The organism is Achromobacter sp. ACRQX, from assembly GCF_022346505.1.
GTDB classification, from domain to species: domain Bacteria; phylum Pseudomonadota; class Gammaproteobacteria; order Burkholderiales; family Burkholderiaceae_B; genus Achromobacter; species Achromobacter animicus.
Map to the genome: position 1 here is coordinate 57672 of NZ_JAKRML010000019.1, position 54331 is coordinate 112002.

Consider the following 54331-nt stretch of genomic DNA (forward strand, 5'->3'; position numbering starts at 1 on the left):
GTACGACGATCTGCCCTACGATCCGCAGCAGCAACTGACGCCGGTGTCCACGCTGGTGGCGCTGCCCATCGTGCTGGTCGCGGCGCCGGATTCGGGCCTGCACACGCTGGACGACGTGAAGACCTACCTGAAACGCGAGCCGCCGGGCAGCTATGCGTCGCTGGGCGTGGGCAGTCCGCATTATCTGGCGATGGAACTGTTCATGGAAACCGTCGGCGGCCGCGCGACCGCGGTGCCGTACAAAGGGTCGCCGCCCGCGCTGCAGGACGTCGCCGCGGGCGTGGTGCCGCTGATGATGGCGGACCTGGCCGCCGCCCGGCCGCTGATCCAGGCGGGCAGGCTGCGCGCGATTGCCGTGCCGTCCGCCAAACGGTCTGCGCAACTGCCGGGCGTACCGACATTTGCGGAGGCCGGCGGGCCGATCTTCGAGGCGGCGGCCTGGCAGGGCGTGGTCGCGCCGGCCGGCACGCCCGCGCCCATCGTGGAAAAGCTCAGTCAGGCGATCCGGCAGGCGCTGACATCGCCGGATGTCGTCAGGCAGTTGACGCTGCAGGGGTTGGAGCCGACCGGCAGCTCGCCCGATGCGTTTCGCGCGTACACGCGGCAGGAGCACGAACGCTGGGGCGCGGTCATTCAGGGCAAGGGGCTTTCCGCGGAATAAGGGGCCGGGGTGACGCGTTGCCGGGCAAGGCGTAAACGGGACTCGGCGCTGGGTGAGAAGGGTTTGGGTAACAGAGGGCCGGGTAACAGCCGCCGCAAGGTGTAACGCCGGCGTGCACGGCGGCGGGGCGGGCGTACGATGAAACGATGCGCATCCGGCCCGGACCGCGGGCGAGGAGACTGCCATGTCTTTGATCGTAGCTGCCCGCTTCGAGGGCTTTGAAGCCGCCAAGGCCGCCGCCAGCCGCCTTGCCACCAGCGGCTTTCCCGACTGGGATATCCATACCTTCTACGTCAATCCCGCCGGCGAGCACGGCCGCTTTCCCTATGGTGGCGACCGGCGTTCCGACCCGGACGCAGGGCGCGCCGACATGGGCGCCTATCTGGGCGCGGGCGGCGTGGGGGCCGTGTTTGCCGTGTTCGGCGGATTCGTCGCGGCGGAACTCAGCGACTCCACTGCCGCAATCCTGGCCGCGGCGGGTGTGGGCGCGTACCTCGGGTCGCTGTTCGGCGCGCTTTGGGTGACTGGGCACGGCACCACGCAGCACGGCCACTTCAATCCCGACTCTCATGCCGAGATCCGTCAGGCCGGGGTCATGGTCGCCGTGCGTGTCAGGCCGCAGCGCGAGATCCTGGCATGCCGCATTCTGCGCGATGCCGGAGGCGCCGACGTGGAGCACGCCAACGGCCGCTGGCGCAACAACCACTGGGAAGACTTCGACCCGTTGTCGCTGCCGCAGCGCGAGCCGGGCTTTGGTTGATGGCGGATCAATCCGGCGCGGGAATCGGCGCCTTGCGGCTGCGCTGCGCCGTCGCGGCGCAGCCGGCGGAGGCGATGATGATGCCGCCGATCGCCAGCCATTGCGTCTGCGACAGGTGTTCGTTCAGCACGACGACCCCGGCCAGTGCGCCCATCGCCGGCTCCATGCTCAGCAGCACGCCGAACGTCTTTTGCGGCAGCCGACGCAGCGCCACCATTTCCAGCGAATAGGGAAGTGCGCTGGACAGGATGCCGACGGCCACGCCCGCCAGAATCAGTTTGGGATCCAGCAGCGCCATGCCCGCGTGCGCCGCGCCGACGGGCAGGGCGACCATCGCGGCCGCCAGCAGACCCAGCGATGTCGCCTGGCCGCCATGCACGTTGCCGGCCATCTTGCCGAAGATGATGTACAGCGCCCAGCACACCGCTGCCCCCAGCGCGTACGCGATGCCTTGCGGATCGAGGTCGTGGACGGACTGGCCGGTGGGAATGAGCAGGATCAGGCCGGCCAGCGCGCAGGCGATCCACACAAAGTCGATGGCGCGCCGTGACAGCACCACAGCCAGCGTCAGCGGTCCCGTGAATTCGATGGCGATGGCAATGCCCAGCGGCAGCGTTTTCAGCGCCATGTAGAACAGCAGGTTCATGCACGCCAGCGTCACGCCGTACAGGGCGATCTTCGCGGCGTTGACGCGCGTCAGCGGAAAGCGCCACGGCCGCCAGAAGGCCAAGAGGATGATGGCGCCGATGACGATGCGATACGCGGTGGTGCCTTGTGCGCCCACTTCCGGAAACAGCGATTTCGCGAACGACGTGCCCACACATAGCGAGGCCATGGCGCCGATCAGCGACAGGGTGGGAAGCAGGGTGGACGTGGCGCTGTTGTGTCCGTTGTTCAAGGTGGCGGCGGTCATGGAAGGCGGGGTTTGTGCAAAAACGCTTGTGTCAGGGATGTGGCGTGGACGGTCAGGGCTGCGGATTCATCGCGGTGGAAACCAGCACGTAGATCGCCAGCCCCAGCATGATCGCGCCCAGAATGCCCTGCTGCGCGCGCAGGAACCAGGGATTGCGCGCGACCCAGCCGCGGATGCGCGACGCGCCGTACGCAAAGCAGCTGCCATAGGGCAGGCTGAGCGCTTTCATCGTGATGCCCAGCACCAGCATCTGGATCCAGACCGGCCCATTGTCCGGCGAGGTGAACTGCGGCAGGAAGGCGATCATGAAGAGCAGCACCTTCGGATTGAGCAGGTTGGTGATGAAGCCCTGCCAGAAGGCGTCGCGCGCGTCGCCCGGCCGGGCCGCCAGCGATACCTCGGCGGCGTTCGCGCACCGGATCATCGCCTTGATGCCCAGGTACCCCAGATACAGGCCGCCCGCCGCCTTGATGCCGACGAAAAGCGTGGGAAAGGTTCGCAGCACGGAAGCCAGGCCCAGCACCACGGCCGGAACCTGGATGAAACCGGCGGCCACGTTGCCCAGCACGCTATGGAAGGCGGGCCGAAACCCTTGCGTCATGCCGCGCGACAGCGTGAGGGCCATGTCGGGGCCGGGCGTGAGCTTCAAGGCCGCGTCGGCGGCCAGGAACAGCAGGAAAAGCTGGAGTGACGGCATTGCAGGGTGCTGCGTGGAAATTCCCGGCGGCGCGGGCGGAGGGCTCCCAGTGTAAGCAAGCGGCTTGAATAATTCCTGCGTCCGGCACGCTCGAAATGAAGTTTCCCGTCGAATTCTCGACGGTTTGCGTCGCGGCCACGATTAGAATCGGCCGATACCCGCATCCCGCCCGATGTTTCACCTAAAAAGCGTTCCGAGCGCCCCATGGAACTAGACGATTTCGACCTGCAGATCCTGCAAAGCCTGCAGGAAGACAACCAACGAACCAGCCAGGACGTCGCGCAACGCGTGAACCTGTCGCCCGTGTCCTGCCTGCGCCGCATGAAGCGGCTGCGCGACTCCAAGGTGGTGACGGCCGACGTGTCCGTCGTGGACCCCGCGGCCGTGGGACGCGGGATCACGATGGTGGTGCTGGTGTCGCTGGAAAGCGAGCGCGCCGACAAGCTCGACCAGTTCAAGCGCGCCATGCAGACCGCGCCCGAGATCATGCAATGCCTGTCGGTCACGGGTGAGGTCGACTTCGTGCTGACCCTCACCATGCGCGACATGGCGGAATATGAGGTGTTCGCGCAGCGCCATTTCTGGGGCAATCCCAACGTGAAGCGGTTTTCGACGCTGGTGGTGATGAGCCGGGTGAAGAATGGGCTGACGGTGCCGGTGATGGCTGGGGAGTGAACCGGCGGGCCGGGCGGCATGGGCGCTCATGCGTGCGCGCAACCGGCCGCTCAAGCCCCTGACGGCTGGCCGCCGTCCCGGCTGCCGGTTCGCGCGGGGCCAGGCCCGTGCGGGTCGGCCGGCCAGGCCGCGTGGAGCGCACGGCCAGCTTCTTCCGAAACACTGCGCAAATGCAGGTCCCGCTGCGGAAAGGGGATCTGGATGCCCGCGTCCCGCAGCGCGTCGTACATCCGCGCCAGCATGTCGCTGCGGATCTCGATCCACCGGTCGAAGTCGTAGGTCCACGCGCGCAAGCTGAAATCCAGCGTGCTGGCGCCAAAGCCCATGAAGAGCACCATGGGCGCAGGCTCCGTGACCACGCCCGGCGTCTGCCGCGCGACGTCGTCCAGCAGCGCGAGCACCTGCCGCGGGTCGGTGCCGTAGGCCAGGCCGATGCTGATCTCGATCCTGCGGCTGCGGTCCAGCATCGTCCAGTTGGTCAGCTTGTCGGACAGCAGCGTGCCGTTCGGGACGATCACGTCGGCGCCGTCGAACGTCTTGATGCGGGTGGCGCGCATGCCGATATCCCTTACCTGGCCCGACGTGCCGCCGATCTCCACGACATCGCCCGGCTGGATCGGCCGTTCGAACATCAGGATCAGACCCGACACGAAGTTGTTCACCACGCCTTGCAGGCCAAAGCCGATGCCCACGCCCAAGGCGCCGAACACGATGGTGAGCTGGCTGGTCTGGAAACCCGCGGCAGACAGGGCGATGCCCAAACCCAGCAGCAGCACCAGGTAGTACGACAGCGAGGCGATGCTGTTGCCGACGCCACGCGGCAGCGACATGCGGGTCAGGACCTCGTCGTGCAGGATGAGGCGCACCGCGCGCGCGGCCCAGAAGGCAATCACGACCGAGATCGCGAAGACCAGGATGTTGCCCAGGCTGATCGAGACTTCGCCGACTTCCAGCGTGTAGGACAGCACCTGCGTCACGAAGGCGTAAGTGGCGCGCAGGACGCGGAAGCGGTCCATGGTGTAGACCGCCCAGCCCACGATCGCGGCGGCGCTGACAAGGCGGATCAGCAGCAGCACCAGCGGCGGCGCGTGTTCGCGCGCCAGCCGGAAGCGCGAAATGCCCTGACGGGCCAGCAGAAGCTGCAGCAGCGTGATGATGACGGTCACGCCCGCGTACAGCACCAGCCCGAAGTAGCCGCTGCCGATGATGCCGCTGGTCAGCATCTCGGACAACGACACATTGCCGATGAGGTTCGCGCCCAGCGACACGCACAACAGGGCTGCCGCGCACCAGGCGACGGCGCGCAAGGCGCGCACCAGCCGCTCGGAACCGGGCGGATAGGTCTGGCGCCGTCCGCGCGCCAGCAGCCACAAAATGGCCGTCAGGGCCGCCACCGCCGCCGCCACGGTCGACAGCCGATAGAAGAGGGTGTTGGCCAGGAACAGGAAGCCCAGCCGCTCGGCAAGGAAGAGCGCGGTGATGACGCGCGGCCAATGATCCAGATGCCGTCGGCTGGCGGGTGGAAGCAGGCGCAGCACCGGCACCGCCGCCAGCACCAGGGCGATCTGCTGCACCATCAACGGCGCGTCCGGCTCCAGGGCCAGCACGCCCATCATCGACAACAGGACCCATGTGGAGATGGGCCGCCCGAGCACACCGGCAGCGGTTTCGCTCATGACGCCGGTGCGGATGGCGTTGCGGCTTTTTCTGGCCAGCCAGATCAGCAGCGGCAGCAGCAGCAGTTGCAACGTGTGCAGCGCGCGCTGATTGCTGGCGCCGGCGGCGCCGTAGTCGCGCGCGAAGCGGACCTCGATGTCCAGACCTTGGCGCAAAAGGGTCATGGTGTCCTGGTCGGATCTTCCGGACCAGTCCAATGCCCAGAGCGGCGGCGAATCCACGCGCAGGAGCCGCGCATCGACATAGCTGATCGCCTCCATCACCTGACGCTGGCCTGCCTTGATCTGTTCCTCGATCGCGTTGGCCCGCTGTTCCAGTTCGACCTGGCGCGACAGCGGCACGGACAGCGCCTGGCTGGCCGCCAGCAACTGCGCGATCACCACGTCGACGCGGTCGGCCAATGCCGCCGGCAGCCCCGCCGCGCCCGGCGCGTCCTTGATCGCCTGCCAGGCCGTGCGCCGGCGCAGCAGCTCGGCCGCGTCGCTGGCGTACCAGGCCGTCGCCTGCCGCATGTCGGCCCGCCAGCGCGCCAGCCGCCGCACGTCAAAGAGCCAGTGCCGCTCCAGGCTTTCCAGCCGCATGATGGGAAAGTTGCGCAGCTGGGCCGGCTGGAATTCGTAGAGCTTTTCGTCCGCGGACTTGGCGATGGCATCGAGCGGCGGCATCAGCGCGCTCAACGGATCCGCCGTCGCCGCGCGCTGCAATACGCCCTCGGCGTATCGCAAATCCGTGTCCGCCCGCAGCGGAATCTCGGCCATCTGGATCGCGGCGGGCGGCGCGGCAGGCGCCGGCGTTTCCGCTGCAAGCGCCACACGCGCCCACCCCAGCACCAGGCCAAACAGCCAGAAGAGGATTCGTGCGCGTGCGCGCATGTTGCGACTCCGTGGTGGGGGACGGATTTGCGGTTGCTTGGGATCGACTGCGAAACGGCGGCATGTCACGATATCGCGAAATGCGGCGGGCCAGAAGGGCAATATGGATGTCGCCATTCGCCATTCGCAATTCGCGAATGGCGAATGGCGCATGTACTGCGAGCGCTGCCGGCGCGGGGAGTTGCCGCAAGCGTGTCTGGCGATTGGCGCGCCAGAAAGCAAAAACCCCGCCGCAGTAAATACCGGGCGGGGCTGAATGCTTGAATCTTTTGGTGGCCTGGGGCGGAATCGAACCACCGACACAAGGATTTTCAATCCTCTGCTCTACCGACTGAGCTACCAGGCCAACGAAGCCCGCCACTATACACAAAATGTCGGGACACGTGGCGGCCTGTAGCGCCGCCACTAACAAAATACGGGCGGCGTGTAGCGCCACCACTAACAAAATACGGGCGGCGCAGCGGCGCCACCACCAACAAAAAACCCAGCGCATGGCTGGGCTTTTTGTGGGAACCAAAGCTCCCGGAAATTCTTTTGGTGGCCTGGGGCGGAATCGAACCACCGACACAAGGATTTTCAATCCTCTGCTCTACCGACTGAGCTACCAGGCCAACGAAGTCCGCAACTATACACAATTTTTTGGCGTTGCGCCAGCCGGGCGGGGGAAGCGTCGCTTTTTTTCGTGACCCGGCGCGCGATGTCGCCGTACAGGGGCAGCAAAGCAGCCAACTGTTGCCTACAAGGCACGATTGGGCGCCAACTGTCCGCGATTGGGGACGGGAATGGCCTGGGGATAACCCGCAGGAGTATAATCGTCAGCGGTTTTGCTGTTACAGCCGGATGCTTTCCCGCCTTTGACGCGCGACAAGCGGGCTGCGACGCATTGTTCTTATAGTGGCAGTACTTAACGCTTAGCCGCGGGTGGCTTTCCGCCATCCCTCACACATGTCGGTAGCTGTCCTTGCCTTCGGTCTGAATCACACGTCCGCGCCGGTGTCGGTCCGCGAACGCGTGTCCATGCCCGTTGATCTGGTCAAGCCCGCCCTCGAAGGCTTGCGTTCGGCATTCGGCGGCTCCGTCCGCGAAGCCGCTATCCTGTCCACCTGTAATCGCACCGAGATCTACTGCGCGGCCGACGGCCACGTGGCGGATCAGTTGCCCGCCTGGCTGGCTGAACACAACCGCCTGGACGCCGGCACGCTGCGCCCGCACCTCTATCGCCATCATCAAGACGACGCCGTGCGTCACGCTTTCCGCGTGGCAAGCGGCCTCGATTCCATGGTGCTGGGCGAAACCCAGATCGTGGGCCAGATGAAGGACGCGGTGCGCGCCGCCGGCGAAGCCGGATCGCTCGGCACGCTGCTGCACCAGATGTTCCAGCGCACCTTTTCGGTCGCCAAGGAAGTCCGGTCGCAAACCGCCATCGGCGCCGAATCCGTGTCCATGGCCGCCGCCGCGGTGCGTCTTGCCGAGCGCGTGTTCGGCAACCTGGACCAAGCCCGCACGCTGTTCATCGGCGCGGGCGAAATGATCGAATTGTGCGCCACGCACTTTGCCGCGCAACGTCCGCGCAGCATGGTGGTGGCCAACCGCACGGCCGAACGCGCCGAACTGCTGGCCAACCGCTTCTCGGCCAGCACGATGAAGCTGTCCGACCTGACCGAGCGGCTGTCCGAGTTCGACGTCATCGTTTCCTGTACGGCAAGCTCCCTGCCCATCCTCGGCCTGGGGATGGTTGAACGGGCTACGCGCCTGCGCCGTCACCGCCCGATGGTCATGATCGATCTGGCCGTGCCGCGCGACATCGAACCCGAAGTCGGCCGTCTGGACGACGTCTATCTGTACTCGGTTGATGACCTGGGCCGGCTGGTGCAGACCGGCACCGACGCGCGCCGCGCCGCGGTGGTGCAGGCCGAAGCCATCATCGAAACCCGCGTCCAGGGCTTCATGCACTGGATGCAATCCCGCGAAGTGGTGCCCGTCATCCGCGACCTGCACCAGGCTGCCGAAGACGTCCGCGCCGCCGAGCTGGAACGCGCCCGCCGCCTGCTGGCGCGGGGCGAATCGCCCGAAGCCGTGCTCGAGCAGCTGGCCCACGGCCTCACGCAAAAGTACCTGCACGGCCCGCTTGCGGCGCTGAACCGCAGCGAAGGCGACGACCGCAAGCAACTGCTTGCCTGGATGCCGCGCCTCTTCCCCGGCCGCGACTCCCGCCGTTAGCGGCTCTGCCCCACGCCCCGCCTCATGGCGGGCGTTCGCTTTGTGGGCGCCCGCTTTCTCTGTTTTCTCTTTTGGTCCTCCCCTCATGAAATCTTCCATGCGCAGCCGGCTGGAGCATCTGTGCCATCGCCTGATCGAGGTCGATGCTCTGCTTGCCGAACCGGAAACCGCGTCCGACATGGACCGCTTCCGCAAGCTTTCGCGCGAGCGCGCCGAACTGGAACCGGTGGTCGAAGCCTTCACCGCGTTCGCCCGCACCGAGGAAGACATCGCGACCGCGCAGGAAATGCTGTCCGAGCCCGACATGAAGGCGATGGCCGAAGAAGAGATCAAGACCGGGCGCGTCAAGCTGGAATCGCTGGAAGCGGCGCTGCAGCTTCTGCTGCTGCCGCGCGACCCCAACGACGGGCGCAGCGTGTTCCTGGAAATCCGCGCGGGCACGGGCGGCGACGAGAGCGCGCTGTTCTCGGGCGACCTCTTGCGCATGTACACGCGCTACGCGGAACAGCGTGGCTGGCGCGTGGAACTGATGTCGGAAAGCGCGTCCGAGCTGGGCGGCTACAAGGAAGTGATCGCGCGCATCGACGGCGACGGCGCGTATGGCCGTTTGAAGTTCGAGTCGGGGGCGCACCGCGTGCAGCGCGTGCCGGCGACCGAGGCCCAAGGCCGCATCCACACGTCGGCTTGCACGGTGGCCATCATGGCCGAAGCCGATGCCATGTCCGAGATCGTCATCAATCCCAGCGACCTGCGCATCGACACCTTTCGCGCCAGCGGCGCAGGCGGCCAGCACATCAACAAGACCGATTCGGCCGTGCGCATCACCCACTTGCCGACCGGGCTGGTGGTGGAATGCCAGGACGACCGTTCGCAGCACCGCAACAAGGACAAGGCCATGCAGGTGCTGGCCGCGCGCCTGAAGGACAAGGAAGAGCGCGAGCGCCAGAGCAAGGAAGCGGCCGAGCGCAAGAGCCTGATCGGCACGGGCGACCGGTCCGAGCGCATCCGCACCTACAACTATCCGCAGGGCCGCGTGACCGATCACCGCATCAACCTGACGCTGTACAAGCTGCAGCAGATCATGGAAGGCGACCTCGAAGAGCTGACCGGCGCGCTGATCGCCGAGCACCAGGCCGAGCAGCTCGCCGCGCTGGGCGACGACATTTAAGGCCGACGCCATGACCGCGCCCCAGATCAAGAGTCTGCTGCTCGACGCGCGGCTGCCGCGCCTGGAAGTGCGCATGCTGCTGGAGCACGTGCTGAACAAACCGCGCGCGTGGCTGCTGGCGCACGACACCGATCCGCTGGCGCCCGAAGTGGCGGCGGCGTACGAGGCGCTGGCGCAGCGCCGGTTGGCGGGGGAGCCCATGGCCTACCTGCTGGGCCATCGCGAATTCATGGGACACCGGTTCCGCGTGACGCCCGACGTGCTGATTCCGCGTCCCGATACCGAAGTCCTGGTGGAAACCGCGCTGGAATGCATCGATGGCATCACCGGGCCGATGGTGCTGGACCTGGGCACGGGCAGCGGCGCGATCGCGGTGTCGATCGCCCTGGCGCGCCGCGACGCGCGGGTGATGGCGTCGGACGTCAGCGCGGCCGCACTGGCGGTGGCTGCCGGCAACGCGTGGGATTTGACGGCCGCGGTGCGCTTCGTGGAAGGAAGCTGGTACGACGCGGTGCCGGCCGGCGAAGGGTTTGATCTGATCGTGTCGAATCCCCCCTATGTGGCCAGCGACGATCCGCATCTGGATCAGGGTGACCTGCGCTTTGAGCCGCGGGGGGCGCTGACTGATGGCGCGGGCGGGCTGGAAGATCTGGCGCGTATCGTCGAAGGCGCGCGCGCCCATCTGAAACCCGGCGGCTCGCTCTGGATGGAGCATGGCTGGGATCAGGCGGAGCAGGTACGGGACATGCTCCGCCAGGCGGGGTTCGCAGATGTGCACAGCCGCCAGGACCTGGCGGGGATCGAGCGGATCTCGGGCGGGCGTTTGCCGGTCTCCGGTGCCTGAGCGCAGCGCACGGCCCGACATTTGCTGTTGCATCTGCCGGATATACCGGCGCCGCGCCGGGGTAATCGGGCGGTTTTCCCGGCTGTACCTATAATTGACCCATTCCGTTTTGCCTGTCCAAGAGACCACCATGAGCGACGTTCAAGAATTCATCCGCGAAACCGTTACCCAGCACCCCGTCGTGCTGTTCATGAAGGGCACCGCCCAGTTCCCGCAATGCGGGTTCTCCGGCAAGGCCATTCAAATCCTGAAGGGCTGTGGCGTGAAGAAGCTCGTCACGGTCAATGTGCTGGAGGACGACGAAGTCCGCCAAGGCATCAAGGAATTCTCCAGCTGGCCCACCATTCCGCAGTTGTACGTGTCCGGCGAGTTCATCGGCGGCTCGGACATCATGAATGAAATGAACGAGTCCGGCGAACTGAAGACGCTGCTGGAGCAATCCGGCGCCACGGCTTAACGCCATCATGCGGCGGCTCGTCGTCGGCATCACGGGCGCCACCGGCGCGCTCTACGCGGTGCGCATGCTGCAGGCGCTGCGCAACGTCGAAGACGTCGAGTCGCATCTGGTGGTGTCCGCTTCTGGCGTGCTGAACATCAAGCATGAACTCGATGTCAGCCGCCAGGACGTCTATGCGCTGGCCGATCACGTGCACAGCATTCGCGACGTGGGCGCCACGCTGGCCAGCGGCGCGTTCCAGACCGCGGGCATGGTGATCGTGCCGTGCTCGATGCGCACGCTGGCGGCGGTGGCGCATGGCCTGTCCGATAACCTCATCACGCGCGCTGCCGACGTCACGCTCAAAGAGCGCCGCCGCCTGGTGATGATGGTGCGCGAGACGCCGTTCAATCTGGCGCACCTGCGCAACATGACGGCCGTGACCGAAATGGGCGGCATCGTGTTTCCGCCGCTGCCGGCGTTTTATCACCGGCCCAAGTCCATCGATGAAATGGTGGACCACACCGTGGCCCGCGTCCTGGAAATGTTCGACATTGTCGTGCCCGGTCCGCACTGGGAAGGCACTTAGCAGGTTCTCGCCTTTGCCTAGCCGCAAGGCTTGCGCTTGACGCGCCTCGTGCAATGATCGCCGGCGGCCCCGCTTGAGCGGGGCCGTCTGCATCAGGGCGGTTCTTATTCCACCAGCCCCATCCCATTCAGCGCGGCCAGATTCTCCGGCCATTTGCGCGCCCGCGCATTTTGCAGCTCGATGCGCGCCCAGGCCATCCATCCGGCCCATTCAATCCGTTTATCCCACGCGGTGCCCCATGCCTGAAGCGCGGCCAGCCCCGCGGCGGCGTGCTGTTCCGCGGCCTCGAATTCTCCGGCCGTCAGCGCCAGTTGCGCGAGCAGCAGGCGCGGCTCGCCCACCCAGGGGTTGTGTTCGACCGCGGCTTCCAGCATGTGCCGCGCGCTGTCCATTTCGGTCAGCGGGTGCATGCGCGTGATGACCTGCCAGTACAGCGCGCTGGCCGCCGCTTCGTCGCGCGGGCTGAGCGTGGCGCGGCAGTGGTCGAACGCGGGCGGGATGGGAATGCCGGTGTCCTGCGGCATGCGCGATAGCGGCGCCAGCAGATGGGACAGCATCGACAGGATGTTCGACGGCGGCTTTAACGGGCCGGGCCACAGCGACGAGGCCCAGTTCGTTTTCAGGTCGCGGCGCTGCTGCTGCGGATAGCCCGCGAAGATCTCGTCCTGCCAGCTGTGCCATTGCTCGCCGATGTCGGCGGCGGACACGACGGTGAACGCCGCGACCTGGCGCGGCGTGAAGGTGAAGACCTGTCCATCGGCGCCTTCCAGCGTCAGGCCTTCCGGTCCCGTGCCCTGCCCTTGCAGGATCGCCTGCACGAAGCGCGTGCGCGGCATCGCGCAAAAGAGACTGACCCATTCCTCGGCTTCGGAGCCCAACACGTCGCGCAGCGCGTTGCGCTCGCGTTCGCGGTCAAACAGCGTGAGGTCTACGTATTCGTTGCCGTAGACGCTGTGGAACAGGCCCAGGAGGCGCACTTCGCGCGGCTGGTTCCAGAGCGCCAGCGTGCGGTAGACGCCCAGCAGATGATGCTTGAACGTGCCGGCCTTGTGCCAGTCTTCGCCCGCGCTGCGTGCAAACAGCAGGTCGAGCAGGACGGGCAGGTCGGCGTCGACGGCGGCGTAGTGGTCGGCCAGCAGCGCGCGCGCGTGCGGATGGAGTTCGGGAGTGGTGGACATGGTTGGCGGGTTGGTTGAATGAAAGCAGGCTCTATTGTGTCCGCATGCGCCAGCGCTGTCATCGCGGTGTTTATATCGAAATCCGCATATCAATATGAATATTCATCGCTTCCGGTTTTGAAGCGCGCTCACTAGAATCCGGGGTCATTGTTCCAATCCTCAATCGTTTAAACCTGTAGAGACTTTCCCATGCGCCTTCGCCATTCCCTCGCCGTTTTGGCCACCATTCTCGGTTTTTCCGGCACCTCGGCGATGGCGCAGGACGCCGAGCTGAAAGTGGGCGTCACCGTCGGCCCGCACGCGCAGATCGGCGAAGTCGTGCAGCAGGTCGCCGCCAAGCAGGGCCTGAAGGTCAAGCTGATGGAATTCAGCGACTTCATCCAGCCCAACGCCGCGCTGGACGCCAAGGAGCTGGACGTGAACATCTACCAGCACAAGCCTTTCCTGGAATCGCAGAACAAAGCGCGCGGCTACAAGCTGGTGCCGGTGGCGACCGCGGTGGTGCAGCAGATGGGCATCTATTCCAAGCGCGTGAAGTCGCTGGACGATCTGCCGCAAGGCGGCAAGGTGGCCATCCCGAACGATCCGACCAACGGCGCCCGCGCGCTGCTGGTGCTGCAGGCCGCCAAGCTCATCAAGCTGAAGGACGGCGTGACGGTGACGGCGTCGATCTTCGATATCGCCGAGAACCCCAAGAACCTGAAGTTCGTCGAGATCGAGGCCGCGCAACTGCCGCACTCGCTCAAGGACGTGGACGCCGCTGCCGTGAACTCGGCGTACGCCATCCCTGCCGGCCTGTCGCCCGCCAAGGACGCGCTGGTGCTGGAAAGCAAGGACGCGCCGTTCGCGCCCGTCGTCATCGCCGCGCGCGAAGACAACAAGAACGATCCGCGCATCGCGCGCTTCATCAAGGCCTACCAGTCCGACGAGGTGAAGGCCTTTGTCGCCAAGCAGTTCCCGGGCGCCTACACGACCTCCTGGTAAACAGACTATCGAGACTTGCGAAGCCGGGCGCGCGACGTCCGGCCTCCGTCAGCCTTCGCGTCCGCGCGCGCCAGCCACGTCTGCACCTCTTTCTCCAATCCTTCCTGCAGCACCTGCGCCGGGGCGCTCATGGCGCGGTCGCGCGACCACACCATCGCCAGCACCGGATCCTCCAGCGCCAACAGTTGGCGTGTCACCAGACCCTGACGCTCGGCGTAATGCGCGCCCAGGCTTTCCACGATGGCGACACCCAATCCCTGCGCCGCCAGCGCGCAGGCGGCCGACGACTGCGCCGCCTCGATGATGGGGCGATAGGGCAGTCCGCGCGCCTCCAGTGCCTGGCGCGTCGCGCGGCCGGCGGGTAGGGCGGGGGCGAGGACAATCGGTCCCGCCTCGGCCACCTCGTCCAGCGTCAGATCGGTTCGCTTCGCCCATGGATGGTCCTGAGGCATCACCGCATGCAGTCCCAACGGTGCGAGCCGCAGACTGGACACCCGGTCGATGTCCGGCGGCGAGCCAATGATGATGCCCAGGTCGATGCGGTGATCCACCGCCATCTCGATGATTTCCAGCGCGGTGCCGGCGCGCACGGTCACGGCAACCGCCGGATGTGCGCGGCGCACGCCGGCCAGGGCAGGAGGCAGCAGACTGGACGCGGCGATGGCGACGGCGCCCACGTCCAGCCTTGCCAGCGCGCCCTGGCGGATGTCGACTGCCAGCCGGTCGACTGCCTCGATGCCGGCCAGCGCATTGAGCACTTCGGGAATCAGCGCGCGCCCCTGGCTGGTCAGGTGCAGCCGGCGGTTCTCGCGGCTGAACAGCGCAAAGCCCAACCGAGTTTCCATGTCGCGCAGGAGTGCGCTGGCGGCGGGCTGCGTCATGTTGACCGAGGCGGCTGCGGCGGTGACGGTATCGAGCCGGTACATGGCGCGCAGCAGCAAGAGTTCTCGTCGATTGAACATATGAAATTAATATGGAAATAGTCAATTCATCTATTTGACCATATGAACTGGCGGCCGCCAGAATAGCCCATCGAATTCCACATCTCGACGCCTCACTGCCATGCCCGCCAACACCATTGTTTCCGTCACCTGCATTCCTTTGCGCCTGCCGTTCCATCACTGGAGCCCGTCGCCGCTGTTCGCGGGCCGTCCGCGCGACAAGCTCGACAGCGCGCTGGTGCGGGTGCAGACCGAAGACGGCACGGTGGCCTGGGGCGAGTCGTATTGCGTGGAGCCACGCGCGTTGCCCGCGATCTTCGAAACGCTGATCGCACCGCTGGCCTGCGGGCGCGACGCGGACGACGACACGCTGCTGCCGGGCATGCAGCGCACGCTGCACAACCTGGGCCGATCTGGTCCCGTGGTGCACGCGCTGGCCGGGCTGGACATCGCGCTGTGGGACCTGCGCGCCAAGCGCGCCGGCGTGCCGCTGTACGCGCTGCTGGGCGGCAAGCGCCGCGAGCGGGTCCGTGTGTATGCATCGCTGCTGCAGTATTACGGCAACGCCGAGCGCCTGGACGCCGTGACCACGCAGGCCCTGAACGAAGGCTATACCGAGATCAAGCTGCACGAGCGCACCGCCGACGCGCTGGCCGCCGTGCGCCGCAGCACGGGTCCCGGCGTGCCGATCATGGTCGATACGAACTGCGCGTGGCTGCCGGGCGAAGCCGAAGCCGCCATCGAGGCCATGCGCCCGCATGATCCGTTCTGGATCGAAGAACCCTTGTGGCCGCCGGAAGACGATCGCGCGCTGGCACGCCTGAAGCAGGCCTGCGGCATCCCGCTGGCCGTTGGCGAGAACGCCAGCAGCGCCACCGATCTGGAGCGCGTGGTGGACACGGAAGCCGCGCAGTACGTGCAGCCCAGCGTCATCAAACTGGGCCTGACCGCCGCGTGGCGGATTGCGCAGAAGTGCGCGGACTCAATTGTCATCTGCGCGCCGCAGGTCGCATTTTTTGGCCCCGGCTATCTTGCCAGCCTGCACTTGATCGCCGCGCAGCAAGCCGAGGTGTCGCTGGAACGCCTGTACGTCGAACTGGGGCACGTGCCGTACGGACGCACCGTGCCCATCGAGAACGGCTGGGTCAACGTGCCGGACGCACCGGGGCTGGGCGCGGATCCGGAAGCGGCACTTGCCGAGGGCCGGTACAGCGCCTGAACCCTGACCCGTAAAAAGCCAAACGCCAGACCGCCAAGAATCCACAGGCCCGCAGAGGCCGCAAAGAACACGAACCCGGAGACAAAGACATGCACCCATCGCGCAGAACCTTCCTGATCAACAGCGCCGCTATGGCAGCGGGCGCCGCCGTGTTGCCGTGGTCCTTCGCGGCCCGGGCCGCGCAGTACCCGGACAAGGCGGTCCGCCTGTACATCCCGTACCCGCCGGGCGCCGCGACCGACACGCTGGGCCGCATGGCGGGTCAGGTGTACGCCGAGGCGCTGGGCCAGCCCTTCGTCGTGGAAAACCGCGGCGGCGGCGGCACCACGATCGGCACGCGCGCGCTGGCGGTGTCCGCGCCGGACGGCTACACCATCGGCATGGTCGACTCCACGTTCACCATCAATCCCGCGCTGCTGGGCGACCGTCAGCCGTACGACGCCATCAAGGATTTCGCGCCGATCTCGCTGATGGCGACGGCGCCCTTCGTCATGGTGGTGCACCCGTCGGTCAAGGCGACCGACATTGCGTCGTTCCTGGCGCTGGCCAAGTCGCAGCCCGGCACGTTGTCGTTCGGGTCGGCGGGCGTGGGCAGCGGGCCGCATCTGGCCGGTGAGCAACTGCGCCAGCAGGCGGGCGTGGACGTGCTGCACGTGCCTTACCGCGGCGGCGGCACCGTGATCACCGACCTCTTGGGCGGCCAGGTGCAGTTCGGCTTTGCCACCGTCCCGACGCTGCTTGAACACATCAAGGCCGGCAAGCTGCGCGCGCTGGCGGTCACCAGCCCGCAACGCACAAGCCAGTTGCCCGACGTGCCCACGTTTGCCGAGGCCGGTCTGCCGGGTGTGGATATCTCGCCGCTGTTCGGCGTGATTGCGCCGGCCGGCGTGCCGGAGCCGATCATCGAGCGCCTGTCGCAGACGCTGGGCGAATCCGTGCGCAAGGGCGCGCTGCGCGACAAGCTGGCCGGGCTGGGCTTTCAGCCGGTCGGCAGCACGCCGGCGGAATTCGCGCAGCGCATCCGTGACGACGTGGCCAAGTGGACCGCCGTGGTCCAGCGCGGAAACATCAAGGCCGAGTAAGTCGCGCCGGCTCAGGCGTACTTGCCTGTCAGGCCGCCATCCACGAGCAGTTCGGTGCCGGTGATGTAGGACGCCTCGTCCGACGCCAGGAAGGCCACCGCATTGGCGACCTCCCATGGCGTGCCCATGCGCCCCATCGGCACCTGCCTGTCGCGCGCCGCGCGCGCGGCGTCCAGGTCGTTCGCATCGAACATCTTGGCGACGTTGGCGGTGACGCGGGGGGTGTCGATCAGACCGGGTATGACCGTGTTCACGCGGATGCCGTCGGCGGCGTACTGCTGCGCGGCCATGCGCGCAAAGTGGATGACCGCAGCCTTGCTGACGCTGTAGGCCAGATGCGGATAGCCGGTGTACCGGATGCCCGCAATGGAAGAGACGGCCACGATGGCGCCGCCGCCCTGCGCACGCATGACCGGCGCCAGCAGGCGCGTGGCGATCAGCAGGCTGGTCACGTTCACCTGCTGGATGCGGTCCCAGTCCGCGATCGAGATGTCTTCGGGGCCGCCGACCTTGCCGATGCCCGCGTTGGCCTGCAGGATGTCGATGCGGCCAAAGCGGCGCAACGCCGCGTCGACCGCCGCCTGCATCGCGTCCGGGTCGGCCACGTCGGCCTGCACAGGCAGCGCGCTGCCGCCTGCCGCTTCGGCCTCATGCGCGGCCTCTTCGGCGGCGGTCAGGTTGGCGTCCAGGGCGATGATGGCCGCACCTTGGCGCGCCAGCGTCACGCAGCTTGCCTTGCCGATGCTCCAGCCGGGCGCGGAGGTGCCCGCGCCTGCGACCAGCGCAACCTTGCCGGCCAGGCGCGCGCCGGACAGCGGGGCAGCGTGAAGGGGCGTACCGGCAACGGACGTACCGGCAACGGGCGTACCGGCATCGGGCGTACCGGACCCCGCGCTCACGATTGCCCGCCGTCTTGCTGATGGCTCTTGCCCTTGCCCACGTACGGAATGGCGTGGTCGATGGTTTCCCAGATGTACCGCCCGGACGGGCTCTGCTGCTCTTCTGCCACGTGCGACACCAGGCCCGCCGCGCGCGAGATCACGGCAAAGCCGCGCATCAGGTCGGTAGGCACGCCGATCTCGCTGAGCAGCGCGGCCACGGCGCCGGTTGCATTGATGGTGATGTGCTTGCCGTAGGTCTCGTCGATGGCGCTGGCCAGCCAGCGCAGCGCCTGGACCGACTCGCCGCTCAGTTCGCTTTCCGCCTCGGCCAGCGCCAGCAGCTTGATCGCGCGCGGATCGTCCGGTTTGTGCAGGTGATGGCCGAAGCCGGGCAGCGGGCTGCGCGACGCGCGGTGTTCGCGGGCAATCGCCAATGCTTCCGCGGGACCGTCGGGTGCCTGACGGATGCGGTCAAGCAGGCGCGAGCAGTTTTCCATGGTGCCCACGAACTGGCTGCCCACGGCCATCAGCCCGGACGCCACGGCGCCCTGCAGATTCTCGGGTGCGCTCATGTAGATCAGGCGCGTGGCGATCGCGCTGGGCGTCATGCCGTGCTCCATCAGCGTGACCAGCACCGCGTCCACGATGCGCATGTCCACGGGACGCGCGTCGCGGCCGAGGATCTGCATGATCATGACTTCGGTAAACGACTTCTTGCCGATCAGGTCTTCGACCAGATCGACGTCGCGATACGACATGCCGGTCAGGTGATGGGCGCAGAGGCGGGTTTCGGGCTTGTTCATGGCGTTTCCTTCATTGCGGCGTCGCGCACCGCGTTCTTCAGCACCTTGCCCACGCTCGAGCGCGGCAGGCTGTCGTGGAAATGGATGTGTTTGGGCGTGGCGACCGGACCCAGCAGCGCGCGCACGTGCGCCTTGAGTTCGTCGCCATCGGCCTCGGCGCCCGCCTGAAGCTGGACGGCGGCGTGGACCGCTTCGCCCCACTTGTCGTCAGGCACGCCGAACACCGAGCATTCGTAGACGGCGGGATGCGCGGACAAGGCGTTTTCGACGTCCACCGGATAGATGTTGAACCCGCCGGTGATGATGACGTCGCGCAGGCGGTCCTTCAGGAACAGATAGCCGCGCGTGTCGATGAGGCCCGTGTCGCCGGTGTGCAGCCAGCCGTCAACTATGGTTTCAGCGGTCTTCTCGGGCAGGCGCCAGTAGCCGGTCATCACCAGATCGCCCTGGACCACGACTTCGCCGATTTCGCCGCGCGGCAGCAGCGTGCCGTCGGGCGCCATGATCGCCACGTCGGACAGCGGTGTGACCCGGCCGACGGACGCTCGATTTTCGGGCGCTTCGAGATCAGCGGGGCGCAGCACCGTGACGATCTGAGGCGCCTCCGTCTGGCCGTAGGTCGTGCCCAGCACCGGGCCGAAGAAGGCGCGCGCGCGCTCGATCTTTTCCACGGGCATGGGCGCGCCGCCGTAGATGAGGTTGCGCAGATGCGGGAAGTCCGCGCGGGAGACGCCGGGCTGCGCCATGATCATGTAGATCAGCGTGGGCGGCATGAAGCTCAGCGTGCCGCGGCGCTCGCGAAATGCCTCGGTGATCGTGGCGGGCGACACACTGTCCAGCAGCAGATGCGCGCCGCCCTGCGCCAGCACCGGCAACAGATAGGTGCCGGTGCCGTGCGTGATGGGCGCGGACACGACGTAGCGGTCTTCGGCGGTGAGGCCCCAGTTGAGGATCTGGTTGACGATGCCGGCGTTCCACGCGTGATACGGCTGCATCACGCCCTTGGGCAGGCCGGTGGTGCCGCCCGTGAACTTGATGGCCTGCGTGGCGTCGCGCGGCAAGGCGTGACGCGCCGGAACGCGGTCGGTAAAACGCGCGAGCAGCGCGTCCAGCGCCAGGTCAGCGGCGGCGTCGTCCAGCACGATGCGTCGTGCGGAACCCGCGGGCACGAGCGGCGCGCCCACCTCGTCAACGATCACAATGGTCGGCTCGGTTGCATCCAGGATGCGGCCGATCTCGCGCGCGGTGCTGCGGTAGTTCAGCGGCACCCAGACCTTGCCGCTGGCCAGCACCGCCAGCAGCGCCAGGATGTGGCGCGCCGAATTGCCGGCGCAGATAGCCACGCGCGTCTGCGGCTCGGGGTCCAGATCCTGCAGGGCGGCCGCCAGCGCACGCGTGTCCGCCGCCAGCCGCGCGTAAGTCACCTGCCCATCGGGACCGTCGAGCGCCACGCGGTCCGGGTACTGCTCGGCGGCGCGGAAGAAGAAATCAATCGGGTACACCTATGCTCCTTGGATGCTTAATTGGCCTTGAGGTTGGCGCTTTTCACCACCGCGCCCCATTTGTCGATCTCGCTGGCGATCTTCTTGGCGAAGGTCTCCGGCGTGTTCGGCGCTTGGGGCGGGAAGAAGCCGCCTTGCTTGTAGGAGGTTTGCAGGGCTGGCGTCGCGAGCGCCTTGTTCAGCGCCTGGTTCAGGCGGTCGATGACGGGCCGGGGCGTGCCGGCCGGCGCCACCAGGCCAAACCATGATTCCACGTCGAAGTCAGGCAGGCCGGACTCCGCCAAGGTGGGCACATCGGGCGTGGCCGGCAGGCGCTGGGGCGAGGTGACGCCGATGGCGCGCAGCTTGCCGGCCTGCACATGGGGCAGGGACGAGGGCAGGTTGTCGAACATGGAGTCCACCTGCCCGCCCAGCAGGTCCGCCACGGCGGGACCGCTGCCGCGATACGGTACGTGCAGGATGTCGGTGCCGGTTTTCATCTTGAAGAGCTCGCAGGACAGATGAATGGACGATCCGCTGCCGGACGACGCGCACGTCAGCTTGCCGGGATGCTGCTTGGCATAGGCGATATATTCCTGCACCGTCTTGATCGGCAGCTTGGGATTGACCACCAGGATGTTCGGAATGGTTGCCAGCAACCCGACGGGTTCGAAGCCTTTGACGAAGTCGTAATTGAGCTGGCTGTACAGCGTGCGGTTGATGGTGTTGGCGATCGACCCGACATACAGCGTGTACCCGTCGGGCGCGGCGCGCGAGACGATCTCGGCGCCGATGTTGCTGTTGGCCCCGGTCTTGTTCTCGACCACAACCGTCTGCCCCAGTTCTTCGGCCAGGGACTTGGCCATCAGGCGCGCCACGATGTCGGTTGCGCCGCCGGCCGCATAGCCGACGACAAGGGTGATGGGGCGATCGGGATAGGGTTTGGCCGCCCAGGCCGGGGCGGCGGTCATCAGCGCCCCGCTCAAGGCCACCGCCGCAGCGGTCCAGCGCTTGCCGAATGTCTTCATTGTTGTCTCCGTCCTGTTTGTCTAATAATTGGACAGCTCTTCGTCTGTCCGCCTTCATATTCGGCTTTGATGGAGGCCCTATCAACGCAAGGTGTCCAGAAATTGAACAAACCGGATTCCGAGGGTTCCGGTCCGCGCATCCTGCGGCGCGGGCTGAAGGTGCTGGGCGTGCTGCGCCAGGCCGGCGCGGCCGGCATGCACGTGGTGGACATTGCGCGGGCCGCGGGCATGCAGCGGTCCACGGTGTATCGATACCTGGATGTGCTGGTCGAGGAGGGCTACGCGCTGCGGGAATCGGGCGCGCCGCGCTGGCGCGTTGCTGAACTGGGCGTGATGATGGCCGGCGACCCGCACGCGCAGGCCGTGCGCAGTCTTCGGCCATTGCTGCGCCAGATCAGCGACGTCAGCGGCGATTCGGCGTTTCTCATCTGCCGCGCTGCGAACGATTCGCTGTGCCTGCATCGCGAGGTCGGCAATTACCCGGTGCAGGTGCTGGCCGTGACGGTCGGGCACCGCCAGCCGTTGGGCGTGGGCGCGGCCGGGTTGGCGCTGCTGGGCGCCTTGCCGGCCGCGGAAGCCGACGAGGTGGTGATGCAGAACGAGCAGGCGCTACGCGCCTACGGCGGGATGACGGTGGCGCAGATGCGGCGGCTGGTGGAGAACACGCGCGGGCGCGGCTGGGCCGTGGTGGGCAACGCGGCGGTGCCGGGCGTGTTGGGTGTGGGCATGGCGCTGTGCGATGCGGGCGGCTATCCGCGGCTGGCGGTCAGCGTGTCCAGCCTCATCAGCCGGATGCAGGCGCCGCGCCAGCGCAGCATTGCCGAACTGATCCGCGCGCAGGTGTCGCAGAGCGGATTCGGCATGCCGCACGGGGTGGGCGAGGGGGATTGAGGCCCGCCGCGATGTCGTTCCGGCGGCGGGTGGGGGCCGTTTCGTTCAGGCCGCGGCCGGCGTCGGCACGCGGTACGTCTTCTGGTAATGCACCGTGAACGTCTTGAAGGCGTCCAGCGCCTTGTGCGGGTCGTGTCCCGGCTTGACGAGGAAGCTGTCAAAGCCCACGCGCGCCTGGTAGTGGATGGTGTCGATCATCACGTCGCCGACCGCGCGTAGCTCGCCCTGCCAGTCGTAGCGCGTGCGCAGCAGCTGCGCCAGCGAATAACCGCGGCCATCGGTGTAGACCGGAAAGTCCACGGCGATGAACGCGATGCCCTCGGGATGCAGCACGCCATCCGCGTCCGCCAGGTCCGTCAGGTCGGCGTCGGGATTGAGCAGCACGGCCACGGGATGCTTGTGGCGGCGCAGCGTGTTGCGCGAAGTCTTCCAGACGGCCAGCGGCACGATCCAGCCGGGCTCGTCGGACGGGACCTGGCCTTCGGCGGGCACTTCGGGTTCGGGGACGAACGGACGCGATGTGTCGGCCTCGAGTTTGCCGTTGCGGATGAGATGCGGGCCGGGGGCGTCGTGGGCGTAGATCTCAGACATGGGCGGGCTCCGCTTGCTGCGTGGGTTTGGCGAAGGCAGGGTCCGCGTACACGTCCTGCTTGAAGGGATCGATGCCGACGCGGTCCACCACGTCGATGAAGCGTTCGGCGTCGCTGTCGCGCAGGCCCAGATACGTGCGGATCAACCGGTCCACCACGCCCGGCACCTGATGCCGCGCGAACGACGGGCCGATGATGCGGCCGATGGCCGCGCCGCCGCCATGCGTGGACTCGAGGTCGGGCAGCGGCTTGGCGGCGCCGTTCTGGCGGCCGCCGACCGTGACCTGATACCACTCCTCGCCGGCCTTATCGACGCCAAGAATGCCGATGTGGCCCACATGGTGATGGCCGCAGGAGTTGATGCAGCCCGAGATGTTCAGATCAAGTTCGCCGATCTCGAACAGGTAATCCAGGTTGTCGAACTGGCGCTGGATGGCTTCGGCCACGGGAATGGAGACGGCGTTGGCCAGCGCGCAGAAGTCTCCGCCCGGACAGGCGATGATGTTGGTGAGCAGACCGACGTTGGGCGTGGCGAGGTTCAGGGCCTCGAGCTTTTGCCACAACTCGTGCAGCCGCGCGCGGCGCACGTCGGCCAGGATCAGGTTCTGTTCGTGCGACACGCGCAGTTCGCCATAACCGAAGTCGTCGGCCAGGTCGGCCACCGCATCCATCTGATCCGCGGTGATGTCGCCCGGCGGCACGCCGGTGGGTTTGAGCGACACGGTCACGGCGGCGTAGCCGGCAACCTTGTGCGCATGCACGTTGGTGCGCAGCCAGCGCGCGAAGCGCTTGTCGCCGGCGGCCAGCGCGTCCGTGTTGTCGATGTCGGACGCGGCGGCTGCGTCGTGCTGCGGCCAGACGAAGCGCGCCTTGATGCGGTCCACGAATTCCAGCGTGATGGTGTCGGGGCCGCCCTTGATGCGCTGCCATTCTTCATCGACCTGTTGCGCGTAGACCTCGGGCGTCAGGTCCTTGACCAGGATCTTGATGCGCGCCTTGTACTTGTTGTCGCGGCGGCCATGCAGGTTGTAGACCCGCAGGGCGGCCTGCAGATAGGTCAGCAGGTGCTGCCATTCGACGAACGGATTGATGAGCTTGCCGACGATGGGCGTGCGGCCCAGGCCACCGCCGATCCACACGCGAAAACCCAGCTTGCCGTCGCGTTCGACCGCCTGCAGGCCGATATCGTGCACGCCTACGGCCGCGCGGTCTTCAATCGCGCCGCTGACCGCGATCTTGAATTTGCGCGGCAGGAAGGCGAACTCGGGATGCAACGTCGACCACTGGCGGATGATCTCGCACCAGATCAGCGGATCCACGAGTTCGTCCGGCGCGACGCCGGCAAAGTGGTCGGTGGTGGTGTTGCGGATGCAGTTGCCGCTGGTCTGGATGGCGTGCATCTGGACGGTGGCGAGTTCGGCCAGGATGTCCGGCACGTCTTCCAGCTTGGGCCAGTTGAACTGGATGTTCTGACGCGTGCTGAAGTGTCCGTAGCCACGGTCCCACTTGCGCGCAATGTGCGCCAACGTGCGCAACTGGCGCGACGCCAGCAGGCCATACGGAATGGCGACGCGCAGCATGGGCGCGTGGCGCTGGATGTACAGGCCGTTCTGCAGGCGCAGGACGCGGAAATCGTCCTCGGTTAGCTGGCCGTCGAGAAAGCGGCGCGTCTGATCGGCAAACTGCGCGACACGCTGCTCGACAAGCTGTTGGTCGACGGGGTCATACACGTACATGTCTACTGCCCTTGGAAGTCTTTTCGGTCTGAACCCCGGGGGCGGGGTCGGGCGCACGGCGCCGGCAAAACGGGATTCATAACCGTAACAGCGACCCGCGAACACCGTCTAAGTCATTCTGGTAATAAAGAAATAAGGGCCTCCACGCCGCGCGCGCTGGGCGCGCTAGCAGCCTCCCGGGGGGGCTGCCCCGCCTCCGGGCGGCCGGGCGGCCGGGCGGCCATTTTGCGGAGGTCGTCGAAACCAGCCGCGAGCGTACGCGCATATATGAATATGCGGCTTGTCGTAGAACAAGGCCCTAAATCCCTACAACGCCGCATTCACCGCCCAGCGGGCCACGAACACCAGAATGATCACCAGGCAGGCCGCGAGCAGCAGGCCGGTGGCGATGAGGGGGCCGGGCTTGTTGTGGGCGATGTCGGCGTCGTAGCCGCGGCCGCGGCGTACGCCGAAGAAGGCCCACAGCACGGAGCGGACCGTGCGCAGGAAACCGAGCATATGCGCCTCCGGGCAGACTATTGACGGCCCACTGTAGACGCTGGCGTGTCCGGCAGACAGATGCAGATCCGCGTCAGCCGACCGTATCAGATGGCGCGGCGGCGTGTGCGCCGATGCCGCGCACGATGTGTTCCAGCAGCTCGCGCGCGGCCGGCGAGATGTGGCGGCCGGCGCGGCTCAGGACGTGCAGGCTGCCCTGGTTCAGGATGGGATTGGCCAGCGGCAGGCTCGCGAGGCGCTGGGCCTGCATGTCGGCGGTGACGGCGATGGGGGGCGTGAGCGCGTAGCCGATGCCGGCCGCCGCGAACTGCCATAGCGCCTTGAACGACGAGGTGGTCAGCACGTTGTGCAGCCGGACCTGCTCGCTGATCTCGGCGGCCTGGATGTGCTGGCGCACGCCAAACCCTTCCTGCATGGACGCGCCGGGGTAGTCGGCCAGATCGGTCAGCAAAAGGGGCCGGCGCAGGCGCGTCAGCGGGTGGTCCTGACGCACGATGGCCCGTATCGGCTCGGGCCGCGAATAATGCGTGCGCAGCCGGGCATCGTTGGGCGGCTGGAACACCAGCCCGATGTAAGCGCGGTCGTCGACGATGCGCTGGACGATTTCGGACGTGCGGGCCACGTCGATGTCCAGCGTGACTTCGGGATGGCTGCGCCAGTAGCCCGGCAGCACGCGGTCGAACATCAGCTCCACAAAGCCTTCGCCCAACACCAGGTCGATGTGGCCGCGTTCGGCTTTGCGCAGGCTGTCGATTTCGGAGAAGAAGCTCTCCTGGATGTCCTGCTGCCGTTTTACATAGCGCGCCAGGATGTGGCCGGCATCGGTGGGCACGAGGCCACGTCCCCGGCGTTCGAACAGCGCCATGCCGCAGTCGCGCTCCAGGGCGGCGATCGCGCGGCTGACGGCGGACGGGTCCATTTCCAGGGCCTCGGCCGCGCCGCGCACGGATCCCCGGCTCATGACCTGCATGAAGTAATGCGTGCGGCGCGCGTCGAGTTGTTCGTCCATGGCGGCTGGCTCCGGGCGGAATGCGGCTGATTTTCCACGAAAGGAATTAAGGGTTTACCCTTATTTCGATTTGTCCCGTGCAAAACTTTCCGAGGAAAGGCGAATTCGTTGCATTTTACGCAACGTTTCTCGGTGGTCCGTGTCATGGTTGCCCGCCAGAGGGGTGGGCGAAAATTGCGCAGTCCGAATCGGCCGCCCGCTGCGCGCGCCGTTCGCGCTGTGTTGGCCGTTTGAATCGACCGAGCCGCTCTTCAAGCGCCGTCGCCCGAACCTTCCGAATTCGCTCGCCCCGCCGGCTCCACCTGGACGTCCGGGCGCCGGTTTCCGGGTTCGTCCGGCCCACTGCCACGATCACTATTCACGTCATCAGGGGAAAACCAATGTCTCATGCCAGCGCAAGCCTGGCTTCGCCTTCCATGCCGCTATCGGGGCGCGTGCGCATGCTCGCCGCCATCCTGCTGGTGGTGGTCATTTCCGAAGCGATCGGCAGCGTCACCTTCTCGGTCGGTCCGGGCAAGATCATCCTGCAGCCCATGCTGTGGGCCATTTTCATCGGCGCGGTGGTTGCGGCGTTCGGCCAGCGGCTGCCGGCAGGCGCCGGCATCGACAAGGCGATGCAGACCCGCATCAGCGGCTACCTGCAATACGCGCTGCTGCCGTTCCTGGCCAAGCTGGGTCTGATGGTGGGCGGCGCGTTGCCGCAGGTGCGCGAGGCCGGCTGGGCGCTGGTGTTCCAGGAGTTCGGCCACTTCTTCGGCACCATGGCCATCGGCCTGCCGCTGGCGCTGCTGCTCGGCATCAAGCGTGAAGCGATTGGCGCGACGTTCTCGGTGGGCCGCGAGCCCAGCCTGGCGATCATCGGCGAGCGCTACGGCATGAACTCGCCGGAAGGCCGCGGCGTCATGGCCGAATACATCACCGGCACCGTGATCGGCGCGCTGTTCGTGGCGCTGATGGCGGGCTTCATCACCAGCCTGAACATCTTCGATCCGCGCTCGCTCGCCATGGGCGCCGGCGTGGGCTCGGGCAGCATGATGGCCGCAGGCGTGGGCGCGATCGCTTCGCAGCAGACGCCCGAAATGGCGCATCAGGTCGCTGCGCTGGCCGCGGCCGCCAACCTGCTGACGACGGTGGTTGGCGTGTACTTCACCCTGTTCATTTCGCTGCCCACGACGATCTTCCTGTACGGCAAGCTCGAGCCCGTGCTGGGCCGCTTCTCGCGTGGCAAGAACGAGGCCGTGGTCGACGACAGCGTGTCGGAAGACGTGCCCGCGCACGGCTCGAAGATGGGCTTCGGCGACCGCCTGACCGCCTACGTCATCTGTGGCCTGTTCGCGCTGGTGGGCAACCGCCTTGGCTACAACGTGCCGTTCGCGGACGCGCTGCCGGGCATGGCCATCATCGTGCTGCTGGTCGTCATCACCGACCTGATCCTGCGCGTCGTGCCCAAGCTGCCGGCCGTGTTCGTGCTGTCGGTGATCGCCATGACCGCCGGCTGCCCGGGCGTGCTGCCGTATTCGGATCAGATCATCGCGATGGTCGGCAAGGTCAATTTCCTGCCGTTCACGACGGTGATCCTGGCGATGGCCGGCCTGTCGATCCTGAAGGACCTGCCTGCGTTCCGCAAGCTGGGCTGGAAGATCGTGGTGGTGTCGCTGGCGGCGAACGCCGGCACGTTCATGGGCGCCACGATGATCGCGGAATTCTTCCACTGATCCATCACGCTTCGCGAAAAAGCCGCCTGTTGCAGGCGGCTTTGTCATTTTCTGGGCCTTGCTGGCGTCAGAGTTTGTAGCCGCCGCTTGCCTCGATGACCTGGGCGGTCACCCAACGGCCTTCGTCCGAGGCGAGAAAGGCCACCGTCGCGGCGATCTCCGAGGTTTCGCCGAATCGGCCAAGCGCTGTGTCGGCTTCTATCGCTTTAACCATGGCGGCATTTTCGCGGACGGCGGCGTTCATGTCGGTGCGAATCCAGCCTGGCGCCACGGCATTCACCGTGATGCCGCGCGTGCCCAGCTCCTGGGCAAGCGCGTGGGTCAGGTTGTTGATGCTGGCCTTGGCCATCGAGTAGATGGGCACGGCGGACATTGCCCGCACGCCGGCGCCGGAAGAGATATTGATGATCCGACCATTGCGGGACAGACGGCTCAGTGCGGCTTGAACCATGAAAAAAGGTGCGCGGGCGTGGACGGCGAAGAGCGTGTCCCAACTCTCCGGGGTGGCCTCCGCCAATCCGCCCCAACCGGAATTTCCCGCATTGTTCACGAGAATGTCGAGTGCGTTGCTGCCCATCAGGTCAGCGAGCCTGCCGTCAAGATTCTCGAACAGGGCGGGAATGGTGTTTGCATCGGTCAGATCGGCGTGCAGTGCGAAAGCGCGGCCTCCGGCTGCTTGAATGGCGCCAACCACGTCGTCCGCGCCAGCCTTGCTGACGTTGTAGGTCAGCGCGACCATCGCACCTTCCTGGGCCAGGCGTTCAGCGATCGAACGGCCGATGCCGCGGGACCCTCCGGTCACCAGGGCGGTTTTTCCAACTAGCATCTGTGACATGGAAATCTCCTTGGTCAAACGATGCGTTCGCGCACGATGGGCCCAGGATCTGCCAAAACAACCGACAGCCCCATTCGAATCAGCTCCGCATCGCCGCCGTATTCGTGCCGCGCGATGTGGTGCAGCAGCACACCCAACTGCTCCAGCTGGCGAGCTGCATTCAGCGGGCCTGCGTTGACGGGCGCAAAGCCCGCGTCGTCGACCAGCTTTCGCACGACCTGACCGGCTTCGGGGTCGTCCGTGGCATAGAAAACGTTGGGCCTGGACGGCGATGACGCCCAGGCGGCGGCTTCCAGCACGGGCGCGGCCATCAGGCTGAACGCCTTTACCACCCGCGCCGCAGGAAGTCTTTTTTGCAGGTATTCGGCGGTCGAGCTGTCTCGCATGAAGGCATGATCATGGAAGTGTTCGAAATCGCCGGTGACGCCAAGCGGGTTCATGGTTTCGATCACGATCTTGCCGTCGAGCGCATTGCCCACCGCGTCGATCACGGCGTCCACCCGAGGCCAATAGACCGAGAACAGCACCGCTTCACCGAAGTCTGCTGCCTGTTTGATGGTGCCAAGCCTTGCGTCGTCGGCCAGCTTGGCAAGCAAGGGAGAGATCTTGCGATCCTCGCCGTCCTTGGCAAGCACCAGTTGATGATTGGCGGTGGCCCAGGCTCGCGCGAGCCGGCTACCGATGTTGCCGGTGTTCAGAATTCCTATCTTCATTGCACTTTCCGCTAACGATGAATGCGGCTGGCGGCGCCGCGAACGGGCGCCGGGCGCCAGGGAGTTATTGCTTGACGGTGTCGGCGCTGGCCTGCTCGAGGAAAAGATCCACGTGCACTTTCGGCATGCCCACCAGCGTTCCACCGATCGGGGACGGACGCACCGCCTCATTGATGAGCTTGCGTGCCTCTTGCGGGAGAACCGGCTCGCCCCGCTGCTGGTAGATCCTCTTGGCCTCGTCATCCGACACGCCCGCGGGAACGACCGGCGCATACCGCCAGAAGTAGATCGGCGTACCGGGTTCCACGCGCCAGCTGTCGGCAAGCGAGCCGGCGTTGACGACGTCGTAGCCCACTGCCTCGATGAAGCGCGTCACGGTCTGCACCGCGTCGGCGTCGTCACCGGCAATGGGCAGCGTTGTCCGATCAGCATTGCCCTTGGGGCGGGCGTTGCTTTCCATGTGAATCCAGCTCAGGTTGTGAAGCCCCTTGACCACCGCCGCGCCTGGCAGGTGCCGCTGGATGAGTTCGCTTGATGTCAGTTCGCCTGCATCAAGATCGGGGCGGCGAAATCCGCCCATGCCGGGGTAGTAGTTGGTCTGGTCGAGCACGACCTTCCCGGCGAACCGGTCGGCCGGCAGGCTTTCGAATGTCGCCAACGGAATGGCGAGCGAGACGATGTCTCCCGCTGCGATCGCGTCGTCGACCGAGCCGGCACGGGCAAGGGGTCCCAAGGCTTTGGTCAGCGCAGAGAGCGTTTCGGGACCGCGTGAATTGCTGATCACGACGTTGTGACCCGCCGCGACGGCCAGACGCGCGACAGCCTTGCCGACAAGGCCGGCGCCAATGATTCCGATTGTTTGTTTCATCGTAGATATCCGTTGATGGAGCGCGGCGGAATTCGCCGGCAGATGTCATGCAGGGCACACCCGCCGCGTCGCGGCCGATGTGCAGCGTGTTGCATGAAGCTCACTGTAGATTCGGCTCCCGGATTGATAAATGGTGCTGAAAGGCAAATACTGTTGTCCATGAATACATCAATCGATTTGCCCGAAATGAGAGTTTTCGCGGCGGTGGTGACCGATGGCTCGTTCACGTCCGCGGCCGAGCGGCTTGGCACCGATAAGGCGCGCGTCAGCCGCATCGTCAGGCGTATGGAAGAAAAGCTGGGCGTCCAACTCCTTACTCGTTCGACACGCCGCCTCAATGTGACCGAGGTTGGGCGGGACTATTTCGAACGCGCCGTCTGCATCCTGACCGCTGCTGAGGCGGCTGAGGCCGCGGTGGCGCAGCAGTCCCGCGAGCCCAAGGGATTGCTCAAGATCACGGCGGGCGCCGAGTTCGGGACGATGGTGGTGGATGACTGGATTGCGGCGTTTCTGCGCGCGGCGCCCAAGGTGACCGTGGAAGCGGAATACACGAACCGGCTGGTGGACATCATCCATGAAGGATTCGACGTCGCAATCCGTGTCGGCGCGCTGGAGGATTCAGGGCTTTCTGCGCGTCGGCTTGGCGAAGTGTCATACGGGCTGTATGCAGCGCCGAACTACCTCAAGCGCGCACCGAAGCTATCCGCAGTCGGAGATTTGAAACACCACGCGTTGATCATGAAGACAATCCGTGGCCGCTCGAGTTGGACGCTGGTCAAAGAGGCGATAGCGGAAAGGGTCACGGCGACGCCCCGTTGTGCCGTCAACAGCATCATCGCGGCAAAGAATCTTGCCGTCGCGGGGCTGGGAATTGCGCAGCTGCCACGTTTCATGGCAGCGCCGTTCGTGGCGGACGGCAGCCTCGCCTGTGTGCTTGCGGGCTGGGCTGAAATTCCGGCACCCGTTCATGCCGTGTTCGCATCCAGCCGCTATATGGATCCCAAGGTGCGCACTTTCGTGGATCTGAGCGTGGAGGCGTTCAAGGGCGGAGACGCCTGAACGCCGTCCGCTTACATCCAGCGTGATTGGCCCGGCCGGTAGCGCGCGTTGTCGGTCACATTTTCAGTGGGCCCGATGTTGGCCACTGCTGGGATGCCGGCGCTCGCCGCCTTCATGACAGCCGCCGCCTGCAATTCCACCTGCGGATTGCCCATGGCGACGCGATAGGGTTGCAGCGGCGCCAGGCCTTCGATGGTGCCCCAGTCGTTAGCGATGTCGGCGCGTTGCGCCACCGGGTCCGGCCGCGCGGCAAAGTCCTCGACCGCGCGCCGCATCCGGGCGTCCGCGTACAGGTCGCGCAATTCATCGATATTGATGGCGGGCGCGATGAGGGCAAGGGGCGCGACGGCAGGGTCGGCTTGGTGTCTGACAGGCGGGGCGTCTTGTTCCGCCCTTGCCAATCTGTCGGCCTGGGCGCGTTCCACGCGCTGGGCGTCGCGGGCGGCCTGGGCTTGCGCGGTGCGCTGGGCCTGCCGGGTGGCGAAGTTCTGCGCGGCGCGTTCGGCTTCCCAGGCAGGGCGGTTCTCATCCAGCATCGAAACGCGCGCCGGATAAGGCGCGGCGACGTGGGGGATGGCGGAGATCGCAGAAATGGCCATGCGGGGGCTCCTTGTCGTGATTGACCTTTGGGTTGGTCTGTCCGGGGAGATGCAAGTTCACTGTAGCAAAGGCCTCTGCGAAAGGCTTTACCCATCTGTGGATTTCGTAACCGTCTCCCACGCCGTCAATTCCTCCTGCAAGGCGGCCAGCTTGCCCCGCACCAACCCGAGCGCGTCGCTGCCGAGCAGCAGGTGCGCGGGAGGATGATCGGCGTCGATGACCGCCAGCATGGCGCGCGCCGCCTTGCGCGGATCCCCCAGCTGACGGCCGTTTTTCTCTTCGCGGGCCTTGCGGATAGGGTCGAAGAGGGCGTCGTAGTCCGCAATGGTGCGGGGCGTGCGCGTCATGGATCGGCCCGCCCAGTCGGTGCGGAACGACCCCGGCGCCACCGCCGTCACGGCAATGCCCAGCGGCTGCACTTCCTTGCCCAGCGCTTCGGAAATCCCCTCCAGCGCGAACTTGCTGCCGCAGTAGTACGCGATGCCCGGCATGGTGATGTGGCCACCCATGGAAGTGATGTTCAGGATGTGGCCGCGCCGGCGCTGGCGCATGAAGGGCAGGACTGCCTTCATCATCGCGACCGCGCCAAACACATTCACGTCGAACTGGCGGCGCATTTCCGGCAGGGGCGACTCTTCCATCACGCCTTCATGGCCATAGCCCGCGTTGTTGACCAGCACGTCGATGGCGCCGACGCTGGCTTCGATATCGGCCACCACGCCGTCAATGGCGTCGAAGTCGGTCACGTCCAACACGCGACCGATCGCAGCGCCGGGAGACAGGCTTTCAAACGCGAGGCGGGCCGGCTCGCCGCGCACCGTGCCGACGACGCGGAGGCCTGCGGCCAGGGCTTCCTCGGCCAGGGCGCGGCCGAAGCCGCTGCTGACGCCCGTGATGAGCAGGGTTTTGGGGGAGGTCATGGAGGGGGCTCTGAAGTCATTGGAGAATGCATGGTAGTCTTGCCAAACTGCGCGGATAAGCCGTATTCCGCTGCTTATCTTGCCCAAAGCTATGAAAACCAACGCCACGGCCCGCGACGACGCGGTGGGCGCCGATCCTGCCGAAAACCGCATGGCCGCGCTGCTGCGCGGCCTGGCGCCTGATGAGGGCTACAACCTGACCGCGTTGCCCAGCGTGCGCGTGCTGCGCGCCAACCGGGCGCTGGCGCGCACGCCGGTGCTGTATGACCCGGGCATCGTGATCGTCTGTCAGGGCCGCAAGCGCGGCTACTTCGGCGATCGGCTGTACCTGTACGACGAGCAGCATTACCTGGCCGTGTCCGTCCCGGTGCCCTTCAGCATGGAGACCGACGCAACGCCCGAGCGCCCGTTGCTGGCGCTGTACCTGCACCTGGATTTCGCGCTGGCCGCGGAACTGGCGTCTCAGATCGACGCCGCCGGCGCCGCGGCGGCAGCCCAGCCGCCGCAGAGCATGTTGTCGACGCCGATGGATGACGCGATGCGCACGTCGGTGCTGCGATTCATCGAGGCCATGTCCCGCCCGCTGGAAGCCGCCGTGCTGGGACCGGGGCTGTTGCGTGAGCTTTATTTCCGCGTGCTGACCGGCCCGCAGGGCGGTTCGATGCGGGAAGCGTTGTCCTTGCGCGGGCAGTTCGGCCGGATCGGCAGATCCCTGCGCCTCATTCACGCGGAATACGCCCGGCCGCTTGACGTGACGCGGCTGGCCAACGAGGCGGGCATGAGCGTCCCCAGCTTTCACAGCCATTTCAAGGCGGTGACGCAGGTCTCTCCCATGCAGTACGTGAAATCGACGCGCCTGCACCAGGCGCGTCTCTTGATGGTGCGGCAGGACCTGACGGCCGAGTCGGCGAGTCAGGCGGTGGGCTACACAAGCCCGTCCCAGTTCAGCCGCGAGTTCAAGCGTCTGTTTGGCCTGACGCCGGCGGCGGAGGCGCGACGCATGCGCGAAGGCTTCGCTTTGCCGGCATTCGCGGACGCCACCTACGTGTCGTCACACTGAATCGGCGGCTGCCCGCCGACGGTTCGTTCAAGGCTTGGTGGCCTGCATCGACGGACGCTGGCTGAACCCTTCGAACCACTTGGCCGTGGCGGGATGCGACGCGCGCCAGTCCAGATCCGGGAAGCGGAAGTCCAGGTAGCCCAATGCGCAACCGATGGTGATGGTGCCGATGTCCAGCCGGCCTTCAAGGCCTGCGGCGTTCTTCTCGATGAGCGCGAGACCGTCGCGCACCTTGCCAAGCTGTCCTTCAACCCAGCCATCCCAGCGCAACGCCTCCGGGCGCAGCACGGTCTCATAGCGCGCCAGCAGCGCCGCACCCAGCATGCCGTCGGCCATCGCCTGCTCGGCCAGCACCGGCCAGCGGGCCTTGCCGGCGGGGAAGAACGTGCCGCCGCCCAGATCGTTCAGATACTCGCAGACGACGCGGCTGTCGAACAGCGCCTGGCCGTCATCGGTGATGAAGGTGGGCACCTGGCCCAGCGGGTTGCTCGGGATGATGGTCTGGTCGCGGGCGACGGGACCGGCGGCGCTGGGCAGCTTTTCAATGCGGTCGACCAGGCCAAGTTCATGGGCGATGACCATGCACTTGCGGACAAACGGCGAAGCAGGCGAGAAGAAGATTTTCATGGGGTTCCCTGTCGGTGAGAGGCGTCAGTGTTGCGCATGGGCCAGGTGCTGTCCAGCCACCCAGCCAAAGGTCAGAGCGGGGCCGAGCGTGATGCCGGGCGCGGGGTATGCGCCGCCCATCACGGACTGCATGTCATTGCCCGCGACGTAAAGCGCGGGGATCGGCGCGCCGGCCGCGTCCAGTGCCTGCGCGTGCGCGTTGGCTGCTATGCCGCAGGCGGTGCCGATGTCGCCGGGGTACAGCTTGACCGCGTAGTACGGCCCCTTGCCGAGCGGCGCAAGGCAGGGATTCGGCTGGTGATCCGGATCGCCAAGGTAGCGGTTGTAGGCGGTCCCGCCCTTGCCGAAGTCCGGATCGTGTCCTTGCGCGGCGTGCCGGTTGTAGCGTTCGACAGTGGACTGCAGTGCGGCGGCGGGCATGGCAAGCCGTTCGGCCAGTTCAGCCAGCGTGGACGCCTGCAGCAGGTAGCCCTGGTCGATCAGGTGCTGGCGGGGCCGCCCGCCCGGCAGGGCGAGGCCCAGACCCCAGGTGTCGATGAACCGCTGGTCGCAGACCAGGAATGCCGGGATGCTGGGCGCCGTTTCGTTGCTGCGATACATGGCCTGCACGAACTCGTGATACGAGGTCGATTCGTTGACGAAACGTTTGCCCGCGCCGTTCACGGCGATCAGCCCGGGCTTGGCGCGGTCCCAGACCAGATGCGGGTAATTGAGCGGCGTTCCGTTGCCGGCGTCCAGAACCGAGACAGGCGCCCAGAATGCCGGACTGGCGTAGCCGCTTCCGAAAGCCGCGCCGGCCTGCTCCGACAGCCGGATGCCGTCGCCCGTGTTGCCGCGCGGGGACATCGACCAGCTGCCGGTTGGCTGCGGAAACGTTTGCGAGCGCCTTTCCGCATCCCACGGGAAGCCGCCCGTCGCCATCACGACGCCGCGGCGCGCGCGGACGTTCAGCATCGTACCGTCCCGTGACACCGCGGCGCCCAGCACGCGCCCGTTGGCGTCCCGGTGCAGCGAGAGCGCTGGCGCTTGCAGCCAGTATTCGATGTTGCGCGTCAGCAGTCCATGGAACAGCTGAGCCGCCAGCGCGTTGCCAAGCAGTAGCCGGGTGCCCCGGTGGTAACCGCGGGCGCGGTCCGAGGCGAAACGCAACACCAGCGCCATGCTGTGCCGCCAGGCCGCGAACGAGCGCGTGGCGCGCAGCAGGTGCCGCACGTCGGTGATGTTGACCATCATCCCGCCGAGCACGGTGAATTCCTTCAGCGGGTCGCGCAGCTGGTTGAAACGGCTGCCCAGTTTGCGGCCATCGAACTCGACCGGGTCGAGCGAGCGCCCGCCCATCGCGGCGCCGGGCCGGTCAGGGTAGTAGTCGGGCGAAGCGGTCCGCGCGGCAAGCTGCAGCAGGCCGCGGGACACGAGGTAATCCATCATGCGCGGGCCCGCATCCAGGTAAGCGCGCTTCATGTGCTCGGGCGCCGCCGTGCCCACCGTTTGATCCAGGTAGGTCCACACGTCGTCCATGCTGTCCGGATGGCCCGCCGCTTCCGTCTGCGCGTTTAGCGGTATCCACACCGCGCCGCCGGATATCGCCGTCGACCCGCCGATGCGGTCGGTCTTCTCGATCAGCAATACCTCCAGGCCTTCCTCGTGCGCGGTCAGTGCCGCCGCCATGCCGCCCGCGCCCGAGCCCACGACGAGCGCGTCCACTTCCTTGTCCCAGGTGATGTGGTTCATGCTGCCTACGCTCCTGAGCCGCCCAGCGACTTGCCGCCGTCCACGAAGATGACCTGGCCCGTAATGAAGTCCATGTGCGGCGCGGCCAGAAAGGACACGGCATTGGCGATGTCTTCCGGCCGGCCCGCCCGGCCGGTGGGCTGCAGGGCCAGTTGCGCGGCCATGCGCTCCGGCGTCAGATTGCGCAGTAATGGCGTGTCGATGAGGCCGGGGGCGATGGCGTTGACCAGGATGCCCCGTCCGGCCAGCTCCATCGCGGATGCGCGGGTGTAGCCGACCAGGGCCGCTTTCGACGCGACGTAATGCGGGTGATTCCTGGCGCCCAGATAGGCGCGCGACGCGATGTTCACGATCTTGGCGCCCGGCAGCATGGCGCGCGCCGCCTCTTGCGTCAGCGTGGCGACCGCCAGCAGGTTGACGTCGAAGGCGCGGCGGTAGTCGTCGCTCGTCACGTCGAAGAACGTGCGCTCGTCGAACAGGCCGGCGTTGTTCACCAGCGCGGCCAGCGGTGGCAACGACCGCGCCAGTTCGCGCGTGGCCGCCTCGTCGGCGAGGTCCACGACGCGATGGTCGACGTCCAGTCCCCGGTCGGCCAGCGCCCTTGATTCCTTGTCCGCCAACGCCCCGTTGCGATCAGCCATCACGACGCGGAAGCCGTCGCGCGCCAGCCGCTCCACGATCGCCAGGCCCATGCCGCTTGCGCCGCCCGTGACCAACGCCGTACCCAGACTCATGATTTCTCCTTAAACGGCCAGATAGCCGCCGTCCACCGGCAGCACCACGCCATTGACATAGCTGGCCAGGTCCGAGGCCAGAAAGAGGATGGGGCCGACGATCTCATCCGCGCGCCCCGCGCGCGCCATGGGTGCACGTCCCATGTACCAGTCGGTGCCGTTCGCCTGGGCGCGCTGCCCGGCGGTCATTTCGGTTTCCATCAGCCCCGGCGCCACGGCGTTCACCCGCACGCCGTGGGGGGCGAGATCGCGGGCCAGCACTTCCGTGAACGAGCGCACGCCGCCCTTGGATACGACGTAGCCTGCCGTTGAAATACCGCAGCCGTAGGCCACGATGGAACACAGGTTGACGATCGCGCCGCGCGTGGCCTTGAGCTGCTCGACAAAGGCATGCGTGACGTTGAACGTGCCTTGCAGGTTCACTTGCATCACGCGCTCCCAGATCTCGGGCGTATGCGGATCGTCGAACGGCGCGCGCGCCGAGATGCCGGCGTTGTTGACCAGGACGTCCAGCGGTCCGTGGCGGGCCGCGCAGTCGGCGGCAAAGGCGCGAACGGCCGCCGCGTCGGTCACGTCCAGCGCCGCATGCGCGGCATGGCCGCCGGCCGCGATGATAGCTTGCGCCGAGGCGGTGGCCAGCGCCGCGTCCACGTCGGTCACGATCACGTGCGCGCCTTGGCGCGCGAAGCCCTGCGCAATGGCGGCGCCCAGGCCGCGCCCGGCGCCCGTCACGAGGACGCGCTTGTCTTGCATCGAGATCATCGCTCTTTCCTTGTTGCGCCTAGGCGCCCAGATAGGCGCGCTGCACGCCTTCGTCGCTCGCGAGCGCGGCAGATTCCCCGTCGAGTGCGATCTCGCCGTTTTCCAGGATGTACGCGTGGCTGGACACCGATAACGCCAGCTTCACGTTCTGTTCCACCAGCAGAATCGTGATGCCCTGTTCGCGGTTCAGCCGCAGGATGATGTCGAAGATCTGTTCGACCACCAGGGGCGACAGCCCCATGGACGGCTCGTCCATCAGGATCATGCGAGGCCGCGCCATCATGGCCCGGCCGGTCGCGAGCATCTGCTGCTCGCCGCCGGAGAGCGTGGCGGCCTTTTGCTCGAAGCGTTCGCGCAGGCGCGGAAAGGTGTCGCACACCATGTCCATGTCCTGCCGGACCTCGGCGCGGTCGCGGCGCAGGTAGGCGCCCATTTCCAGGTTCTCGCGCACGCTCATCTCGCGGAATATCTCGCGCCCCTCCGGCACCTGCACGATGCCGCGGCCCACGACCGCGTCGGCGGACAGGCGATGGATGGGTTCGCCCGCGAATCGCACGGCGCCCGCCGTGGGCGAGACCAGGCGCGAGATCACGTTCAACGTCGTGGACTTGCCCGCACCATTGGCGCCCAGCAGCGCCACGATGGCGCCTTGCGGGACTTTCAGCGATACGTCCTGCAGTGCGCGGATGTTGCCGTAGGCGGCCGACACCGCATCGACTTCCAGCAGAATCTCAGCCACCGGCTGCTCCCTTGCCCAGATAGGCTTCGATGACGCGGGGATTGCTGCGTACCTCCCCGGGTGTACCCTCGGCGATCTTCTCGCCAAACGACATGACGGTGATGCGATCCGATATCGACATCACCAGTTGCATCACGTGTTCCACCAGCAGCACCGTGATGCCGTCGCGTTCGCACAGTTCGGTCAACAGCCGGTCCAGCGTTTCGATTTCCCGATTGCGCAGCCCCGCGGCGGGTTCGTCCAGCAACAGCAGCTGCGGCGAAATCGCCAGCGCGCGTGCCAGTTCCAGCATCTTCTGGCGGCCGAAGTCCAGGCTGCACGCAGGCGTATCCAGGAAGTCGGCCAAGCCGACGCGCTCCAGCAGATGTTCCACGCGCTCCCGCGCCTCGGCCGCGGCGGGCCGCAGCAGCTTGCCCACGCTGTTCGCGCCGTGCGCGTATGTGCCTAGCAGTGCGTTCTCGCGCACGCTGAGGGCGCCAAAGAGTTCCAGGTTCTGGAAGGTGCGCGCCACGCCCAGCGCCGCCATCTCGTGCGGCTTCTTGCCCGTGATGTCGGCGCCGTTGAACGTGATGCTGCCGCTCGTGGGGCGGTAGTAGCGCGATACGCAGTTGAAAGTCGTCGACTTGCCGGCGCCGTTGGGTCCGATCAGCGCGTGGATGTGGCCGCGTTCCACCTGCATGGATAGCCCGTTGATGGCGGTCAGCCCGCCAAACTTCACCGTCAGGCCCTGCACGTCCAGGTAGGGATGGGTGCTCATGCTGCGCTCCTTTGAGGGGACTTGGACGCGGTGGCGGCCGCCCGCGAAGCCGCGGGCAAGGGCGCTGCCGGCGGCGGCGCGCGACGGGCCGCGCGACCGGCGAACAGGCCCTTGGGCGCGAACATCATGAAGCCCATCAGGATGAAGCCGTAGATGATTTCCTGGAAGGACAGCGCCTGGCGCAGCAGCTCCGAAATCAGCCCGAAGGCCAAAGCCCCGGCGATGGCGCCGCGCACGGAACCGATCCCGCCGACGACGACCATGGTCAGGATCAGAATGGTCGTTTGAAACCCCAGGCTTTCGGGATGGATGAACGACGCAAACAGCGTGTACATGCCGCCGGCGATGCCGGCGTAGGCGGCCGACAGCGTGAACGCGGTACGCTTGATGGCGTTGACGTTCACGCCCATCGCCTGCGCCGCAATGTCGCTTTCGCGTACGGCGCGGAACGCGGATCCCAGCTGCGAACGCGACAAGGCGACGGTGGCCCACAGCAGCAGCGCGGCGATCACCACGACGAAGGGGTAGGCCTTGACGTCCGATACCAGTGCGTAGCCGAACAGCGTGGCGGGAGAGATGCGGAATCCGTTCGACCCGTTGGTGACCGATTGCCAGTTCAGGAACACCCACTGCATCGCTTCACCAAACGCGAACGTGGACAGGGCCAGATAGATGTCGCGCATGCGCAGCGCAAGCGCGCCAATCAGGTAGCCCAACGCGGCGGCCAGCAGTCCGCCCGCGATGATGGAGACGAAGAAGGGCGGATGCCACAGATTGTTGATGAGGCCGGCCGTGTAGATGCCGACGCCGTAGAAGGCCGCGTGCGACAACGCAAACTGCCCGGTTTCGCCGATGACCAGATGCAGGCCCAGCGCCAGCACCACGAACACCATCAGCAGATTGACGACGTAAATGACATAGCCGCTAGCCATGAACGGCAGCGCCATCAGCACGACAGCCATGAGCGCCAGCAGGATTCGATCGATCTTGTTGCTCATACTTTTTTCACCTGCAGTTTGCCGCCCAGCAATCCTTGCGGGCGCAACAGCAGCACGACCATGATCGCCACGAACGGCGCCACCACGATGGCGTTGGTCGAAATGAACAGCCCCACCAGGTTCTCGGCGATGCCGATCACGAATCCGCCAACCACCGCGCCTGGCAGGCTGGTGATGCCGCCCACGATGGCGGCGGCATAGGCCAGGATGGCGATGTGGCCTATGTCGGGCGTGATGAGGATCTTTGGTGTGATGAGCAGCGCGGCGACGGCTGAGATCAGGCCAGACAGCGCCCACACCATCATGCGAATGCGTGTCAGGTTTACGCCCGTCAGCCGCGCCGCCTTGGGGTTCATGCCCACGGCCCGCATGGCCCGGCCGACGCGTGTGTAGGTGAACATGCCAAAGAGCAGCAGCATGACGGTGACCGCGACGGCGAAGATCAGCAGGTCCAGCCGGGTCAGCACGGCGTCGCCGATGATGACGGCATCGGTCGATGCGAGCGGCGGCAGGGATCGCGGGGTATCGCCCAACCCCGAGGTTCGCACAAGTCCCTTCAGGGCGTACGCGAGACCGAGCGTGGCGATGACCATCTGCACCCCCACGCCCTTGGACGCGATGACGCGTTCCATGACCACGCGCTGGAATAGTCCCGACAGGACGGCCACCCCGACCAGCGTGACCGGAATGACCGCAAGGTAGGGCCACCCCATCACCAGGATGAGGAACAGCGCGATGTAACCGCCCACCATGAAGATCTCGCCCTGGGCGAAATTCGGTACATCGGTGGTCTTGAAGATAATGACGACGGCAACGGCCAGCAACGCATACACGCTGCCCGTCACCAGTCCCGACAGCACCCCCTGCTGCAGGAACAACCAGGTATCGGCAAAGCTCATGATGTTCTCCGGCGGCCCGCGCGATGCTGCGCCATCGCGCGGGCGTGGCCCGTGACGGACCGCGGGTTTACTTCTGGTACTGCCAGGTGCTCTTGAAGGCGCCCGGCACGAGGGTCATGTTCGTGCCGTCGAACTTGATGTAGATGGCGGCTTCCTGCGCGGCGCGGTCGCCGGGGCCGAACTCGATGGGGCCCGCCATGACGCCGGAGTCAAACTTCATGGTTTCCAGCGCCTGCAGCACCTTCTCGCGCGTGGGCTGGGGGCCGGCGGCCTTCAGCGCGTTCACCACCGCCATGGCGGGTGGAATGCCGTAGGGCATGTAGGACTGCGGATGCCCGGGCTTGGCCGCCAGGTCGGGATAGGACTGCTTGTACATGTCGTACACCCAGGTCAGCTTCGGGCCGCCTGGCAGGTCGGCCAAAACGTCCTGGATGTAGACGTTCTTAAAGGCGTCCTTGTTGCCCACGTTCTCCACGAGCTGCTTGAGGTCCGCCGTGCCGTTGACCGCCAGCACGATCGGTTTGTTCCAGCCCAGTTCGTGCGCCTTCTTGATGATGAGTGCGGCGGGACGCGCATAGGTGGTCAGCAGCAGGACGTCCGGATTGCCCGCGCGGATCTTCAGCATGGGCGCGGTCACGTCCGTGATGTTGGGATTGACCGACTGCACCTGCAGCGCCGGATCGCCAAGCTGCTTTGCCTGAGCCTTCGCGGCTTCCAGGTTCCAGCCGCCGTACGCGTCGTCGTGATTGATGTAGCCGATCTTCTTGGCCTTCAAGTGTTCCGATGCGAACTGCACCATTGACCCGCCAACGGCGTGCTGCGAGATCGAGAAGGCGCCGTAGATGTACTTGGACGGCGGGTAAAGCGCGCCGTCGCCGGAGGCGTTCAGCATGACCAGCGGCACCTTCTCGCGCTCGATGTATTCGCGCGATGCGACGACAGCTGCCGAGCACGATCCGCCGTTCAGAAGGAAGACCTTGTCCTGCTCGTTCAGCTTCTTTACGGCGGCGACAAGATCGTTGGCGTTGCAGCGGTCGTCTTCGATGACCAGCTCGATCTGACGACCGTTCACGCCGCCTTCCTTGTTGACCTTGGCGTACCACATCTTGGCGGCATTGAACACGTCAAAACCGTAGGCCATGCCGCTGCCCGACAGCGGCGCAAAAACGCCTATCTTGATGGTCTTGTCCGTGATCCCCGGTTCCTGCTGCGCCTGCGCGGTGGCCGACAAGGCCAGGACGCACAGCGCGGCAGCGGCCGCATAGCGACTACGTTGGTTCATGCTTTGTCTCCCGTTCTTTTTAAGTGCGCGTCTTTGGTGGATGACGCTCTTGCTGCGCTGACGGCCATGCCGCCCGTAACCCTTACTGCATGCGATATCCGCCGTTCACGTCGATGACGCTGCCGGTGATATAGCCCGCGTCTTCCGATACCAGGAACCGCACGGCGGCGGCCACTTCCTCCGCCGAGCCGATGCGGCCCAACGGAATAGCCTGGGCGGCCGCGGCCAGCGCACCGCTGCTCGTGACGGTGCTGCGTAGCATGTCGGTGTCGATCAGGCCCGGCGCGATGCCGTTGGCCGTGATGCCAAGGTGGGCGGCTTCCCGGGCCATCGCCTTGGTCAGGCCGAGGACGGCGGATTTGGCGGCAATGTAAGAGGCGCTTGAGCGGTAGCCGCCAAGCTGCGCGGCGACCGACGTGAAGGTGACGATCCGGCCATGCGCCAGAGGCGCAGCCTCGCGACGTCGAAGGTATGCGCGGCCGCAAAGGAACACGCCGCGCGCGTTCACGGCAAAACTGCGATCCCAGATGTCGAGCGACGTGTCCTTGATAAGGGGGCGTTCACCGTTTTCCTGGAACAGCAGCAATCCGGCGGCGCTGACCAGCACTGCGATGGGCCCGTGCTGGCGTTCGATCTGCTCGAACGCGCCTTCGACGGCCGCTTCGTCGCTGACGTCGAAGGCGTGAGCGGCGTGCGGTGCGCCCAGTTCATTGGCAACGCGCCGCGCGCGTCCGGCGTCCACGTCCGACACCACCACGCGCAGGCCGGCCTGCGCCAGTTCGCGGCAGATCGTTGCGCCGATGCCGCCGCCGCCGCCGGTGACAAGCGCGAGTCGGGGCGCCGGGCCAGCGGTGGCTGGCTTGGATACATTGGTCATGCTGTCTCCTTCCGTGGCGTGCCGTTCAGCCTGGGTATGAGGCCGGCCGCCTGTCTGATTTTTTGCGATTATGTATACATGGCCGTGCCGCAGGTATAGGTGCTTACCCTGAACGCCGTTTGATTTACAGCAGAGGTACTAAGGGAATCCCGGATGCGGGACGGAGACGAGTCGCCGTATGTATTCTTCATGTATACAATTCGGCCATGGATACGCTATCTCAACACGTCACGGACACGCTTCGGGACTGGGTGCTGCACGGCAAATTCAGCCCCGGCGCGCGACTGGAAGAAATCCCGCTAGCCGAAAAGCTGGGGGTGTCGCGCACGCCGGTGCGCGCGGCGCTCGCCACACTGGGCAACGAAGGCCTGCTCGAACACTTGCCCAAGCGCGGCTATACCGTGCGGGCATACGACATCGGGGAAATCGTGGCGGCGTATGAGGTGCGGGCCGCCCTGGAAGGGCTGGCGTGCCGGCAGGCGGCGCAGCGCGGGCTGTCAAACGATGCGGTGGCGGTGCTGAAGAACTGCCTGGACGAGGGCGACCGGATTCTTGCCAAGGGCGAACTGTTGCCCGAAGACCACTTGCCGTATCAGCAGGTCAACATCACCTTGCACAACGGCATTCTGGAGGCGGCGGGCAATCCTTGGGTCAGGAGGTTCGCGACGCAGGCGCAGGCGATTCCCTATGCGTCGGACCGGATCATCCTGTGGGAAGACCATGGGATCATCCTGCGCTCGCACGATGACCACCATCGGATCGTGAGCGCCATCATCGCCCGCGATGGGGCGCGGGCCGAGGACCTGATGCGCGAGCATGTGTACTACGCCGGCATCATCCTGAAAAACAACTACGAAAGGCTTGCCCAGGCGTACCGGGTCTGAACGATCCGGCGCGCCTGGCGCGGGCAATTGGCGCGGGCCGCTGGCCCACGCTGCTTATTCCGTAATGCCCGTTTCCAGGCAGGGCTTGAACTCCCCGGTGTCCGGATCGCGCAGGAACAGGACGCCGGTGGCCACGCCGAAGTACGCGCCGTGCAGTTCCAGCTCGCCCTTTTCGACGCGGCGGCGGATGGACGGGAACGTCATCAGGTTGTTCAGGCTGTGCGCGACGGTGGCCAGTTCCAGGCGCTTCAGGTTGGCCTGGCGGTCGCCGGTATCCGGGGACATGCCCTTGGCCACGGGTTCGATCTGCGACATCCACTTGCCGATGAAATCGCTCTTGCTCAGCGGCGTGGCGTCGTCGAAGAAGAAGCGGATGCCGCCGCAGGACGCGTGGCCCAGCACGACGATGTGCTTGACGTTCAGGCCGTTGACCGCGAATTCGATGGCGGCGCTGGTGCCGTGGTACGACGATTCCGAGTCCGGGTCACAGGGCGGCACAAGGTTGGCCACGTTGCGCACGACGAACATCTCGCCGGGGCCGGCGTCGAAGATCGCTTCGGGCGACACGCGCGAGTCGCAGCATCCGATGATCAGGATTTCCGGGCTTTGGCCGATTTCGGCCAGCTTTTGATAGCGGCTGCTTTCAGTCTGGAAGCGGCCGTCCAGGAAAGATTGATAGCCTTCGGAGAGTCTTTTGGGAAACATGATCTTCACTTCCTAGTATCGAGGCCAGGCTTGCTGGCGCGCCGGCATACGCAATAAGGGGCTTCGTTTGGAAGCCCCTGTTATCGAGTCGGCAGACGCGATTTTCCCATAACTGGCCTGATATCCACCTGTCTAAACCCTGATCAGAAAAGGGTTTTTGGCGGCTGGCCGGGCGGCGGTCTGACCTAGCGCGCGGCGACGTCCAGCGCATTCACCCGGGCGAATTCCAGCGGCGTGATCGCCTTGACCACCTTGATCTGGCCGGGCGCGAACGGGCCGACGACATCTTCGCTGACCCTGCCGATCTCGCGGTTCTGCGCGTCGTACAGGACGTAAGTCAGCAGGACGCTGTTGACGTTGCGCTCCGACTGGTTGGCGAGAAAGCCCGTAATGGTGGAGACGTTGCGGGTGCTGTCGCGCACGGCCTGGACGTTGCCCAGGGTGATGCCGTAGGCAAGGCTTTGCGCGGCAGCGGCGCCGGACAGGCCGGCCAGCACGACGAGCGCGGCAAGGACGAGTTTTTTCATGGTTGTCTCCTGATACGGCCCGCGGCGGCGACGGTAGTACGGCATCGCGGCGGGGATCAGGCGTATCTCACTCCTTTCTGCCACGAGAAACAACGGGCCAGAAGGATGAATGGGTAACAGGTTGCGGCGGATGTTGCCAATGCTGGGGCTTTGTTCGATGATTGCCAAGCCGGCGCCTTGGCCGGCGGACCGTGCCGCCCGCGTCGCGCGTGCCATTGCGCGAGGGGCGCTCAAGGGAGGAACTCATGCTTTCCCGTACCAGCCAGCTGGCTTCGGCCATCCTGTTGTCCGCATGTTTTGCCGGCGCGCAGGCGCAGACCCCCGCCGCTCCCTCAACCGCCAAGACGCCCACGCCGCAGCAGCAGCGCATGTCGGACTGCAACAAGGCCGCCGAAGGCAAGAAGGGCGACGACCGCAAGACGTTCATGAGCAGTTGCCTGAAGGGCGAGGAGCCGGCCAAGCAACTGACGCCGCAGCAGCAGAAGATGAAGGACTGCAACGCGAAGGCCGCGGAACAGAAACTGGCCGGCGACGCGCGCAAGACGTTCATGAGCACGTGCTTGAAGGGGTGAACAACCGGCAAGAAAAAACGCCAGACGATGTCTGGCGTTTTTTTTGGACCGCTGACCGATGCTGTTGGGTGTCAGACACCCAAGATGCTCAGGTGCAGCTTCAGGGCCGTCTTGTATGGGTGCCAGACACCGGCGCTCCGCGCGTCACGCCGTTGCAATCGGCGTGACCGGCGATCCAATCGCATGCGGCAGGCGCAGCGGCGGCGCAGTCAGCATGAAGTGGTGGCGGCCATTGGCAAACAGGAACTCCGCCAGGTCCTTCAAATACCAAAGCTCCGCCAGCGGCAGCCCCAGCTTGAACAGGCAGTGATGATGCAGCGGCAGCATCGGGCGCGCGCCGGACTTTTCGCGGGCGGGGTAGGCCTCGACCGCGTAGTTATCGGCGCAGATGGCGGCGATGCCGCTATCGGTGATCCATTGCAGCAGCGCGTCGTCGGTGCCGTCCAGCGCGGCGCCGTAGGTGTGCAGCACCTCGGGGTCGGGCGTGCCGTTCATCGCGACCACGGCTTCGGCGTAGCCGGTGCGCAGCACCAGCATGTCGCCGCGCTCAATCGTGATGCCATCCGTTGCCAGCACGTGCATCAATTCGGCGTGGCCGATCAGCGTGCGGCCCGGGCCGTAATGGCGGAACAGGTCGACCAGCACGCCGCGGCCCTGCATGCCTTTCTGCGCCAGGTTTTCAACGCCCAGCTTCAGCGCGGCGGACGGGCCGCCGCTGTTGCAACCGCAGCCGGTGTGATCGCCATCATTGGGTCCCACAACGTCCACGCCCGCCTGAAAGCCGTTGTAGTAGCGCAGCTCGGGTGTGCCGTCGCCATCGGCATCGAACAATGCGCCCACGTGCGCCAGCGCGTCCCACTGCGTCGAGTACTGCATGGACAGCAGCACCTGGTCGTCGCTCAACACGTCGAGCGCGTCGGGGTTGACGTTTTTCAACGGGAAGTTCAGGTACGGGGTGTCCTTGAGCTTCGTGGGGCTCAATTGCGGCGGGTGGCGCCGCGGGTTGAGCACGTTGCCGCCGGGCAGGTCCAGCGGCAGGGACAGGCAGAAGGTCTTGCCGGCGCGGATCTCGCGTGCGCCCTTCAGGACTTGTTCTTCGGTGATGAGATTCAGGCGGCCGAGTTGGTCGTCGGGCCCGAAGTCGCCCCAGTTGGAGCCTTCGGGCCGATGCTTCCAGCGTTGCATGCGGCTTACTCCGTCAGGAAGTCGACGACCACGCGGGTGAAGGCTTCCGGTTGCTCCCAGTTCGAGATGTGGGAGGTATTCAATTCCACGTAGCGCGCGCCGGGAATGGCAGCCGCAAGTTCCTGGCCTTGCGCGGGCGTGGCAGCCAGGTCGTGCGTGCTGCTGATGACCAGCGTGGGGGCGGTGATGGACGACACCTGCTCGCGGAAGTCGGCGTCGCGCAGCGCGGCGCAGTTGCCCGAGTAGCCGGCGTCCGGCGTGCGGCGCAGCATGTCGATCAGCACCTGCGTCAGGCCCGGCTCGGCGGCGCGATAGCCGTCGGTCAGCCAGCGTTCGACCAGCGTGGGCGCCATCTTTTCGAGCGTCTGCTCGGCCACGGCGGCGATGCGGGTGCTCCAGCCTTCAGCCGAGCCGATGCGCGCGGCGGTGTTGCACAGGATCAGCTTGCCGACGAGTTCGGGTCGCGCCAGCGCCAGCCACAGGCCGGTCGGGCCGCCCATCGACAGGCCGCAGAAGTGCGCGCGCTTGATATCCAGGTGGGCCAGCAGTTCGGCGACGTCGTTGCCCAGCTGCTCGAAGCTGTATTCGCCTTCGGGGACCGACGACTTGCCGTGGCCGCGGGTGTCGTAGCGCAGCACGCGGAAGTGGCGGGTCAGTTCAGGGATCTGGCGGGCCCACATGTCGGCGTTGGTGCCCAGCGAATTGGAGAGCACGAGCACCGGCGCGTCGGCGGGGCCATCGATGACGTAGAACAGCCGTGCCTGGCTGAGATCGGCGTAAGCCATGTGGAATTCCTTTGGGGGAGGCGGCGGCCGCGCAAGCAGGCGGCCGCGCGGGTATTACAGGTGGCAGACGCCGTCGACGTAGGCTTTGCGCCAGCGGGTGATGGTTACGCGGTCGAACAGGTCGGCCTGCGCAAACGGATCGGCGTCGATGAACTGCTGCGCGGCTTCGCGCGTGTCGACGTCGACGATATACAGCCCGCCGCCCGCATCCTTGCCGTCATCCTGCAGCTTGGCGCCGCACGCCAGCAGAAGCTGCTTGTTGGCGTCCAGGTATTCCAGGTGCTTGGCACGGTGCTGCTGGCGCATTTCCTGGTGATTGGGCTTGTCGAAGGTTTCGATGATGTAGGGCATGCGAGGCTCCTGTCAGATCGCCGAGGGATGGCGCGCGAGCGCGGTGACTTCGATATCCATGTACGGGAAAAGCGGCAGCGACGACAGCAGCGTGTGCAGCTCGTCGTTGTTTTCGACGTCGAAGATGCTGACGTTGGCGTAGCGGCCGACAACGCGCCACAGGCTCTTCCACTTGCCGTCGCGCTGCAGCTGCTGCGCCAGGGCCTTTTCGTCAGCCTTCAGTTTGTCCGCGCGTTCGGCGGGCATGTCGACGGGCAGATTGACCTGCATTTGAACCATGAACAACATGATGGACTCTCCATGATGCCGCCCCGGCGCGCGGGGCGGTGTAGCGGCAATTAAGGCGGAAACTAAGGGAATTCAGTTCGCAAACTTCAGCGGCAGGCCGGTCAGGCGCAGCAGCTCATCGGCGGTCATGTCGCCAAAGATATCGGTGACCGTCACCCCATCCTTGTTGATGTCGAACACGGCCACATCCGTGTACACGCGCGACACGCAGCGCACGCCGGTCAGCGGGTATGTGCAGGCCTCGACCAGCTTGCTCTGGCCTTCGCGGGTCTGCAGTTCCATCATCACGAAGACGTCCTTGGCGCCGATGGCCAGGTCCATCGCGCCGCCGACGGCGGGGATGGCGTCCGGCGCGCCGGTGTGCCAGTTGGCCAGGTCGCCATGCTGCGAGACCTGGAAGGCGCCCAGCACGCAAATGTCCAGATGGCCGCCTCGCATCATCGCGAACGAATCGGCGTGATGGAAGAACGAGCAGCCGGGCAGTTCGGTGACGGGCTGCTTGCCGGCGTTGATGAGGTCGTAGTCTTCCTCGCCCTTGGCGGGCGCGGGGCCCATGCCCAGCATGCCGTTTTCGGTATGCAGGATGACTTCGCGGCCGGCCGGCAGGTGGTTGGCGACGAGCGTGGGCAGGCCGATGCCCAGGTTGACGTAGGCGCCTTCCGGAATGTCCTGCGCGACGCGGGCGGCGATCTGGTCGCGGGTCAGTTTGGTGCTCATTGCTGCTCCTTGGCGGCCTGCTGGCCTGCGATCTGCACGACGCGCTTGACGAAGATGCCGGGGGTGACGACGGTTTCGGGGTCGAGCTCGCCCAGTTCGACGATCTCGCGGACCTGCGCCACGGCCACGCGCGCGGCGCTGGCCATGATGGGGCCGAAGTTGCGGGCGGTCTTGCGGTAGACCAGGTTGCCCCAGCGGTCGCCGCGCTCGGCCTTGATCAGCGCGTAGTCGGCGTGCAGCGGATACTCCAGCACGTACTGGCGGCCGTTGATCTCGCGGGTTTCCTTGCCGTCGGCCAGCGGGGTGCCGTAGCCGGTGGGCGTGAAGAACGCGCCGATGCCGGCGCCAGCGGCGCGGATGCGCTCGGCCAGGTTGCCTTGGGGCACCAGTTCCAGTTCCAGCTTGCCGCTGCGGTACAGGCCGTCAAAGATCTGCGAGTCCGCCTGGCGCGGGAACGAGCAGATGATCTTGCGCACGCGGTTGGCGCCCAAGAGGGCGGCGAGCCCCGTGGTGCCGTTGCCGGCGTTGTTGTTGATGATGACCAGGTCCTTGGCGCCCTGTTCAAGCAGGGCGTCGATCAGTTCCATGGGCTGCCCGGCGGTGCCGAAGCCGCCGATCATGACGGTGGCGCCATCGGGGACGTCCGCCAGGGCGGCGGCAGCGCTTGCAACAGTCTTAGAGATCATGATGTTCGCTCATAGGTGGCGTGTCATAATTTGTTCTTCTTTCGAACTTTCGTTCTTCTGAAGAACATCGTTTCATGGGGAATGCGAAGGCGTCAAGGCAAGCCCGCACGCCGCACTCTCCATCGTTCGGAGTCGCCCGCAAGGGGCAACGCAGGCTCGCCGCGGCGGGCCTTTTACTCGTGGAACCAGACGGATGGCCGAGCAAGATCCCCAGCAACCCAGCGACAGTTACGTGCAGTCCTTCGCGCGCGGCCTGTCGGTGATCCGGGCCTTCGGCCCCGACCGTTCGCAGATGACGCTGTCCGAGGTGGCCGCGGTGACGGGGCTGTCCCGCGCCGGCGCGCGCCGCATCCTGCTGACGCTGGAACACCTGGGCTACGTCACGGCCGACGACCGCAAGTTCTCGCTGACCCCGCGCATCCTGGAACTGGGCTACGCGTATCTGTCGGGCACGCCACTGTGGAACCTGGCGCTGCCCTACATGGAAGAAGTGGCCGAGCTGACGCGCGAATCGTGCTCCGTGTCGGTGCTGGAAGGCGCCGACATCGTGTACATCCTGCGTCTGTCGACGCATAAGGTGATGACGATCAATCTGGCCGTGGGCAGCCGGTTGCCGGCATGGGTGACGTCGATGGGCCGCGTGCTGCTGGCGGGCCTGCCGGAAGCCGAGCTGGACCGGGTGCTGGCGATGAGCCAGATCCAGACCTACACGGCGGAAACCGTCACGGACGTTGCCGAGCTGAAGCGCGTGCTGGCCGGCGTGCGTGCCGACGGCTACGCCTGCGTGGCGCAGGAGCTGGAACCCGGCCTGCAATCCGTGGCGGTGCCCATCATCGACCGCAGCGGCCGCGTGATCGCCGCGATGAACGTCAGCGGTCACGCCAACCGGTTTTCGCGCGAGGCGATGCTGGAAGCGTTTTTGCCGCCGCTGCGCCGCGCCGCCGACCAGATCAACCACGCGCTGCTGCGCCGCTAGGCCAAGCCTGCGGGCGGCAGAGGGATGGGTCCGGACGGACATGGCGGCCGCGATCAGATGGGCGCGACGCCGAGCGTCGTGCCGCCGCAGACATACAGCATCTGGCCGGTGACAAACCCGTTGTCGGGCGACAGGAAGAACATCGCGGCGCGCGCGACGTCTTCCGGCGTGCCCAGGCGCTTGACGACGATGCTGTTGATGATGCGCTCGGTCTGCGGGGCGCCGGCCGGATTGCTCTTGGTGAAGAGGTCGGTGGCGATCGGGCCGGGACCGATGGCGTTGACGGTGATGCCGTCGCCGCCCAGTTCCATGGCCAGCGTGCGCGTCAGGCCCACGAGCCCGGCCTTGGTGGCCGAATAGACCACGCGGTCCGGCTTGCCCAGCGCGGCGCGCGACGACATGTTGACGATGCGGCCGAAGCCGGCTTCGCGCATGGCGGGCAGCGCGGCCTGCACCAGGATGAGCGCGGTGCGCAGGTGCAGATTGACGACGTAGTCCAGGTCGGCCAGCGTGGCGGTGTCGGCGGTGCCGGGCCGTGTGGCGCCGGCGTTGTTGACGAGACCGACGATGTTGAACGCGCTGGTGACTTCGCGCGCGACTTCCTGCGTGCGCGCTTCATCGGTCAGATCGGCCTGATACGAGACCAGACCCGCCGGCGGATTCTCGGGCAGCTTGTAGTCGATGTTGACGACCTTATGGCCGGCATCGAGCAGCATGCGGATGATGGCGGCGCCGATCCCGGCGCTGCCGCCGGTGACGAGATATGCGGTGGGTTTGGTCATATCGGTTTCCGTTCAGTGTTCAAGAACTCAATGGGTCAGGTAGCCCCAGGCGAGGACGGCGGTGATGTGGATCACGCCGACCCACAGCATCATGATGACGGTATAGCCCATCACGTCGCGCAGCTTGAGCTTGGACAGGGCCAGCGCGGGCAGGATCCAGAAGGGCTGCACCAGATCGTTCCAGGCGTTGCCCAGCATGACGGCCATGGTCGTCTGGTTGAGCGCGCTGCCGATTTCCTTGGCGGCGTCGATCATGAACGGACCCTGGATGACCCAGTGGCCGCCGGCGGACGGCGCGAAGAAGTTGATGACGAACGAGCTGATCAGGCCCCAGAACGGCAGCGTTTCGGGCGTGGCGACGTCAACGAAGACCGCGGAGATCGTGGTGACCAGACCCGAGGCGGCCATGATGGCCATGATGCCGGCGTAGAACGGGTACTGCAGGATGATCCCGGAGATGGTCTTGATGCCTTCGGTCAGCTTGGCGACGTAGGCGGCGGGCGTGCCGAGCAAGATGATGCCCAGGAACAGGATGATGAAGTTGATGAGGTTCAGGTCGAGCGAGCCGCCGTCCATGAAGTGAAAGACGACGTAGGCCACGCCGAGCGCGCCGATCAGCATGCTGAGCAGGCGGCTGTTGTTGAGCTTGGAGGCGATGGTGCCCTTTTCGAGCATGTCTTCGGCGGCGTTGGACGCGTTGGCGTCGCGGTCGATGTTGGGGTCGACTTCGACGATGGCCTCACCCTTCTTGGGGTGCAGCCAGGCGTTGAGCAGTGGCAGGGTGATGATGATGACCAGGCTGGTGAGCAGCATGGGCACGGAGAAGATGGTTTCCGACAGCGGGATGGTGCCCATCTGCGCGGCGGTGGGGTGGCCGGGCGTGGCGACGAGGACGGGGATGCTGGCGGACAGGCCCAGACCGTACATGGTGAAGCCGCTGTAGGCGGCGGCGATGATCAGGGGATAGTGAACACCCTTGACCTTCAATGCCAGCTTTTTGGCGACGATGCCGCCGATGACAAGACCAAAGCCCCAGTTCAGGTAGCTGCCGACGCCGCCGACGAGGGTGGCGACGATGATGGCGGTGTGCGGCTTGTGGACGTGGCTGACGATGCGGTTGAGCAGGCGGTCGGTGAGCGGTGCGGTGGCCAGCACGTAGCCCATTGCCAGGATGACGGCCATCTGGGTGGTGAAGGCCAGGAGGCTCCAGAAGCCTTTGCCCCAGGCGCGGGTGATGTCGCCGATGCCCTGGCCTTCGATGCCCATGGCCAGAAGCACGGTGAGCAAGGTGAGCGCGATCGCAAAGACAAAGGGATCGGGCAGATACTTGCGCATCAGCTCGGTAAAGAATGAAGCCAATTTATTCATGGTGCCTCCAACAACTCCGTAAGGCGGTTCTCTGATGTCCGGCGGCGCGGGTCATCGGGTGACGATGCGGGCGTGCCGGACGATTGCTTTTCTTTGTGTGGGTGGGCTCGTGGCCCGATGGCGCGGTCGGTCATGGCCGCCGCGCTTTTTGTGAATGCTTGAGAACGGACTCAGGAGCCGCTGGCTTTGCCGTTCAGCCACGCGGCCAGTTCGCCGAGGGCGGCGCTCTTTTCGCGCAGGACGCGCTCGCGGCGTTCGGGGCTCCAGGTGTAGAAGCCCTGTCCGCTCTTGGCGCCGATGTGGCCGCTGTCGACTTTGCTTTTGAGCAGGTCGGAGGGTTCGGTGCGGTTTTCGAGATCTTTGTACAGGTAGCTGGCGATGGCGTAGTGAACGTCAATGCCGTTCATGTCGCGCTGTTCGAGGGGGCCGGACAGGGCGAGGCGGATGCCCAGGCTCCATTTGACGACTTCGTCAATATCCTCTGCGCTGGCGACGCCTTTCTCCAGCAGGGAGATGGCTTCGCGGGCGAGGGCGTGCTGGATGCGGTTGGCGATGAAGCCGGGGATGTCTTGACGCACGAGAACGGGGCGCTTGCCGCCGAAGCGCAGGGAGGCCATGACTTTGGCGACGGTGTCCTCGGAGGTGTCGTCGTTACGGACGACTTCAACTAGGGGGATGACGTCGGCGGGGGTGAAGAAGTGGGTGCCGACAAAGCGGTCGCGGCGCTGGACGGCGCTGGCGATGGCGTTAATCGACAACCCGGAGGTGTTGGTGGCGAAGAGGGTGTGTGCGGGGCACAGGGTGTCGAGTTTGGCGAAGATGCCGCGCTTGAGATCGAGGTTTTCGGGGACGGCTTCGATGACGAGGTCGCTGGTGGCGGCGGCTTCGAGGCCTGGTTCGAGGCGGATGCGCTGGATGGCTTGCTGGACTTGGCCGGGGGCGTAGACGTTTAGCTGGCGTTCGATGGTCTTCAACGCGCGCTCGAGGGCGCCTTCGACGGGGTCAATCAAAACGACGTCGAGTCCCTTCGAGGCGAACAGCGCGGCAATGCCGCTGCCCATGGCGCCTGCGCCGATGACGGCGAGATTCTTGAGGGGAGTGTCCATGATGGCTCGCTTGGTGCTTGCGGCTGCTGCTTGCAGGCGGGCACGCGGGGACCAGGGGTGATGCTGTCTCGTCCGGGGTGCCTTTCTGTGCGCGGCTTGGCCAGAAAAATCTTTGTGTTCTATATACGAACATTTGTGCGTGTATAGAATTTCTGTGGGGGATAGTACTAAAAGTTGCTGGGGGTGGACAAATGGGGGATTCGCGGTGTTCGGTGGGTGGACGGTGGGTGTGGTCGGGAGCTGGCCGCGGTATACGGGCCGAAGTAGGTTGGTGGGCTGATGCTTGTGATGCGGTGAAGGGCGCTGATCTTGTCAGGCGGGCTGCGGTCTTGCGGTGGGCGGTGTTCTTTTGACGCCCGGCACGTCGTCGGCCTGGGGCGCGCGGGGCTA

At 66.1% G+C, this 54331-nt stretch carries 57 protein-coding genes and 2 tRNA genes (1 of these 59 running past the window's edge); 18 read left to right on the plus strand and 41 right to left on the minus strand.

The genetic code is table 11. The annotated features are described in order from the left end of the window. Positions 1-661 carry the 3' portion of a tripartite tricarboxylate transporter substrate binding protein gene (locus MHZ91_RS17565; RefSeq protein ID WP_239214936.1) on the plus strand. Its footprint begins 311 nt before the window's first position, so only the last 661 of its 972 coding nucleotides appear in the window; the start codon falls outside the window, past its left edge; it ends in the stop codon at positions 659-661. Between the two features lie 184 nt (positions 662-845). Continuing rightward, positions 846-1421, plus strand: coding sequence for a hypothetical protein (locus tag MHZ91_RS17570; RefSeq protein ID WP_175122134.1), 576 nt, complete (start codon positions 846-848; stop codon positions 1419-1421). Positions 1422-1428: 7 nt separating this feature from the next. Here the strand turns inward: MHZ91_RS17570 and MHZ91_RS17575 are convergent, their stop codons facing one another. Further along, positions 1429-2334 carry an EamA family transporter gene (locus MHZ91_RS17575; RefSeq protein ID WP_239214938.1) on the minus strand — a complete coding sequence of 302 codons (906 nt, stop codon included), beginning with the start codon at positions 2332-2334 and terminating at the stop codon, positions 1429-1431. Between the two features lie 52 nt (positions 2335-2386). Further along, positions 2387-3031, minus strand: coding sequence for a LysE family translocator (locus tag MHZ91_RS17580; RefSeq protein ID WP_175122136.1), 645 nt, complete (start codon positions 3029-3031; stop codon positions 2387-2389). Positions 3032-3235: 204 nt separating this feature from the next. On the opposite strand from MHZ91_RS17580, the gene MHZ91_RS17585 reads away from it, so the two are divergent. Continuing rightward, positions 3236-3706: an Lrp/AsnC family transcriptional regulator gene (locus tag MHZ91_RS17585; protein ID WP_175186534.1), complete on the plus strand. Its 471-nt coding sequence runs from the start codon at positions 3236-3238 to the stop codon at positions 3704-3706. 50 nt (positions 3707-3756) lie between these two features. On the opposite strand, the gene MHZ91_RS17590 is transcribed toward MHZ91_RS17585, so the two are convergent. The 3 genes from MHZ91_RS17590 to MHZ91_RS17600 form a co-directional block, all read right to left on the minus strand. After that, on the minus strand, positions 3757-6255 hold the full coding sequence (locus MHZ91_RS17590; protein WP_239214940.1) for a mechanosensitive ion channel family protein: 2499 nt from the start codon (positions 6253-6255) through the stop codon (positions 3757-3759). Positions 6256-6525: 270 nt separating this feature from the next. Next, positions 6526-6601 (minus strand) — tRNA-Phe (locus MHZ91_RS17595). Positions 6602-6790: 189 nt separating this feature from the next. Next, positions 6791-6866 (minus strand) — tRNA-Phe (locus MHZ91_RS17600). 334 nt (positions 6867-7200) lie between these two features. On the opposite strand from MHZ91_RS17600, the gene hemA reads away from it, so the two are divergent. From hemA to MHZ91_RS17625, 5 genes are all read left to right on the plus strand, one after another. Further along, entirely contained in the window at positions 7201-8475 is a 1275-nt protein-coding gene (gene hemA / locus MHZ91_RS17605) for a glutamyl-tRNA reductase (protein WP_056559840.1), read from the plus strand. Between the two features lie 85 nt (positions 8476-8560). After that, positions 8561-9643: a peptide chain release factor 1 gene (gene prfA / locus MHZ91_RS17610; protein ID WP_175122139.1), complete on the plus strand. Its 1083-nt coding sequence runs from the start codon at positions 8561-8563 to the stop codon at positions 9641-9643. A 10-nt stretch (positions 9644-9653) separates the two neighbouring features. Then, positions 9654-10487, plus strand: a complete 834-nt coding sequence (prmC, locus tag MHZ91_RS17615; RefSeq protein WP_239214942.1) for a peptide chain release factor N(5)-glutamine methyltransferase — start codon at positions 9654-9656, stop codon at positions 10485-10487. Between the two features lie 130 nt (positions 10488-10617). After that, positions 10618-10944, plus strand: a complete 327-nt coding sequence (gene grxD, locus MHZ91_RS17620; RefSeq protein WP_056319914.1) for a Grx4 family monothiol glutaredoxin — start codon at positions 10618-10620, stop codon at positions 10942-10944. Positions 10945-10951: 7 nt separating this feature from the next. Next, positions 10952-11512, plus strand: a complete 561-nt coding sequence (locus MHZ91_RS17625) for a UbiX family flavin prenyltransferase (protein ID WP_175139516.1) — start codon at positions 10952-10954, stop codon at positions 11510-11512. Between the two features lie 104 nt (positions 11513-11616). Here the strand turns inward: MHZ91_RS17625 and MHZ91_RS17630 are convergent, their stop codons facing one another. After that, positions 11617-12690 carry a DUF6817 domain-containing protein gene (locus tag MHZ91_RS17630; RefSeq protein WP_239214944.1) on the minus strand — a complete coding sequence of 358 codons (1074 nt, stop codon included), beginning with the start codon at positions 12688-12690 and terminating at the stop codon, positions 11617-11619. Positions 12691-12879: 189 nt separating this feature from the next. Here MHZ91_RS17630 and MHZ91_RS17635 point away from each other — a divergent pair, with 189 nt between their 5' ends. Next, on the plus strand, positions 12880-13674 hold the full coding sequence (locus tag MHZ91_RS17635; RefSeq protein WP_239214946.1) for a MetQ/NlpA family ABC transporter substrate-binding protein: 795 nt from the start codon (positions 12880-12882) through the stop codon (positions 13672-13674). A gap of 5 nt (positions 13675-13679) precedes the next feature. On the opposite strand, the gene MHZ91_RS17640 is transcribed toward MHZ91_RS17635, so the two are convergent. Further along, complete coding sequence (locus tag MHZ91_RS17640; protein ID WP_239214948.1) at positions 13680-14636, minus strand: LysR family transcriptional regulator; 957 nt, start codon at positions 14634-14636, stop codon at positions 13680-13682. Between the two features lie 100 nt (positions 14637-14736). Between MHZ91_RS17640 and MHZ91_RS17645 the strand changes: the two genes are divergently transcribed. Both MHZ91_RS17645 and MHZ91_RS17650 read left to right on the plus strand, forming a co-directional pair. Then, positions 14737-15834: a mandelate racemase/muconate lactonizing enzyme family protein gene (locus MHZ91_RS17645; RefSeq protein ID WP_239214951.1), complete on the plus strand. Its 1098-nt coding sequence runs from the start codon at positions 14737-14739 to the stop codon at positions 15832-15834. A gap of 89 nt (positions 15835-15923) precedes the next feature. After that, on the plus strand, positions 15924-16916 hold the full coding sequence (locus MHZ91_RS17650) for a tripartite tricarboxylate transporter substrate binding protein (RefSeq protein ID WP_239214954.1): 993 nt from the start codon (positions 15924-15926) through the stop codon (positions 16914-16916). 11 nt (positions 16917-16927) lie between these two features. Here the strand turns inward: MHZ91_RS17650 and MHZ91_RS17655 are convergent, their stop codons facing one another. The 4 genes from MHZ91_RS17655 to MHZ91_RS17670 form a co-directional block, all read right to left on the minus strand. Continuing rightward, complete coding sequence (locus tag MHZ91_RS17655) at positions 16928-17731, minus strand: SDR family NAD(P)-dependent oxidoreductase (RefSeq protein ID WP_239215001.1); 804 nt, start codon at positions 17729-17731, stop codon at positions 16928-16930. Positions 17732-17811: 80 nt separating this feature from the next. Continuing rightward, positions 17812-18600 (minus strand): citryl-CoA lyase, encoded by a 789-nt coding sequence (locus MHZ91_RS17660; protein ID WP_175122148.1) that lies wholly within the window; start codon positions 18598-18600, stop codon positions 17812-17814. Continuing rightward, positions 18597-20102 (minus strand): AMP-binding protein, encoded by a 1506-nt coding sequence (locus tag MHZ91_RS17665; RefSeq protein WP_239214957.1) that lies wholly within the window; start codon positions 20100-20102, stop codon positions 18597-18599. Before MHZ91_RS17665 ends, MHZ91_RS17660 begins: the two co-directional genes overlap by 4 nt. A gap of 17 nt (positions 20103-20119) precedes the next feature. Next, the gene (locus tag MHZ91_RS17670; protein WP_175139524.1) at positions 20120-21109 is read right to left on the minus strand and encodes a tripartite tricarboxylate transporter substrate binding protein; all 990 of its coding nucleotides are present in this window, start codon (positions 21107-21109) and stop codon (positions 20120-20122) included. Between the two features lie 102 nt (positions 21110-21211). Between MHZ91_RS17670 and MHZ91_RS17675 the strand changes: the two genes are divergently transcribed. Further along, positions 21212-22000, plus strand: a complete 789-nt coding sequence (locus MHZ91_RS17675; RefSeq protein WP_239214959.1) for an IclR family transcriptional regulator — start codon at positions 21212-21214, stop codon at positions 21998-22000. A gap of 45 nt (positions 22001-22045) precedes the next feature. Here MHZ91_RS17675 and MHZ91_RS17680 read toward each other — a convergent pair whose 3' ends face one another. The 4 genes from MHZ91_RS17680 to MHZ91_RS17695 form a co-directional block, all read right to left on the minus strand. Further along, positions 22046-22591 carry a DUF934 domain-containing protein gene (locus MHZ91_RS17680; protein WP_175122152.1) on the minus strand — a complete coding sequence of 182 codons (546 nt, stop codon included), beginning with the start codon at positions 22589-22591 and terminating at the stop codon, positions 22046-22048. Continuing rightward, positions 22584-24326, minus strand: a complete 1743-nt coding sequence (locus tag MHZ91_RS17685; protein ID WP_239214961.1) for a nitrite/sulfite reductase — start codon at positions 24324-24326, stop codon at positions 22584-22586. Before MHZ91_RS17685 ends, MHZ91_RS17680 begins: the two co-directional genes overlap by 8 nt. 306 nt (positions 24327-24632) lie before the next feature. Continuing rightward, positions 24633-24824, minus strand: coding sequence for a DUF2970 domain-containing protein (locus MHZ91_RS17690; protein ID WP_056559812.1), 192 nt, complete (start codon positions 24822-24824; stop codon positions 24633-24635). A gap of 73 nt (positions 24825-24897) precedes the next feature. After that, positions 24898-25833: a LysR family transcriptional regulator gene (locus MHZ91_RS17695; RefSeq protein WP_175122154.1), complete on the minus strand. Its 936-nt coding sequence runs from the start codon at positions 25831-25833 to the stop codon at positions 24898-24900. 380 nt (positions 25834-26213) lie between these two features. Here MHZ91_RS17695 and MHZ91_RS17700 point away from each other — a divergent pair, with 380 nt between their 5' ends. Further along, positions 26214-27548 (plus strand): DUF3100 domain-containing protein, encoded by a 1335-nt coding sequence (locus tag MHZ91_RS17700; protein ID WP_175122155.1) that lies wholly within the window; start codon positions 26214-26216, stop codon positions 27546-27548. A 67-nt stretch (positions 27549-27615) separates the two neighbouring features. Here MHZ91_RS17700 and MHZ91_RS17705 read toward each other — a convergent pair whose 3' ends face one another. The 3 genes from MHZ91_RS17705 to MHZ91_RS17715 all read right to left on the minus strand — a co-directional run bounded on the left by MHZ91_RS17705 (position 27616) and on the right by MHZ91_RS17715 (position 29964). Next, on the minus strand, positions 27616-28383 hold the full coding sequence (locus tag MHZ91_RS17705) for an SDR family NAD(P)-dependent oxidoreductase (protein ID WP_175122156.1): 768 nt from the start codon (positions 28381-28383) through the stop codon (positions 27616-27618). Between the two features lie 14 nt (positions 28384-28397). Next, positions 28398-29096: an NADPH-dependent F420 reductase gene (locus tag MHZ91_RS17710; protein ID WP_239214963.1), complete on the minus strand. Its 699-nt coding sequence runs from the start codon at positions 29094-29096 to the stop codon at positions 28398-28400. 64 nt (positions 29097-29160) lie between these two features. Then, positions 29161-29964: an NADPH-dependent F420 reductase gene (locus tag MHZ91_RS17715; RefSeq protein ID WP_239214965.1), complete on the minus strand. Its 804-nt coding sequence runs from the start codon at positions 29962-29964 to the stop codon at positions 29161-29163. A 93-nt stretch (positions 29965-30057) separates the two neighbouring features. Between MHZ91_RS17715 and MHZ91_RS17720 the strand changes: the two genes are divergently transcribed. After that, positions 30058-31023, plus strand: a complete 966-nt coding sequence (locus tag MHZ91_RS17720; RefSeq protein ID WP_239214968.1) for a LysR family transcriptional regulator — start codon at positions 30058-30060, stop codon at positions 31021-31023. An 11-nt stretch (positions 31024-31034) separates the two neighbouring features. Here the strand turns inward: MHZ91_RS17720 and MHZ91_RS17725 are convergent, their stop codons facing one another. After that, positions 31035-31622 carry a hypothetical protein gene (locus tag MHZ91_RS17725; RefSeq protein WP_239214971.1) on the minus strand — a complete coding sequence of 196 codons (588 nt, stop codon included), beginning with the start codon at positions 31620-31622 and terminating at the stop codon, positions 31035-31037. An 87-nt stretch (positions 31623-31709) separates the two neighbouring features. Further along, the gene (locus MHZ91_RS17730; RefSeq protein ID WP_239214974.1) at positions 31710-32543 is read right to left on the minus strand and encodes an oxidoreductase; all 834 of its coding nucleotides are present in this window, start codon (positions 32541-32543) and stop codon (positions 31710-31712) included. A 151-nt stretch (positions 32544-32694) separates the two neighbouring features. On the opposite strand from MHZ91_RS17730, the gene MHZ91_RS17735 reads away from it, so the two are divergent. Continuing rightward, positions 32695-33603, plus strand: a complete 909-nt coding sequence (locus MHZ91_RS17735) for an AraC family transcriptional regulator (protein WP_239215003.1) — start codon at positions 32695-32697, stop codon at positions 33601-33603. 27 nt (positions 33604-33630) lie between these two features. Here the strand turns inward: MHZ91_RS17735 and MHZ91_RS17740 are convergent, their stop codons facing one another. The 10 genes from MHZ91_RS17740 to MHZ91_RS17785 all read right to left on the minus strand — a co-directional run bounded on the left by MHZ91_RS17740 (position 33631) and on the right by MHZ91_RS17785 (position 43009). Continuing rightward, positions 33631-34230, minus strand: a complete 600-nt coding sequence (locus tag MHZ91_RS17740) for a glutathione S-transferase (RefSeq protein WP_191578264.1) — start codon at positions 34228-34230, stop codon at positions 33631-33633. A 24-nt stretch (positions 34231-34254) separates the two neighbouring features. Beyond that, a complete protein-coding gene (locus MHZ91_RS17745) occupies positions 34255-35961 on the minus strand; it encodes an FAD-binding protein (RefSeq protein ID WP_239214977.1) in 1707 nt (568 codons plus the stop codon). 5 nt (positions 35962-35966) lie between these two features. Continuing rightward, a complete protein-coding gene (locus MHZ91_RS17750) occupies positions 35967-36695 on the minus strand; it encodes an SDR family NAD(P)-dependent oxidoreductase (protein WP_191578262.1) in 729 nt (242 codons plus the stop codon). Positions 36696-36704: 9 nt separating this feature from the next. Then, positions 36705-37457, minus strand: coding sequence for an SDR family NAD(P)-dependent oxidoreductase (locus tag MHZ91_RS17755; protein WP_218342672.1), 753 nt, complete (start codon positions 37455-37457; stop codon positions 36705-36707). A 19-nt stretch (positions 37458-37476) separates the two neighbouring features. Then, on the minus strand, positions 37477-38196 hold the full coding sequence (locus MHZ91_RS17760) for an ABC transporter ATP-binding protein (RefSeq protein ID WP_239214980.1): 720 nt from the start codon (positions 38194-38196) through the stop codon (positions 37477-37479). After that, on the minus strand, positions 38189-38953 hold the full coding sequence (locus MHZ91_RS17765; protein WP_191578259.1) for an ABC transporter ATP-binding protein: 765 nt from the start codon (positions 38951-38953) through the stop codon (positions 38189-38191). Before MHZ91_RS17765 ends, MHZ91_RS17760 begins: the two co-directional genes overlap by 8 nt. Beyond that, positions 38950-39951: a branched-chain amino acid ABC transporter permease gene (locus MHZ91_RS17770; protein ID WP_239214983.1), complete on the minus strand. Its 1002-nt coding sequence runs from the start codon at positions 39949-39951 to the stop codon at positions 38950-38952. Before MHZ91_RS17770 ends, MHZ91_RS17765 begins: the two co-directional genes overlap by 4 nt. Further along, a complete protein-coding gene (locus MHZ91_RS17775) occupies positions 39948-40850 on the minus strand; it encodes a branched-chain amino acid ABC transporter permease (RefSeq protein ID WP_191578257.1) in 903 nt (300 codons plus the stop codon). Before MHZ91_RS17775 ends, MHZ91_RS17770 begins: the two co-directional genes overlap by 4 nt. Before the next feature lie 67 nt (positions 40851-40917). Then, positions 40918-42132 (minus strand): ABC transporter substrate-binding protein, encoded by a 1215-nt coding sequence (locus MHZ91_RS17780; protein ID WP_239214986.1) that lies wholly within the window; start codon positions 42130-42132, stop codon positions 40918-40920. Between the two features lie 82 nt (positions 42133-42214). Beyond that, positions 42215-43009, minus strand: a complete 795-nt coding sequence (locus MHZ91_RS17785; protein WP_239214989.1) for an SDR family NAD(P)-dependent oxidoreductase — start codon at positions 43007-43009, stop codon at positions 42215-42217. A 206-nt stretch (positions 43010-43215) separates the two neighbouring features. Between MHZ91_RS17785 and MHZ91_RS17790 the strand changes: the two genes are divergently transcribed. Continuing rightward, positions 43216-43893 carry a GntR family transcriptional regulator gene (locus MHZ91_RS17790; RefSeq protein WP_105240957.1) on the plus strand — a complete coding sequence of 226 codons (678 nt, stop codon included), beginning with the start codon at positions 43216-43218 and terminating at the stop codon, positions 43891-43893. Between the two features lie 54 nt (positions 43894-43947). Here the strand turns inward: MHZ91_RS17790 and MHZ91_RS17795 are convergent, their stop codons facing one another. Further along, positions 43948-44598, minus strand: a complete 651-nt coding sequence (locus MHZ91_RS17795; protein WP_105241734.1) for a carbonic anhydrase — start codon at positions 44596-44598, stop codon at positions 43948-43950. A 185-nt stretch (positions 44599-44783) separates the two neighbouring features. Continuing rightward, positions 44784-45125, minus strand: a complete 342-nt coding sequence (locus MHZ91_RS17800) for an FxLYD domain-containing protein (protein WP_175122163.1) — start codon at positions 45123-45125, stop codon at positions 44784-44786. 245 nt (positions 45126-45370) lie between these two features. On the opposite strand from MHZ91_RS17800, the gene MHZ91_RS17805 reads away from it, so the two are divergent. After that, positions 45371-45697, plus strand: coding sequence for a PsiF family protein (locus MHZ91_RS17805; RefSeq protein WP_175139528.1), 327 nt, complete (start codon positions 45371-45373; stop codon positions 45695-45697). 144 nt (positions 45698-45841) lie between these two features. Here MHZ91_RS17805 and MHZ91_RS17810 read toward each other — a convergent pair whose 3' ends face one another. The 6 genes from MHZ91_RS17810 to MHZ91_RS17835 form a co-directional block, all read right to left on the minus strand. Beyond that, complete coding sequence (locus tag MHZ91_RS17810; RefSeq protein ID WP_175122165.1) at positions 45842-46882, minus strand: cyclase family protein; 1041 nt, start codon at positions 46880-46882, stop codon at positions 45842-45844. A gap of 5 nt (positions 46883-46887) precedes the next feature. Then, positions 46888-47667: a 3-oxoadipate enol-lactonase gene (pcaD, locus tag MHZ91_RS17815; RefSeq protein WP_239214991.1), complete on the minus strand. Its 780-nt coding sequence runs from the start codon at positions 47665-47667 to the stop codon at positions 46888-46890. A gap of 54 nt (positions 47668-47721) precedes the next feature. Beyond that, on the minus strand, positions 47722-48018 hold the full coding sequence (locus MHZ91_RS17820) for a YciI family protein (protein WP_105240952.1): 297 nt from the start codon (positions 48016-48018) through the stop codon (positions 47722-47724). Between the two features lie 12 nt (positions 48019-48030). Continuing rightward, entirely contained in the window at positions 48031-48306 is a 276-nt protein-coding gene (gene catC, locus MHZ91_RS17825; RefSeq protein ID WP_056559790.1) for a muconolactone Delta-isomerase, read from the minus strand. A 72-nt stretch (positions 48307-48378) separates the two neighbouring features. Then, positions 48379-49023 (minus strand): 3-oxoacid CoA-transferase subunit B, encoded by a 645-nt coding sequence (locus MHZ91_RS17830; RefSeq protein WP_175184882.1) that lies wholly within the window; start codon positions 49021-49023, stop codon positions 48379-48381. Then, the gene (locus MHZ91_RS17835; RefSeq protein WP_056559787.1) at positions 49020-49709 is read right to left on the minus strand and encodes a 3-oxoacid CoA-transferase subunit A; all 690 of its coding nucleotides are present in this window, start codon (positions 49707-49709) and stop codon (positions 49020-49022) included. The genes MHZ91_RS17830 and MHZ91_RS17835 overlap by 4 nt, the downstream gene beginning before the upstream one ends. 193 nt (positions 49710-49902) lie before the next feature. Between MHZ91_RS17835 and MHZ91_RS17840 the strand changes: the two genes are divergently transcribed. Then, on the plus strand, positions 49903-50685 hold the full coding sequence (locus MHZ91_RS17840; protein ID WP_239214992.1) for an IclR family transcriptional regulator: 783 nt from the start codon (positions 49903-49905) through the stop codon (positions 50683-50685). 53 nt (positions 50686-50738) lie between these two features. On the opposite strand, the gene MHZ91_RS17845 is transcribed toward MHZ91_RS17840, so the two are convergent. The 3 genes from MHZ91_RS17845 to MHZ91_RS17855 all read right to left on the minus strand — a co-directional run bounded on the left by MHZ91_RS17845 (position 50739) and on the right by MHZ91_RS17855 (position 53941). After that, the gene (locus tag MHZ91_RS17845; RefSeq protein ID WP_056559783.1) at positions 50739-51467 is read right to left on the minus strand and encodes an SDR family NAD(P)-dependent oxidoreductase; all 729 of its coding nucleotides are present in this window, start codon (positions 51465-51467) and stop codon (positions 50739-50741) included. Between the two features lie 27 nt (positions 51468-51494). Continuing rightward, positions 51495-52835, minus strand: a complete 1341-nt coding sequence (locus MHZ91_RS17850) for a short-chain fatty acid transporter (RefSeq protein WP_175122169.1) — start codon at positions 52833-52835, stop codon at positions 51495-51497. 170 nt (positions 52836-53005) lie between these two features. Next, complete coding sequence (locus MHZ91_RS17855; protein WP_239214994.1) at positions 53006-53941, minus strand: 3-hydroxyacyl-CoA dehydrogenase family protein; 936 nt, start codon at positions 53939-53941, stop codon at positions 53006-53008. Positions 53942-54331: the final 390 nt, after the last annotated feature.

Bases quoted from the DNA above. Each gene is read 5' to 3' on its own strand.
- MHZ91_RS17570 (WP_175122134.1), top strand. From the start codon at position 846: ATGTCTTTGATCGTAGCTGCCCGCTTCGAGGGCTTTGAAGCCGCCAAG.
- MHZ91_RS17575 (WP_239214938.1), bottom strand. From the start codon at position 2,334: ATGACCGCCGCCACCTTGAACAACGGACACAACAGCGCCACGTCCACC.
- MHZ91_RS17580 (WP_175122136.1), bottom strand. From the start codon at position 3,031: ATGCCGTCACTCCAGCTTTTCCTGCTGTTCCTGGCCGCCGACGCGGCC.
- MHZ91_RS17585 (WP_175186534.1), top strand. From the start codon at position 3,236: ATGGAACTAGACGATTTCGACCTGCAGATCCTGCAAAGCCTGCAGGAA.
- MHZ91_RS17590 (WP_239214940.1), bottom strand. From the start codon at position 6,255: ATGCGCGCACGCGCACGAATCCTCTTCTGGCTGTTTGGCCTGGTGCTG.
- hemA (WP_056559840.1), top strand. From the start codon at position 7,201: ATGTCGGTAGCTGTCCTTGCCTTCGGTCTGAATCACACGTCCGCGCCG.
- prfA (WP_175122139.1), top strand. From the start codon at position 8,561: ATGAAATCTTCCATGCGCAGCCGGCTGGAGCATCTGTGCCATCGCCTG.
- prmC (WP_239214942.1), top strand. From the start codon at position 9,654: ATGACCGCGCCCCAGATCAAGAGTCTGCTGCTCGACGCGCGGCTGCCG.
- grxD (WP_056319914.1), top strand. From the start codon at position 10,618: ATGAGCGACGTTCAAGAATTCATCCGCGAAACCGTTACCCAGCACCCC.
- MHZ91_RS17625 (WP_175139516.1), top strand. From the start codon at position 10,952: ATGCGGCGGCTCGTCGTCGGCATCACGGGCGCCACCGGCGCGCTCTAC.
- MHZ91_RS17630 (WP_239214944.1), bottom strand. From the start codon at position 12,690: ATGTCCACCACTCCCGAACTCCATCCGCACGCGCGCGCGCTGCTGGCC.
- MHZ91_RS17635 (WP_239214946.1), top strand. From the start codon at position 12,880: ATGCGCCTTCGCCATTCCCTCGCCGTTTTGGCCACCATTCTCGGTTTT.
- MHZ91_RS17640 (WP_239214948.1), bottom strand. From the start codon at position 14,636: ATGTTCAATCGACGAGAACTCTTGCTGCTGCGCGCCATGTACCGGCTC.
- MHZ91_RS17645 (WP_239214951.1), top strand. From the start codon at position 14,737: ATGCCCGCCAACACCATTGTTTCCGTCACCTGCATTCCTTTGCGCCTG.
- MHZ91_RS17650 (WP_239214954.1), top strand. From the start codon at position 15,924: ATGCACCCATCGCGCAGAACCTTCCTGATCAACAGCGCCGCTATGGCA.
- MHZ91_RS17660 (WP_175122148.1), bottom strand. From the start codon at position 18,600: ATGAACAAGCCCGAAACCCGCCTCTGCGCCCATCACCTGACCGGCATG.
- MHZ91_RS17670 (WP_175139524.1), bottom strand. From the start codon at position 21,109: ATGAAGACATTCGGCAAGCGCTGGACCGCTGCGGCGGTGGCCTTGAGC.
- MHZ91_RS17680 (WP_175122152.1), bottom strand. From the start codon at position 22,591: ATGTCTGAGATCTACGCCCACGACGCCCCCGGCCCGCATCTCATCCGC.
- MHZ91_RS17685 (WP_239214961.1), bottom strand. From the start codon at position 24,326: ATGTACGTGTATGACCCCGTCGACCAACAGCTTGTCGAGCAGCGTGTC.
- MHZ91_RS17690 (WP_056559812.1), bottom strand. From the start codon at position 24,824: ATGCTCGGTTTCCTGCGCACGGTCCGCTCCGTGCTGTGGGCCTTCTTC.
- MHZ91_RS17695 (WP_175122154.1), bottom strand. From the start codon at position 25,833: ATGGACGAACAACTCGACGCGCGCCGCACGCATTACTTCATGCAGGTC.
- MHZ91_RS17700 (WP_175122155.1), top strand. From the start codon at position 26,214: ATGTCTCATGCCAGCGCAAGCCTGGCTTCGCCTTCCATGCCGCTATCG.
- MHZ91_RS17705 (WP_175122156.1), bottom strand. From the start codon at position 28,383: ATGTCACAGATGCTAGTTGGAAAAACCGCCCTGGTGACCGGAGGGTCC.
- MHZ91_RS17710 (WP_239214963.1), bottom strand. From the start codon at position 29,096: ATGAAGATAGGAATTCTGAACACCGGCAACATCGGTAGCCGGCTCGCG.
- MHZ91_RS17715 (WP_239214965.1), bottom strand. From the start codon at position 29,964: ATGAAACAAACAATCGGAATCATTGGCGCCGGCCTTGTCGGCAAGGCT.
- MHZ91_RS17720 (WP_239214968.1), top strand. From the start codon at position 30,058: ATGAAGCTCACTGTAGATTCGGCTCCCGGATTGATAAATGGTGCTGAA.
- MHZ91_RS17725 (WP_239214971.1), bottom strand. From the start codon at position 31,622: ATGGCCATTTCTGCGATCTCCGCCATCCCCCACGTCGCCGCGCCTTAT.
- MHZ91_RS17730 (WP_239214974.1), bottom strand. From the start codon at position 32,543: ATGACCTCCCCCAAAACCCTGCTCATCACGGGCGTCAGCAGCGGCTTC.
- MHZ91_RS17735 (WP_239215003.1), top strand. From the start codon at position 32,695: ATGGCCGCGCTGCTGCGCGGCCTGGCGCCTGATGAGGGCTACAACCTG.
- MHZ91_RS17740 (WP_191578264.1), bottom strand. From the start codon at position 34,230: ATGAAAATCTTCTTCTCGCCTGCTTCGCCGTTTGTCCGCAAGTGCATG.
- MHZ91_RS17745 (WP_239214977.1), bottom strand. From the start codon at position 35,961: ATGAACCACATCACCTGGGACAAGGAAGTGGACGCGCTCGTCGTGGGC.
- MHZ91_RS17750 (WP_191578262.1), bottom strand. From the start codon at position 36,695: ATGAGTCTGGGTACGGCGTTGGTCACGGGCGGCGCAAGCGGCATGGGC.
- MHZ91_RS17755 (WP_218342672.1), bottom strand. From the start codon at position 37,457: ATGATCTCGATGCAAGACAAGCGCGTCCTCGTGACGGGCGCCGGGCGC.
- MHZ91_RS17765 (WP_191578259.1), bottom strand. From the start codon at position 38,953: ATGAGCACCCATCCCTACCTGGACGTGCAGGGCCTGACGGTGAAGTTT.
- MHZ91_RS17770 (WP_239214983.1), bottom strand. From the start codon at position 39,951: ATGAGCAACAAGATCGATCGAATCCTGCTGGCGCTCATGGCTGTCGTG.
- MHZ91_RS17775 (WP_191578257.1), bottom strand. From the start codon at position 40,850: ATGAGCTTTGCCGATACCTGGTTGTTCCTGCAGCAGGGGGTGCTGTCG.
- MHZ91_RS17780 (WP_239214986.1), bottom strand. From the start codon at position 42,132: ATGAACCAACGTAGTCGCTATGCGGCCGCTGCCGCGCTGTGCGTCCTG.
- MHZ91_RS17785 (WP_239214989.1), bottom strand. From the start codon at position 43,009: ATGACCAATGTATCCAAGCCAGCCACCGCTGGCCCGGCGCCCCGACTC.
- MHZ91_RS17790 (WP_105240957.1), top strand. From the start codon at position 43,216: ATGGATACGCTATCTCAACACGTCACGGACACGCTTCGGGACTGGGTG.
- MHZ91_RS17795 (WP_105241734.1), bottom strand. From the start codon at position 44,598: ATGTTTCCCAAAAGACTCTCCGAAGGCTATCAATCTTTCCTGGACGGC.
- MHZ91_RS17800 (WP_175122163.1), bottom strand. From the start codon at position 45,125: ATGAAAAAACTCGTCCTTGCCGCGCTCGTCGTGCTGGCCGGCCTGTCC.
- MHZ91_RS17805 (WP_175139528.1), top strand. From the start codon at position 45,371: ATGCTTTCCCGTACCAGCCAGCTGGCTTCGGCCATCCTGTTGTCCGCA.
- MHZ91_RS17810 (WP_175122165.1), bottom strand. From the start codon at position 46,882: ATGCAACGCTGGAAGCATCGGCCCGAAGGCTCCAACTGGGGCGACTTC.
- pcaD (WP_239214991.1), bottom strand. From the start codon at position 47,667: ATGGCTTACGCCGATCTCAGCCAGGCACGGCTGTTCTACGTCATCGAT.
- MHZ91_RS17820 (WP_105240952.1), bottom strand. From the start codon at position 48,018: ATGCCCTACATCATCGAAACCTTCGACAAGCCCAATCACCAGGAAATG.
- catC (WP_056559790.1), bottom strand. From the start codon at position 48,306: ATGTTGTTCATGGTTCAAATGCAGGTCAATCTGCCCGTCGACATGCCC.
- MHZ91_RS17830 (WP_175184882.1), bottom strand. From the start codon at position 49,023: ATGAGCACCAAACTGACCCGCGACCAGATCGCCGCCCGCGTCGCGCAG.
- MHZ91_RS17835 (WP_056559787.1), bottom strand. From the start codon at position 49,709: ATGATCTCTAAGACTGTTGCAAGCGCTGCCGCCGCCCTGGCGGACGTC.
- MHZ91_RS17840 (WP_239214992.1), top strand. From the start codon at position 49,903: ATGGCCGAGCAAGATCCCCAGCAACCCAGCGACAGTTACGTGCAGTCC.
- MHZ91_RS17845 (WP_056559783.1), bottom strand. From the start codon at position 51,467: ATGACCAAACCCACCGCATATCTCGTCACCGGCGGCAGCGCCGGGATC.
- MHZ91_RS17850 (WP_175122169.1), bottom strand. From the start codon at position 52,835: ATGAATAAATTGGCTTCATTCTTTACCGAGCTGATGCGCAAGTATCTG.
- MHZ91_RS17855 (WP_239214994.1), bottom strand. From the start codon at position 53,941: ATGGACACTCCCCTCAAGAATCTCGCCGTCATCGGCGCAGGCGCCATG.